The organism is Fischerella sp. (genome assembly GCF_013388695.1).
GTDB lineage: Bacteria > Cyanobacteriota > Cyanobacteriia > Cyanobacteriales > Nostocaceae > PCC9605.
In genome coordinates, this window is sequence record NZ_JACAEU010000145.1 from 1 (window position 1) to 43,374 (window position 43,374).

Sequence of the window (43,374 nt, forward strand, 5' to 3'; positions counted from 1 at the left end):
CGGATACCGTCGATGTCTACGGGAGGTGCGGCGATGAAGGCAATGATGAAGCAGGTGGTCGCGGCTAACAGAGTCGGAATCATCAGTACACCGAACCAACCGATGTATAAGCGGTTGTTAGTGCTGGTTACCCAATCGCAGAACCGCTCCCATACGTTGGCGCTACGAGCGCGTTGTAAGGTTGCTGTCATTGTTTTTATGAGTGCTTAACTTTCGTTAATAATTTGCGTAGGTCAAACTACCTACATTTACTAAATTAGAAGAAAGTTTGCGATTTGTAAAGCATATTTAATTAAGTTGTGTTTATGAATATTAAAATTTTGTATAAATACTTTTGATTTTATATTGTTTACAGATTTTGATTATTGAGTAAGCACTCATTTTTACCCCTAACCCCACCCTACTCTCCCTCTACTTTCATATCTCTATATCAACCAGGAGGCCATGTCATATGTCTTCCTCCCAGGATATGCAGGTGTAAATGGTAAACAGTTTGACCGCCATCAGGGCCAGTATTGATGACTAAGCGATAGCCATTTGTCAGTCCGGCTTGTTCAGCAACCCGCTTAGCAGTTAACAAAAGGTGCCCCAAAAGCGTACTATCTTCAGATTCGGCGTCAGCTAATTTGGGAATGGGTTTTTTGGGAATGACAAGGATGTGAACTGGTGCTTGCGGGTTTATGTCTGTGAATGCCAGTGCTAAGTCATCCTCATAAATAATGTTGGCTGGAATTTCTCGACGAATGATTTTGCTGAAAATCGTCTCTTGATTTGCCATGTGTAATTTTTTATTTGTCATTTGCCAATTGTCAATGATAAGACAAAGGACAAATGACTAAATGACCAAGGAATAAGGATAATGCTTGCCAGAGTCTGGAGCGCATCAATTGTAGGTATCGATGCTGTGAAAGTGGGGGTGGAAGTAGATGTCTCTGGGGGTTTACCCGGGATTATCGTGCTGGGGCTGCCTGACAGTGCTGTGCAAGAATCCAAAGAGAGGGTAAAGGCGACTCTGAAAAATGCAGGTTTTGCCTTTCCCATGCGAAAAATTGTGATTAATTTAACTCCTGCTGATTTACGCAAGGAAGGCCCTTGTTTTGATTTGCCTATTAGTGTGGGAGTTTTAGCGGCTTCTGAGCAAGTTAGTACTGAGTTGCTAGGAGATTATCTTTTCTTAGGTGAAGTTTCTCTGGATGGTAGCCTTCGTCCTGTGGCTGGGGTATTGCCCATTGCTGCTGCCGCCCACAAAATGGGAATTACAGGTTTAGTCGTTCCTGCTGATAATGCTCAAGAGGCTTCCTTAGTGGAAGGATTGGCGGTTTATGCTTTCAAAAATCTAACGGATGTAGCTGATTTTTTGAATAATCCGGGACGTTACAAGCCCGAGCAATTGGATAATACTGTAGAGACGTTGCATGCAACATCTCTACATGGTGCAGATTTGAAGGATGTGAAAGCACAGGCTCATGGCCGGAGGGCATTAGAAATTGCTGCTGCTGGCGGACATAATTTAATATTTGTAGGGCCGCCGGGAAGTGGTAAGACAATGCTGGCACGACGCTTACCGAGCATTTTGCCGCCACTGAGCTTTGCAGAAGCATTAGAAGTAACTCGCATTCATTCGGTAGCTGGTTTATTAAAAAATAGAGGCTCGTTAGTATGCGATCGCCCTTTCCGCAGTCCGCACCATTCCGCATCAGGCCCGTCTCTCGTTGGTGGTGGCACTTTTCCCCGTCCCGGAGAAATTTCTTTATCACATCTTGGGGTGCTTTTCTTAGATGAGTTGACAGAATTTAAACGTGATGTGTTGGAATTTCTGCGTCAGCCTTTGGAAGATGGCTTTGTAACGATTTCCAGAACCAGGCAATCGGTTATGTTTCCCGCTCAGTTTACTTTGGTAGCAAGTACCAATCCTTGTCCTTGTGGTTATTACGGCGATACCATCCAACAATGTACTTGTTCGCCACGCCAAAGAGAACAATATTGGGCGAAGCTTTCTGGACCGTTGATGGATCGGATTGATTTGCAAGTTGCCGTGAATCGTTTGAAGCCAGAGGAAATTACCCAACAGCCGACGGGTGAATCTTCTGTAACAGTCAGAGAACGGGTGCAACAAGCACGCGATCGCGCATCCCAGAGATTTGAAAATGAACCAAATCTGCGTTGTAATGCCCAGATGCAGAGTCGGCATCTGCAAAAATGGTGCAAGCTGGATGATGCCAGTCGTAACTTATTAGAAGGCGCGATTAAAAAATTAGGGTTATCGGCAAGGGCTAGCGATCGCATTCTCAAAGTAGCGCGTACAATTGCAGATTTGGCAGGTGATGAGAACTTGCAAGCCCATCACGTTGCCGAAGCAATTCAGTATCGGACGATAGATAGAATGCAGTAAGCGTACTTAGAGATTGGAGTCATCGCAAATCCACATAGGTTCGACACTAGAAGCCTTTTGGAAGCCGCAGTGTTGATAGAAATCCACAGCATCTTTAACTGCAAGAAGAACCTGCTGGTGGTAGCCTGCGTAGCGATTCTGGAGTGTTTCTATGATGCGCCGTCCGATACCCTGACGGTGGAATGCAGGTCGCACCAACAGTTTAAAAAGTCTTAAAATACCAAAACATAAAGAGTAAAATAATTTTCATGCGTTCTAGTGTACGCAGTTCATGACGGGTACTTAATCATTGATTTAGCTTGATAACAACTTGCCCTTGAATTTGATTTATAGCAAGCACATCTTCCAGAGGATAATAAATAAAAAAATTAAAAAATTAGAAGCAAGAGAGTCTTCCAAGTAGTACCATCTAGATATAAACAAATCTTTTTTCATTAATTTTAATAGCAAAAAGAGACTACGCTAGTAAAACTTTGTCTATGAAATGTGGTTATTTTTGCATCAAAAAAAATCATGTACAAATATATATCATCAAGTCTCACATTGATTTGAGTTTTTTACCTACAATATAAAAAGGAATGACATACATGAAAATCAAAATTTTGATAACTGGTGTGCTTGCCTTTGCTGTGAGTTTAGTTACAAGCACTGGTATCAAAGCTCAGACTCCCAAAAAGGCTAGCACCTATCAATCTGGGTATTGGCAACCTGTGGCACGATTTGCGAACTATCAAAGTTTTGTAAAAGTCAAAATATTAAATAAAACAACATCTTCTCTACAGTACAGTTTAACAGGTGGGGATGCGTTGAATGCAGAAATCCCTGTAGGAGGTAGTGCTACACTCACCACTAATTCTCTTCCTACTTATGTGTTGATTTATGCTACGCAGCCGGATGTTGCATTGAAGTACGACGTAGCAGCTAAAGATAATTCTGCTACTGTTACAATCCGGCAATCAAACACAGATCCTGGAGATACTACACTAAATTTGCATGAAAGCGGAGCAATTTACGTATACTAGTTTTCCTCTAATTTTCCCATATCTGCACGCTTTGTATTCGTCCAAACGGCAGAAAACTTATCTGCATCTACTTCCTTCTTATACCCTTCCTCTGTATTTTTAAACAGCATTGTAAAAGCACCTGCTCCTAATCCATCTTGGGGAAATATTCGATAACAAGGCATTGTAGTTAAATGAGATTGATAGTCTCTTAAATGACTAATTTTTACTGGTTGAAATTGAGGAAACTTTTTTAAGAGCCATTCACCAACTTCTTCATTTTCTTCAGGAGAATATGTACAAGTCATATAAGCAAGATAGCCTTGTGGTGAAATGATACGGGCAGAGTTTGCTAGGATACGTTTTTGACGATTCGCACTTTTATTAATAGCACTGGGATGAAAACATCCTGGTGCTTTTTCACCTTTAGCAAGTAAAGATTGCCCAGTACAAGGCGCATCTACGATCGCTAAATCGCTGGATGAAGGTATACTTTCTGCAAAAATACTAGAGTCTTTACTCGTAACGATAGAGGGGCTAATATGGCAACGCTTCAAATTAGAAATTAGCATACCTAGGCGTTTACCAATCACTTCATTACTAATTAACAATTTTGGTTGCAAAAGTTTCCAGGCTAAAATACTCTTTCCACCTGGTGCGGCGCACATATCAAAAACTAGCTCTACATGCTGAGTAATTTTTAGCAAAACTGAAGCCGCAAATACAGAAGAAAAATCTAAACAATATAAATATCCTTGCTCATGGAGTGGATGTTGACCCGGTTTTTCTCCCAAAGATAAACGGTCTATAAAAGAGGGTTGCCAAAATGTGGGCGTTTCCACTAAAAATGGCGAAACTTCTAATTTATCTTGACACCAAATTACACATGGATAAAAAGGTTTGGGATTAATTAAAGCTTCCACAAACTTTTCTTGGTCATCCAAGTTTTGAAATAGACGTTTGCTAAGTTTAAGTAATAATTTTGAAGGTGTTTCCATAAAATTTTGCTAATAACTTTATAGTAATCAAAGGCAGGGTAATGCTTGAAACTTCCGGTGGCAAACTGATGCTGAAAAATAACAGCATAAATGGCATCATAATTCTATGGCTTAAAGGCAGTTTTATTTTAAGTAACTTAACTAACTTGCAACTTTACACGCCACACATAGATCGAGCGTTGACCTGTTGCTCAGTACTTTGTACTTTACTGCTGCTGGGGCGGCGAGGATTTTATGTAGTTTTTAATACTTAACTTCATTCGTATTTGATACACTAACCATGACCTCCTTATTCTGATACCGCTTCATATTTCTCCACAATTTTTCTAAAAACCGTTAAACTTCATTGCAAACTAAGAAGACGAGTAAGACAACGTGATAAGTTTTGAGAATGTAAATCAATTAACGTGGAATTAATTAAGGAAGGAGAACACGGTGGCAATGGAATCAAATGTTTTGAAGCCTACAGGTGCAGTCCTGGAAGAAGATTTCAGTGAATATGTTGCCCACCTCCAAGTGCACATGGCTTTGCAAGCTCGCAATCTGGTTCCAACCCTGAAGCAGACACAGGCGGATAGCCGAGAAGAATTACTCCATCAAACCCAAGCCAATTTTGAAAAACTAATTTCTCGCCGAGCTATTTAACCTAAATCTATACAAATCTTAAATAAAATTTAAATAAAATTACAGCAGAGCTTGTTGAGTCCAGGCTAATGTAGTCATCAGCAAGTCTGCTTTTTTAATATTGAGTTGTGAAAATCACTCTTTTGGATCAATAAGGAAGGAGTAGAAAGCCGTTAATATTAATGCAGCAGTACCTCTGTTCCTGTTATTTAAGGCTGAATGGCGGCTCGAATGAAAATGACTTCTTTACTTCAGAGAAATCTTAGCATTGTCATCCGACCAATCCAATACCGGGATTTGGATGGGATTGAACGTCTAGCTCAAGATTCATTCGCAGCCAAAACCAGAAAGGGAGCCGATTTTGCCATGCGGCAGATGCAATGGCTACGCCGCTGGTATGGGTTGCTGAAATTTTTAAGCTGGTTTCCTAACCCGTTACAGCATATTTTCTGTGGTTATGTAGCAGAACAGGGACGAATACTTCTGGGAATCGTCCAAGTATCACCATTCAACCGCACACGCAGTACTTGGCGTGTGGATCGCGTGTTTTTGGAGCGTGCTGCCGACAAACAAGGTATTGGATCGCAGCTTTTACGCTACTGCTTTGAATCAATTCTAGAAGCTCGCACTTGGATACTGGAAGTAAATGTCAATGATACAGAAGCACTGGCACTGTATCGGCAAAATGGCTTTCAGCGCCTAGCTGAAATGACCTATTGGGAAATTAAACCAGAACTACTGGCTGAATTGGCACAATCACAGCCAGATTTACCCAATTTGCTGCCAGTAAGCAACGCTGATGCCCAGTTGTTATATCAACTGGATACGGCATCAATGCCACCTCTAGTACGCCAGGTCTTTGATCGCCAAACCCACGATTTCAAAACCAGTTTGTTTGGTGCTCTAGTTGATGCAGTCAAGCAATGGGTTACTAAAACAGAAGTAGTGAGTGGTTACGTATTTGAACCTCAACGTAAAGCAGCGATCGGCTATTTTCAAATTTCGCTAGACCGCAAAGGCGAAGAACCACATATAGCAACGCTGATTGTTCACCCAGCATATACTTGGCTGTATCCAGAGTTGCTGACTCAACTTGCTCGCATTGCCCAAGATTTTCCCGATCAACCCTTGCAACTAGCTTCAGCAGACTATCAACCAGAGGGGGAAGAGTATTTGGAGCAAATTGGTGCAAATCGAATAGAACACACTCTCATTATGTCTCGTTCCGTGTGGCATAAGATCCGAGAGTCTAAATTTGTCTCTTTAGAAGGAATTCAGTTGCCAGAAGTGTTGCAAGGTCTACAACCAGCTCGTAAACCCATACCGGGTGGAATGTCATGGCTGCCACCAAATCAGCCAACTTCCCCAGACAGAGCAGTACAACCAAATCCATCAAAAGAAACTATTTCCTTTTCTTGCAAAAACTCTCACCTGGAAGCACGTTGTCAGCCTGAGTCAGCTGATGCACAGCAGCAGGAGTAGTCAAGTGGCTATTAATAAAGTAAGAGAGGGAGAGTGGGAGAATAGGGACAATATTGAGGCAAAAGGCAAAGGGCAAGGGGCAAGGGGCAAGGGGCATAGAAAAGATCCAATGCCCAATTCCCAACTCCCAATTCCCAATTCCCAATCCCCTACTCCTAAGTATGTCTCCGCTTTAGGATTGGATGTCGGTCGCAAGCGTATTGGCGTGGCAGGGTGCGATCGCACTGGTTTGATTGCCACTGGTATTACCACTGTTGAACGCACGTCTTTTCAACAGGACGTGGAGCAAATACAACAGCTGGTGAATGAACGAGAAGTACAAGTTTTGGTTGTTGGTTTACCCTATTCAATGGACGGTTCTCTGGGGTTTCAGGCAAAGCAAGTGCAAAAATTTGCCACGCGATTGGGTAAGGTTCTCAATCTGCCTGTGGAGTATGTGGATGAGCGATTAACGTCTTTTCAAGCAGAGCAGTTACTCATAGCTGAAAACCGTTCTCCATCACGCCATAAAGCTTTAATTGACCGCAAGGCAGCAGCTTTGATTTTGCAACAATGGCTAGATGCACGACGAATTCGCTTAAAAACCACAGAAGTACCTGCTGAGTAACTATACGTTATCGCATGATATCCTGAATTCTATTAGTCAGCAGAGGTGGAAAAGGGTTAAAGGTTAAAGGGAAAAGGAAATAAAAAAATTTCTTTAACCCTGCTCTCTAATCCCCAACGCCAAGTGCTACAAAGGAACGGCAGATGCTAAAACGGGAGAAAACCCCAACACCAGTTGTGACAAGGAGATAAACTCCAAAGGCTCACTGGCTATGCAATGCACTGTCACCCTGCGGAAAGCCCTCCGGTTACTCTGCGAGAAGCCCTCCGGGTACTCTACGAGAAGCCGCGCTGCTTCACCGCGCTGCGGACGTCTACGGCAATCTGCAAGGACGCACTGGCTCCTACGTAAAGTTCTGAATTCCTCTTACTCTTTTATCCTTTCCCCTTCCAAAGTAGCTGGTAATTATCAAGTCTCACACCTCGGCTATGTTTTCTTCTCCTTTTTCTAACGAACACGACCGTGAACACGCTGGCACCATCACTTTAACTGATGACAAAGGGCGATCGCTCGAATGTTACATTGAGCATTCGCTTGAAGTGGATGGACAAGAGTACTTTTTACTTCTTCCTGTTGACTCACCTGTAGAAATATTTGCTTGGCAAGGTGAGGATGAGGAAGAAGAAGCCATTCTTGTAGAAGATGATGCCACTATTGACCAAATTTTTAGCACCGCCCAAGCTGTGCTATCAGAACAAAACCTATTTCTCAAAAATACAGCCTATGCTTTGACTGTTGCAGGTGAATTACCGCCAGTCGAGGAGTCAGAACTCTTCACCTTAGAAATCGAAGACGAACAGTCTGATTTAGAACCAGAACAATTACAACTACTAACTAGCTTCTACTACGAAGAGCAAGAGTACGCAATTTATACTCCCCTCGATCCATTGCTGTTTTTTGCACGGATTTCTAAAACTGGCAAACCTGAATTACTGTCTCCAGAGGAGTTTCGCCAAGTACAACCACTGCTAGAAGAACATCTGTTTAATGAAGTTGAATAAGATTAAAAATTCAAAATTAAAAATTAAAAAATGAAAAGTTTTAATTCTTAATTCAGAATTTTTAATTATTATTTAGCAATGGGCGTAATCGCTTGGCAATCTCTTTGCCAAACGTTTACGATCATTGCGTGGATTTAAACATGGTGGAATCTATACAAGCAGATTAGCCCAAGATCAAACTTAGGACGCTAGCAGAAACTCTAGCGAAATTGCTGTTTTGATTTGACAAGTCGAGAAGCAAAGTTTGATTTTGAGATCGTGGATGACTTGGATTGCAAAACAAACTGCGATGTTAATCACGCATTCAATTGAAGACGAAAATAATAAATAATCTCTAGTTCAGAGTCAATTGTTAAAAATAGTAACTAAAGTAATAACTCTTGACTATTGAACGGCAGGTGCTACAACGAAGGAAACCTCGAAGGGTGCACTGCCTCCCCTTGACTCTTGACTATTGACCTTTGACTATGCGCTGGAATAAGCTCTTACAGCCTGACTTAATTTTAGAAGGTTCAGTGTTAAACCTTACACCAGACATAATCCAACGATATGGGCTGAAGGGGCTAGTGTTGGATGTGGATGAAACCTTAGTACCAATAAAAGTAGTTTCGGCTTCAGTTGAACTGCGACAGTGGGTACAAGAAATCCGTCAGGTAGCAGCATTGTATTTAGTGAGTAATAACTTAAGTGAAGCCCGAATTGGTGGTATTGCTCGTTCTCTGGACTTGCCTTACTATTTGGGTGCAGCCAAACCCTCACGACGCAAAATTAGATCTGCACTGAATGCGATGAATTTGCCAGTACAGCAAGTTGCAATGGTAGGCGATCGCTTGTTTACTGACGTGTTAGCGGGTAATCGTTTAGGAATGTTTACAATTTTGGTTGAACCGATTGTTCACCCAGATGTTGCTCTCCGTTCTCACCCAGTACGTAACCTTGAAGTCTGGGTATCTGAAATTATGGGAGCCTCCATAACCCCCAAAAAACGCAGGTTTACAAACCTTGACAAATAGTCAGGAAAGTAAATCTAAAAAAATAATTAAAAAACCTTTGTTTCATACAGAAATAGGAGATTATATAAGTATAAATAACATGGGGTCAGCCAAATAAAGACCCTAAACATAGTAAGTGGTTATAAACTTGTAAAGCGTCAGCCTAAACTTTTATATATAGGTTGGCGCTTTACATTATTTTAGTTGTTTAACTGCTAAGAAATCACTTCAACCCAAGTCACATTTTTCACCTCAGCTTTGTTTGCTTGAACTTTAGCTTCAGTCAATATCTGTGGTTCAGGATCTATACCAACCACTTCTTTAAAATACTTGGCAAGTGGAAGCGTTAACAGTTCCGTACCGCATCCCAAATCAAGCAAACGTCCTTTACCATCACCCAGCTAAAGCTGCGTGTATAGTAATTTCATCCGTAGTCATAACACTAGCTAAAAATGACTAATGACTAATTAAGGCAAATACTTTTGCACCACACTCCAACCAGTTAGGGAAACCCAAGCAAAAGCAAAGAATATGGCAATGTTGGCGCCGATGTGGATACGTCTAGCCCAAGGTTGTCTAACATGAATTTGTGTAGCACTTCCAGCAGACAGCAAAACCAAAATCACAGTGGTTAACCCAGCCCACAGGTGTGGTGAGTGTCCCAAAGAGCCAAAGTGACCGTAAGTACCAATAATACCAATAAGTAGCAGTAGCAACACCAAGCTGACCATGCAGATGCCAATTATATAGTGGAGAAAGGGCAGCCAATCAGGTTGATCTTGTCGCGAGGTTCTAGCACGAAACATCCAAACACCCATTATCGCTAATAGCACATAGGCTACTAGCGACAAACCCATCGACCAAGCCGCTATTCTCCACAACCATAAAAATGAAGGTAGATTCATAGTAATGATTGTAGATGTAGAGATGAGGAGAGTGGGGGAGTAGGAGATTGGGCATTGGGCATTGGGCATAGTTAGTAGATAGTAGTTAGTAGTTAGTAGTTAGTAGTTAGTAGATAGTAGTAATTTTTTGTGAAGAATCAACTACCAACCACTAACGACTAACCACTAACCAATGTACAGACGTGCCATGGCACGTCTCTACAACCACTAATCACTAATCTCTTGACCATTGACTATTGACTAATGACTATTGACTAAAAATAAAAAAGGGCTGCCAATTTCAGCAACCCTATAATTTAACGGTTTTTTAATCAAAGGATGTGAAACCAGCAATTGTTAAGGGTTTTGTTGTATCACCGGTTTTTGTCTTAATTTGCTTGTTATGGATATTGTCACCTATTGGTTCTGAGCTTTTGTCAAACTCATAACTAATAGGTTCATTGATCGCAAGGCGATCGCAGGGGATTTTATCCGATAGAATTGCACTTGCCATCATGCCCGTATGAATCTCAAGTTGAGCTTCACCAGGAGCTTCAAAGGCGAGTCTTTGTCCGGGAAAAACAACCCTTTCAAAGTACCAGTTAGGAATATTCGAGATGCGAGCCACCTGGATTTTGCTCGTGGCATTTACGTAACAGCAGAGAATCTTTCCCGATTGCTCCGGTGGTAAAGGATCTAATATTTGAGCCATAACTGCTGAGGAGCTTTACGCCACAATTTTATCTTACATTAGCCAAGCTAACATCGGCTGATCCCCAGTTGCTGTAACCCCGACTACCAACTGAAATTTTCTACATTATTTCTATCTAAAGATAGGTTATAGTTATGAAATTTTCGTAAAAATCTATGCCTTTTCTGCAATTATACATTATGCATGAACAATTCAATTCATCATATTTGATCGAGTTTTGCTGCTGTCTTTTTGCTTTCCCTCAGCTTTAAGACCGATTTTTTGTTTTTTCTGTCCTAGAACTTATAGGCACAAAGCATCGCTTCAAGAATAAACTCGATGTTATTGTAAAGTTATGGGTCTATTACTTTCATAAAACACTATTAATGCTATGCATTAGTCGTGCAAAGCAACATTATCTATTTTCACAGCCACCTGAAGAAAAGGCATGCCTACCAATAATCGTCTTAAATGTCAAGGACGATTGTAATTAAAGACAGAAACCAAAACCAACTATAAAACCAGATTTGGCTCTCTTACCCCGGAACAACGGCAAGATGGAAGTTAAAACATTCATAAACCGAATTCTCTACGTTCGCCTTCCGTGTAACCCCATCTTCCCTATTGGGGTTGTCTATCTTAGCGATCACGTCCACAAATTGTTTCCTAATATCGAACAGCGCATCTTTGATTTAGGAACAGTACCGCCTTTGGATTATGCTTCTGCCCTAGATCGCTGTATAGATGAATTTCAACCCACACTGCTAGTTTTTTCTTGGCGAGATATTCAAATATATGCTCCCGTGGGCGGACGCGGAGGTAATCCACTGCAATACGCTTTTGAATTCTACTACGCCAAAAATCCTTTGGTGAAACTTAAAGCAGCATTAGGCAGCTTACGCGTTCTCACAGCTTACTATACAGAACTGTGGCACAATCTAGGATTAATTAAACGCGGACTAAAACGCGCCCGCAAATATCACGCAGATGCCCGAGTAATTGTTGGTGGTGGTGCAGTCAGCGTATTTTACGAACAGTTAGGTAAAAGCTTGCCCAATGGGACAATCGTTTCCGTCGGTGAAGGGGAAACCTTGCTGACAAAACTACTTAGCGGGCAAGAATTTCGGGATGAACGGTGTTATGTCGTTGGAGAAGATCGACCACGCGATCGCCTGATCCACGAACAACCCACACCACTGGAGAAAACCGCTTGTGACTACGACTATATCGAAACTATCTGGCCGGAGTTTAAATATTACCTGCAAGACGGAGATTTTTACATCGGCGTGCAAACTAAACGCGGTTGTCCTCATAATTGCTGCTACTGCGTTTACACTGTCGTGGAAGGTAAGCAGGTACGCATTAATCCCGCCGATGAAGTCGTTGCTGAAATGCGGCAGTTGTATGATCGCGGTGTTCGCAACTTCTGGTTTACTGATGCTCAATTCATCCCGGCCCGGAAATTTATCGACGATGCTGTTGAACTCTTACAAAAAATCGTCGATTCTGGAATGACAGATATTCATTGGGCAGCATACATCAGAGCAGACAACCTCACACCCCAGTTGTGTGATTTGATGGTAAAAACTGGGATGAACTATTTTGAAATTGGTATCACTAGCGGTTCTCAAGAATTGGTGCGAAAAATGCGGATGGGTTACAATCTCCGCACAGTTTTACAAAACTGCCGAGACTTAAAAGCTGCTGGGTTTAACGACTTAGTTTCTGTTAATTACTCCTTTAACGTTATTGACGAACGTCCAGAAACAATTCGCCAAACTATCGCCTATCATCGCGAACTCGAACGCATTTTTGGTGCAGATAAAGTTGAACCTGCCATCTTTTTTATTGGACTGCAACCGCATACGCACTTAGAAGAATACGCCTTCAAAGAAGGCATTCTCAAACCAGGGTATAATCCTATGAGCTTGATGCCGTGGACAGCCAAAAAGTTATTGTGGAACCCCGAACCGCTTGGTTCCTTCTTTGGCGAAGTTTGCTTACAAGCTTGGCAACAAAACCCCAACGACTTCGGACAGGAAGTTATGAAAATCTTAGAAGAAAGATTGGGTTGTGCAGATTTAGAAGAAGCACTTTCCGCACCCATTGAGGCGAAAGAAAGACAACTTGTCGGAACAAGATAAGAGCAAACGGTGTTTGTTCGATTTTGCACCTTCGTCGCCATAATTTCTCTGTGATTTTACTTTGTGTCTTGGTGTCTTAGTGGTTAATTAAACATGTTTTTTAAACCACCAAGACACAAAGACACCAAGAAAATACTATTATGAGTACTCTTGCATGTAGCGTAATTCATGCTGCAAAAAGTAAACTATAAAGTTATAAGCAAGTATTTAAAATTTTCTCCCCCTGCGTCTGTGCGGTTCATTTAATAAATCCTCATGTTAGAAGGCTCCATACTCCAACAACTGGAAATTGCTCATCGCAATAGCAAAAGACCGATTAGATTCGGAGTTTATTACAAAAACACCTTGGTTGCCCTGTGTCATGCTTTAGAAGACCATATATTAAACGATGTCACCTCGCCCTTGGTCATTACTGCCTTTGAGCAGGGGAAATGGTATCTTCAAGAAGCAGAAAGATACGCAGACATTGCCAAAAAATCTTGTCAAGTAGCCATCATGGCAACTCCAGATACTGGCTGGGCAGAACATCCCACCAGCCAATTACCTAATGTTAATTTAGTTGCCTTAGATCCAACCGATCCAGTGTCACGGGAATGGCACTTGATCATTTTGTCGCCAAAATACACGGCAATGGTAATTTGTCAAGAGCTATCAGAAGCTGATTATGGTTCTTCTGGACTGCCTGGATCGGACTTAGAAAGAAAGTTTTATGGCTTGTGGACGTTTGAACCAGAGTTAGTCAAAGAAACAGCCGCGTTGGCGATCGCTCACATTAAACGCTACAACCCGGAACTAGCCGCACAACTCACTGCTTATCAAGACTCAATTCAGCCTAGTCTGGCTACACCAGAACAATTAAGCGCGGTAGTTTCTCGTGTAGTCGATTACCTCCAAACCGGGCAGGTAAACATATCCGTAGACACAGCTACACGCCAGCAAGCTTTGGATCGTAACTTAGTCTCCAACGAAATCCAGGCCTTTTTGCGAATGGCACAAATTATGGATGCTGCCGATATTACCAATCCAATGGCAGCCACAGAAGTCGTGGCACTGGCGGAAATAATCGGGCAGTTATTAGATTTACCCGCATGGCAGATTAAAAGATTGCGCCTTGCTGGTTTGCTACATCGCATAGATCCATTGCAAAGGGTAGAAAGTGTCTTGACTCCTGGCACATCAAGCCGCTACCAAGAAGAAGCACCTAGCTGTCCTCTAACTTGCCCGTTAGTACCGGGGGCGCAAGTGCTGCGAACCATGCCGCGACTGCGGGCGGTGGCACAAATTATCACTCATCAAACTGAGTGGTGGGATGGGACTGGTGAACCTGCGGGATTAACTGGCGATGAAATTCCTCTGGAGTCGAGGATTTTAGCGTTAGTGGCTGATTTTCAGTGGCGAGTAAATCAGAAAAAATCAACACAGTTGAGTCGGGAAGAAATATTTACTCAAGCTTTAGAAGAATGCAGACAACAACAATCACGGCGTTTTGATCCTAAACTGATAGATACCCTGACGCTGTTAGTCATGGGTTTGCAGCAAGGAATTGAATTGCCCCTGATGACACCTAAAGTCAGTGCTGGTATGTGGTTGTTGGATTCTCGACTAGACAGCGAAAGCAAGACTATAGTTGATTTGAATCAAAACTTGCGTACAAGATAAATCTTTTTTGTGTTCTTAGTAGCTTTGTAATTAAATAATTTTTTTAACAAACCACAAAGACACAAAGACACAAAGAACACTAAGAGAATTTTTGATAAATTTTATGAACACAGAAGCTATTAAATCAGGAAAGCTCAAACACTTAGCAGGGGCAAATTTAGAAGATGAGGATTTATCAAACCTTGATTTAAACCGCATTAATTTTGCTGGTGCTACCCTTGTTGGTGCAAATCTCGCTGGTTCTAAACTCGAAGGTGGACATTTAGAAGGTGCGAATTTGATGGGGGCGAACCTGCAAGAAACCGACTTGCGGGCAAACCTGATGGGTGCGAATTTAATGCAAGTAGATTTAACAGGTGCTGACTTGCGAGGTAGCAATTTGCGCGGTGCTAACTTGATGGGGGCAAGGCTAAGTGAAGTATCGTTTGCTGGTGCTTTCTTGAGTGGTGCGAATTTGATGAATGTCAACTTGCAAGGAGTTGACTTTCGAGGTGCTGACTTACGCGGTGCAAACCTGACAGGGGCAAATCTCAAAGGTGCAGACTTGAGTAGTGCAGACTTACAAGGCGCTTTATTGAGTGAAGCGAACTTAGAAGAAGCAGACTTGCGGGGGGCAAATCTGGCAGGGGCGAATTTGACGGGTGCGAATTTGCTATGTGCAGAGTTAGAAGGGGCAAATTTAAGCGGAGTGAATTTAGAAAGGGCGTGTTTGGTAGGGACAATGGCTGAGATGGGTGGGTGAGGACTTTGGTAATGAGTTTTGATAACAGCAAAAAATGCGATCGCACAAGTAGCGACTACTTAACTGCCATCAAAGTTATATCTACATCCTTGCTTTTAGTAACTTCGGCATCACATTTTTAATTTTTAATTTTTAATTGTCTTTTACTCATCCACAATGCCATCACACCCATCAACAACCACCCCATCACCCCCATCAAAGGATTCTTATCTATCCCAGTCACCCAATCAGGAACCCGACCAGTATATTCAGTTAATTCCCCAATGTTAATAATGTAATATCCCCAAACTATACCACCATGCAAACCAATGGGTAATCCCAAGCGTCCTCTTCTCCAACGCTTTGCCCATACCTGCATCAAACCCAGTATTACCAAAGCTGGAAATTGGGGCAGTGTGCGAATAATTGCTTCCAAAGGTTTAATAAAGTGCAATGCCGCAAAAATAATCGCATCTGCCCAAAGTGCCACACGAGGAGTGTAATCGCGCTGTAACTCATCCAGCAACCAGCCTCGGAATAATAATTCCTCGGCAAACCCGATGCCCAAACCAGTAAGAGAACCTTCTAATACTACTCGAAGTAAAAAAACTTTGGGCTGTTGCCATACTAACCAACCCAGTAATCCTTCTAAACCAAATAAAATCAAAACACTAATTAGTCCAATCACCAAACCCCGCAGTAGTTCGACTCCGTTTTTGCGGCTAAACTCTAAACCATAATGCCGCAGCAGTTGGGGTTGCTTGTAGACTTGCTTGCCCCATATTCTCAGTAGAAAAATAAATTCTCCATACAGCAGCACCATTGTCACAATACTAACCAAGTTTGCATCGTGCACTAGTAAATATATTGGTGCAGCAAAGGGCAACCACAGCAACGATAGAGCTAAAATAAAGTAACCCAGCCTGATGGGTACAGGATGCTGGGCTAAAAGGGCAATGTTTATTTTCATACCAAGTTGTAGAGACTCCTAGACCCCAATATTAATAACTATTAACAAGCAATAAACACAAGTTTATTGCCATGTTTCCAGTTTGACGGCAACTTGGTATCAATTGTTGCGTGTCTTTTATTCGTCTGGTTCGATTGTGCTAGTCAAACCATGTTTTTTCAAAGTTTCGCAATAAAACTCAGCATGTTCTTGAGCGCAGGTAATAACTAATGCAATGCCGTTAGTATGGGCTTCCATCATAATGCTGACAGCCTGAGGTTGGGTTAGACTCGGCACTGTGGTCAATAGAACCTGCACTACATACTCCATAGCGTTGTAGTCGTCGTTATGGAGCAAAACGCGATACTGAGGCGCTAGTTTTCTGGATGTTGAACGCTTCTCTAGGGTTTCGACTGACACGGCTCTTTGCTCTCTTGGTAATTTACTACAACAGAGTTTTTCTCTAGAGGTTGCTTAATTTGCTTTACAGTTATTTAACTATTGTATAGCACCACAGAGACTGTTGGTAATTGTTGGTTGCTGGTTGTTTGTTATGCCATAGACACGCCAACTGCTTGCTTTAGGGTACATCTACTAACCAATAACAAACAACAGTCCAGACAAGATCTCTCACAAATTCAGTCAAATTGGTATGTCTAGCTTTTAAAATTAAAAAAGCAGCAACACAATCGTTGCCGCTACCAAAGCTGCGTGACTATGGAGATTACCCCAAATTTTCAGCCAGGACAAATTGTATCCTTAGAGCATGGCGACAGCAGGCTCTATGCAGAAGTAATTCAAGTAGTAGTTTCCCGTCAGTTATGCTGGGTGCGTCCTTTGCTACTAGTAGTCAACTCCTCGGAACCACCATTAATACATGATTTGCGAGAGGCATCTGACTTACTCTGGCCTGTAAATTTATTTCAACCAGCCTTAGACACAGAAGTAATTTCCATATTGAGCCAAGTTTTAGCAAAAGAACCAACACCAGGAATAGACTCAACTTCCAAGCAGCTACTTAATCAGTTTATTAACCAAGTTTGGCAAGCATATAAAGAGGGTTTAGGGACTAGTTAGTAGATAGTGGATAGTGGTTAGTGGTGAGCCAGCGCGCTCCAAAGGGGGTTCCCCCCATGTAGACGCCCGCAGGGCGGGCTTCGGTGCAGGGTACGACTGGCGTCTACGCCAGTCCCCCCTAAAGGCAGAAGCCTTCTGGGGGGCTGGTCTCACCAAGACACTAAGACACAAAGAAAACTTGTTGTTTGGGATTGCACCACCAAAAGGCTAATGACAAAATCTACACAAGTAGATCCTTTGCAAGAGCCCAGAAGCAAAGTAAAGATGTCGCAGAATTTTTGGTAAATAAATATTACAGTTTAATATTCTTTCTCATTTTTGGAGATAACGGCTAATTAGTAACTAATCCACATGTGCAAGCACTGCCTTTAAAGTCTTCCCCATGCTCAGGAAGTATATAACCAAGCTCTCCAAAAAAAATATCATCAGTCATATCACTAAGAAACTGACGCTGGTTTTGATCAATAGATTTAATGTTTCCAATTTTTCAGTTTGATTGCTTGTAATATTTCTGATATTAACTTGGTGTTGAAAATAACATAAATACTCAACAATCATCAAATGCTTGCGACCAATTGGATGCGACCTGCATCCATTTCTGCCATTAGCAGTTCTAGCGCTTCGTAATCAACGTCAGAAATGTAACCCATTTCCGTCAGTTCTGAGTTGATTTCGTTTTCGATTTCGGGTGTTAATTTTTTAATCAGAAGAGCTTTTTCTACCAATTGACGAATAGGGTACTTAGTTTTCATATGTAATAAACCAACTAAATCTAATAGATCTATATACTTATTATCCTAGCCTCGCTTTGGTATAAAACGTGATCCAAACCCTAGAGTTATAGTGATCTAAATCACAAGTTATTGGTGATTTGACTCGCGATCGCTAACTGTATGTGTCAGGAATTTCACGTTGCTTTCCTGTTGTTATAAACAAGCTGAAGTAATAATCTATGTGGAATTAAGCGCTATGACAAGCAATTACTTGCTTCTATTTTAACAAAAAGTATATTTAAATACAGTTTTTTCTAGGGTTATGACAATCTTTAAACAGAACCGTCAGAGCAATAAAGATTCAGCAAAGAGGCGTAATACGAATGGTCGATGCGAGAAAAAAGAGTTTATGTTCAAATACATCTATCTTCACTATTGAAAAATTTTACATAACATTTAGGATGTGAGTATGCAAGCAGTAGTTAATAACCCAAAGATTACAGTAATTCGTCCGCAAGGAAGTTTAAATGCTGCCAATGCCTTGGAATTTGAGCGAGATTTAACAACAGCACTGGCACAAAATAGAAGTAGCTCCTTGGTAGTAGATTTAGAGCAAGTAGAAGCCTTAGATAGCGCTGGCTTATTGGCATTAGTATCTGCGCTGAAACTAGCTCAAAGTTTAGGGCGTCGTTTCAGCCTTTGCTCTGTTTCTCCACCCATAAGAATTATCTTTGAACTTACTCAACTCGATAGAGTATTTGAAATATTTGAAGGTACAGCACTGTTTTGATTCGCTTGCCGCTTAGGTGTCAGTTAGTTCGCTTCAAGAATATTGCAAACAGTAATTCATCCTCTCAAAACTCCTAATCAATGCTAAGGTTGGAGGTAAGTGGCACTATATAAAGAAGCTAAAAGAATAGCAAAGTGGCTATTGCAACAGAAAAATTAATAACCTCTGAGATTGTAAAACCAGCTCGTTATCTAGGTAACGAACTTTTAGCAGTACACAAACCTTGGGATACGGCAACTATACGCTGGGTATTAACCTACCCAGAATTATACGAAGTAGGAGCCTCCAACTTAGGGCATATCATTCTATATAACATCCTGAATGCCCAACCACGCCAATTGTGCGATCGCGCTTATCTAAGCGCCCCAGACCTCGCGGCCAAACTGCGGGCAACCAAGACACCGCTGTTTGCCGTTGAGTCCAAGCGATCGCTAACAGAATTCGATATCTTAGGCTTTAGCCTCAGTTACGAACTCGGTGCCACCAACATTTTAGAAATGTTGGATTTGGCAGGTATTCCCCTGACGTGGCGAGAACGGTTAACGGGGAATCACCCCTTGATTTTTGCAGGAGGACAAACGGCGACATCCAACCCTGAACCCTACGCCGATTTTTTCGACTTTTTCGCCCTCGGTGACGGCGAAGAACTCTTACCAGAAATAGGTTTAGTTTTAGAAGAAGGCAAACAAGCAGGCTTAAGTCGCCAAGAACTGCTGCTAGACTTGGCACAAGTACCGGGTGTATATGTTCCCCAGTTTTACGATCTGGCAGAGAATGGGAGTGTGCATCCTAACCGCCCAGATGTGCCAAAACGTATTCTAAGACGGGTTTCTACTCCCATACCAGCATATTCGATTGGGTTAGTTTCCTACGTCCAGACAGTACACGATCGCCTAACAATTGAAATTCGGCGCGGTTGTACTCGTGGCTGTCGCTTCTGCCAACCGGGAATGCTAACTCGACCAGCGCGGGATGTGGAACCAGAAAAAGTGGTGACAGCGATTGAGAAGGGAATGCGGGAAACAGGATACAACGAGTTTTCTCTGTTATCCCTGAGTTGTTCTGATTATTTATCCCTGCCAGCAGTGGGGATGGAAATCAAAAATCGCCTCAAGAATGAAAATATTTCTCTTTCCCTACCCAGCCAACGGGTAGATAGATTTGATGAAAATATCGCCAACATCCTCGGCGGTATGCGGCAAGGTGGTCTGACTTTTGCGCCGGAAGCTGGTACGCAGCGCATGCGAGATATTGTCAATAAAGGTTTGACAAATGAAGAATTGCTGCGGGGCGTGAAAACAGCATGGGAACAAGGTTGGGATAAAATAAAGTTATATTTTATGATCGGTTTGCCCGGTGAAACCGATGCTGATGTCTTGGGCATTGCAGAAACGGTTAGTTGGTTGCAGCGCGAGTGTCGGGCCAAGGGTAGAAGACCACTTGCATTTAACTTGACGATTTCCAACTTTACACCCAAGCCTCACACCCCGTTTCAATGGCACTCGGTTTCTACCGCCGAGTTTGAACGCAAGCAAAAATTGCTGCGGCAAGAATTCCGCCGCATGAAGGGAGTGAAGGTGAATTTCACCGATGTCCGTATTTCGGCAATGGAAGATTTTATCGGCAGAGGCGATCGCACTCTCTGTCAAGTCTTGCGACGGGCCTGGGAATTAGGTGCGGGCATGGATTCCTGGTATGACAGCATCGAACAGGCTTACAATGCTTGGGGACAAGCTATTGCCGAAGCTGGTTTAACTTGGAAATATCGCCAAGTCGAAAATGGTGAGTGGAATGTGATGGAGATGGGGAGAGTAGAAGAACCTTACCCCACCACCCCACCATCGCACCACCCCATCACAGAGTCCTCCCTCGATAGACCCCTACCTTGGGACCACATTGACACGGGTATCGAGAAAAAGTGGCTCCAGGACGACTTAAAACGCGCTCTAGAAGCTGCAACTGTTCCCGATTGCTCTTTTGAGGGTTGTTCTCACTGTGGTGTCTGCGGTACAGATTTTGGTCATAACATTGTCATACCCCCGCTACCCATACCAGAATTTGCTGGGCAATTTGTACCAAATACTACTAAAGCCCAAAAATTGCGGGTATGGTTTGGCAAACAGGGTGATATGGCCTTTGTTAGTCACCTAGATATAATGCGCCTGTTTGATCGTGTTATGCGCCGATCTGGATTGCCAATTGCTTTTACTGGTGGATATCATCCCTCACCCCGCATTTCTGTGGCTTTGGCTTTACCTTTGGGTGCTACCAGCAGTGGTGAAATTGTCGATTTTGAGTTAACTCAGCCACTTGATATCAATACTTTCCGGCAAAAACTGGCAGAGGTGTTGCCCAGCGACATACCTATTTATGATGTAGTACAGCTAGATTTAAAAGCTCCTGCTGCTACTCAAGGGTTAGAAGCTGCTGAATACTTACTCACCGTCACTTCACCTGAAGCAGCAACACCTGCACATTGGCAAGATTGGATTGATACAATTAAACAGAAAAACGAGATTTGGTGGGAGCAAACAACTAAGTCAGGTAAGACTCAGTTAGTAAATCTGCGCGATCGCTTATTTGAACTGGAATTGATAGAAACTGCCAATCTGGCAGAGTCGGCAGTTCGCTTGCGTTATTTAGGTAGTTGTCGTCAAGATGGTACACTGTTGCGTCCCGAACAAATCCTGTTTATGCTAGAACAAGTAGCAGGCACAGAATTCCAGCTACTGCAAATCCATCGCAATCGTTTGGTTTTGCGGGATTGATCGCCTGAGAGCAACTTGTTAGATAGTTGCCCTCATATTTCATATATTAGGAATTGATTTTTTACAAGGTTGCGTTAGAATGAGATGAAGAGAATTTTTCTGGCGCTGCATTGAGTTATTTGGTTCACAATCCTGGTACTCAGGGTTTGAAAGCAAAGATTTAGAGAGCAACATCTAGGATTTTATCCCAGAACACTACCAGGCAGACTCAAGAACACTCTCTCTTGATAACTACCTTGTGAATCAGTAACTAATAACAGGCTCCGTCGGCTTCTCTAGCTTTATGATTTTTTAAACACATGCTGAATGCCTAGTTCCTAGAGAATGAGGGTGTTGCATTAAAAATTAACCACGGACGGATGATTAAATTGCTTAAATAATATGCAGCCGTTCTGGAAAAATCAGGCGTGTAAACGCATTTCGCTAATCAATAGCTCTTTAAGTGTGGGCTTAAGTTCGCAGTTTTTACTACCAGCAGCGCCTTTTTGGGCTTGCAGGGGCAACAGGAACAACAAACCCCCAAGTCTTTTTATGCTGCCAATTTTTGAGGAAATTGAATGCCAAAACAAATTATTATCGCGGAGCAGCATCAAATAGCTGCTGTCTTTTCGGAAGATCAAATCCAGGAACTTGTTGTCGCTACGGGTCATCACCAAATTGGTGATATCTACTTAGGTGTAGTGGAAAACGTATTACCTGGGATAGATGCGGCTTTCGTAAATATTGGCGACCCAGAGCGCAACGGTTTTATTCATGTCACAGACTTAGGTCCATTGCGGCTGAAGCGCACGGCGGCAGCCATCACGGAATTGCTAGCACCACAGCAGAAAGTCTTGGTGCAAGTGATGAAAGAACCTACAGGTACAAAAGGGCCAAGGCTCACAGGTAACATCACCTTGCCCGGACGCTACGTTGTGCTGATGCCCTACGGACGAGGTGTAAATTTATCCCGTCGCATTAAGAATGAAAATGAGCGCAACCGCTTGCGAGCGTTGGCAATTTTGATTAAACCTGCGGGAATGGGTTTGCTGGTTCGCACTGAAGCAGAAGGCAAGCCAGAAGAAGCAATTATTGAAGATTTAGAATCCCTGCAAAGACAATGGGAGGTAATCCAGCAAGAAGCAGTGTCTACTCGTGCGCCAGCACTGCTGAACCGGGACGATGATTTTATCCAACGGGTGCTGCGGGATATGTACGGTGCGGATGTGAACCGGATAGTGGTAGATTCCAGTACTGGTCTGAAGCGGGTGAAGCAGTATTTGCAAAACTGGAGTGGAGGGCAAGTACCCCAAGGATTGTTGATCGATCACCATCGCGATCGCGCCGCCATTTTAGAATACTTCCGCATTAACGCCGCTATTAAAGAAGCCCTCAAACCCAGAGTAGACTTGCCTTCTGGTGGCTATATCATTATTCAGCCCACCGAAGCATTAACGGTGATAGATGTCAACTCTGGTTCATTTACGCGATCGGCAACAGCTAGAGAAACTGTTTTGTGGACGAACTGCGAAGCTGCCACAGAAATTGCTCGTCAGTTGCGTTTGCGGAACATTGCTGGGGTAATTGTTGTTGATTTCATTGATATGGAATCGCGGCGTGACCAACAGCATGTCCTCGAACACTTTAATAAAGCTCTCAAAGCAGACAAAGCTCGTCCCCAAATTGCCCAATTAACCGAACTTGGTTTAGTAGAACTCACCCGCAAGCGCCAAGGTCAAAACATTTATGAATTATTTAGCGAACCTTGCCAAACTTGTGGCGGTTTAGGGCATGTTGTCCGCCTACCAGGAGAAACAGAAAGTCGCTCGATCGCATCACCATTCGAACTACCAGAACGCTTTGTACCTCTGCCTCACAGAGAACCCCGCCTGCCATCTACTGCTCGTTTGAGCGAACCACGGGAAACCTACGACGGATTTACGGAGACGTACGAACACGACACTGATATCGGTGCTCTGAATTTGGCCAATCATCCCAGCTATCAAGAAATTGGCGATAGCAAAAGGCGTCGCCGTCGTCGCTTGGGATTAAATGGGGGGAATAGCAAAGAGGAGCCACGTATTAATGGCAACTCAGTGTCATTCGTGAACGAGCCAGAAATGGACATTGATGCAGAAGGAGAACTGGTAGAGACTTCTGATGTACCTACACCTAACCTGAGCAAATCAGCTTGGGTTGATAGAGGTGAACGCAGTAAACCTTCAAAAGTAGATATAGTTAAACCAGTTGTAGAACCACCAGAGATTGTGTCTGTAGAAATGACACCACCTGAACAAGATGTGTACGCTTTAATGGGAGTATCACCCCTAGCGAAGTTGAACCGGGAAGTGAAAAATCCTAAGTCTGTGATTATTAACGTCACTCTGCCTGGTCAATCTTCTGCAACACCAATAGAAGCAACCTCTGAAGCACCTGTCCAAAGAGCAAGCGACACTGCTGTTGCAGCAGCAGAAGCTGAACAATTATCTTTGTCTTCAGTAGCAACTAAGCCGTCTGATTTACCTGGTATGGGTATGGCAGATGACAATGAAACTAACACCAGCACTGCTATTCGCCGTCGCCGTCGTCGTTCTTCTGCTTTGGAATCAGATACACCCACAACTGAAAGTTAAGAAACTTTACAAATTATGGTAAAGATAGAGCCAGACATCGCTTCTGTTGAGTTGGCAGTAGCTCAACAGAAAGCATTTTGGCTAGAATTTTCCGAACTTTCAGACTTTTGCGGACTAGTTGCAGGTGTAGATGAAGTAGGGAGGGGCTGTTTGTTTGGGCCTGTAGTGGCAGCAGCAGTGATACTACCAAATGAAGCTTTATCAGCACTGATGGCAGCGAAAATTAGAGATAGTAAAAAGCTGTCTAGCTATCGCAGGAGCAAGCTAGCCCAGCATATTTGTGCTATTGCCATAGATTGGAAAATCGGCTTTGCTTCAGTTGCCGAAATTGACAGGATAAATATTTTACAGGCAACACTTTTAGCGATGAAGCGAGCAGTGCTGAAACTAAAAGTGCAGCCTACACTTTGCTTAGTTGATGGCAACCAGTCGATTAAAGATCTACCACTACCACAACAAACAATAGTTAAGGGAGACGAGCGATCGCTTGCTATTGCTGCTGCTAGTATTGTTGCCAAAGTTTGGCGAGACGATTTGATACTGCGCCTCGCCTCAAGGTATCCCATCTACGACTTGGAGCGCAACAAGGGTTATGGGAGCCAAAAACATCTACTGGCACTACAAAAATATGGGCCTTCACCCTTGCATCGCCAGTCATTTCGTCCTTGCCAAATTAAGGGTAGTTAGTAGTTGATAGTTGTTAGTTGGTACGGCAGGTGGGTTTCAATAAATTAACAGGGTTAAATCTACCCCTACATTGAGTGGGTTCAAATCACCAGCAAACTACTAACCACTGTGAAGCTAGTATCAAAGGTATTTACCCAAGGTAGCATTTGAGTAATATTCCATCAAACTGAATGATTTTCACTGAAATGCTTTGCGTCTACACTTACACAACGTAATCTTTATTACCTTTACTTAATAATAATTACTCAATATTTAAGATGGGTAATTCTGAACTCTCGTCATCTATAGAAAGGCTTTGTTCTTTTGTTTGCAATATCACCCAGCGACGATAATCAGCTATTAGTTGATTTAACAATCGTTGCTTAATTGTCAACAGTACACTTTTGAGCAAACTATTACCAGTGGTTTCTAAAATAGGTTTGGGGGTAAAGGAGAAAGGTGGTGGTAACTCTACTTGTACTTCTAAATCAGCTCTACCTTGCAAACGTGTGCCTGTATGAACCTGGTGTGGTGACAAATGCCCTTTCAAATTTAGATCGAAGCGCTGGTTAACATACTCAATACCAAGTATTTCACAACCTATTGATTGCAAATAAATCTTTCCATTAGATTCTGCCCAGACAGTCATGTCTACGGTGGGTTGAATACTTAGTGACATGAAATTAAGAGGACGCATTTTTAAACGAAAAATATCCTCAGCCAATGGCTGAACGCGGCTAGGGTCTACTAATGCATAAACCAAGCGTTGGGGCTGTCGCAAGTAGTGTTGAATGGGAATAGGCTGTTGTGGAACAGCAATTTCTACCGTTTGGGAAGCGGTAAACTTGGTAGTCATGCGTTGATGAAAATAATTGTTTTATATTTCTATTATTTTTTAATTTATGGAATTTTATTGCATTAAATTGAGATTGAGCAGACAAAATTTATTTGAGAAACTATATTAATTTACAGCTAACCTTAATATACGCAAGGGTTTCTATTCTAATTGCTATTTTAAATTAGTGAAAAATAAATTATAGGGTGTAGGATTTTTGGTACTGGGTGTAATCTTTTATGCAAGTTTAAATAATTATTAATAATTTAAACTTAAGCTCATTATCACATACCAGTTGACGAATTAGTCTTATGATTTTAAAACAAACTTACAGTTCAGACAAAATTCTATGACTTTATCGATCGCACATTTAGGTTCCTCTGGCACTTATGCAGAACAAGCAGCGCTTTTGTATGTCAACTGGCTGACCAAAATTAGAGGAATCGAAGCTATCTTATGTCCCTATCCTAGCATTGCTCAAACACTCCGAGCTGTTGCCCAAGCTGAGGTACACTTGGCTGTTGTGCCAGTGGAAAACTCCATTGAAGGTAGTGTTACTGTGACTATGGATACTCTGTGGCAACTGGATAGTTTACAAATACAGTTGGCTTTGGTGATGCCAATAGTCCATACGTTAATTTCCTGCGCTCACAACATAGAGAGTATTAAAACTGTTTATTCTCATCCGCAAGCTTTGGCACAGTGTCAAAAATGGCTGGAACGCTTTCTTCCGACTGTACAGTTAATTCCTACTAATTCCACAACCGAATCGTTGCAGAAACTTGAGCAAGACATGACAGCTGCGGTTATCTCGTCCCAAAGAGCGGCGCAACTCTATAACCTACCAATATTAGAGAGTGGCATCAACGATTATCCAGAAAACTGTACTCGCTTTTTGGTAGTCAGTCAGGGTGATATGCCCGTTGCCTATCAACCATCTCATGCCAAAGCCAGCCACACCTCGTTAGCATTCAGTGTCCCTGCTAATGTACCAGGAGCGCTAGTCAAACCACTACAAATATTTGCCCAACTAGGCATTAACCTCAGCCGGATAGAATCTCGTCCAACTAAGCGATCGCTAGGAGAGTACTTATTTTTCATTGATGCAGAAGCAGATGCATCTGAAGTACAAATGCAATCTGCCTTACAAGAATTAACTACCTACACAGAAATATTAAAAATCTTTGGCAGCTACAGCATTTTGCCAATTAACATTCTTGGAGAAGAGGTTAGTGGTTAGTCGATAGTGGTAAACAACTAACTACCAACTACAACTACCAACTACTAACTACCAACTACTCACAACTTTTGATTGAAAGTATCTTTAAGAACCGTACGAGCTGCCAAGTGATTGCGAGTAGAAGTCAAAATTTCCGCTTCCCGTTCTAAGCGAGCAGCAGTATCTTGCATTTCTAGCAATGCTTGCTGCTCTAATGCAACACCATAGAGATTACTTGCTACCCAATAAGATAGTTCTGTTGGCAAGTCAGGCAAATCTTCTGGCAATTCAATTTGTTGTTCAGTTAATTTAGCTGAAAGACGCACAACATCTCGCAGCAGTTGTGCTAGTTCAGCAGCCAAAGGGCGCAAATCTTTTGCTGGAGGGTGATCTTCAATCCACTCAACTAAACCAACACGGTAAGGCTTTTCCCGAACATACTCTAAAACCCGAAATCTTTGCTGCCCCAAAGTCAACATTTTCATCCGGTCGTCTGGCAGCCGCTGATAGTGAATGATTTCAGCACAGCAACCAACGTTCGCAATTGTACCTTTGGCTTGATCAACCATTAATACCCCAAACCTGCGATCGCTCTCCAGAATTGTGTTCATCATAATTCGGTAGCGAAATTCAAAAATGTGCAGGGGCAGGGGTCTGGTGGGAAATAAAACTACTTCTGATAGCGGAAACAGAGGTAGTTCACGAACGGCAATTTTAGAAGAAGAGGTCATTTTTACCTTGGTATAAATTTAATCTTTGATAATCTTAAGAATTTCTTATTATTCTCTGTCTTTGCCGTGCTATGACTACATTCTATCATTTGTTTCACAGCTAATAAAAAGCCCTGAAGATAGATGTTTCAGGGCGAGGTAAATATTCACACATTTTTGTTAGTAGTTAGTAGTTAGTGGTTAGTGGGTAAACAACTAACTACTAACCAATAACCATTAACTAATTTAGAGTTTTACTTCAATATCCACACCCGATGGCAAATCCAGTTTCATCAGGGCATCAATAGTTTTAGAAGAAGGCTGATAAATATCAATAATGCGGCGATGGGTACGGGTTTCAAAGTGTTCTCGTGAATCCTTATCCACGTGTGGCGATCGCAGCACACAATAGATCCGGCGTTTTGTGGGTAAGGGAATAGGGCCAATCGCTGTAGCATTAGTACGGTTTGCTGTATCCACAATCTTCTCGCAAGATGTATCCAGCAAGCGACGGTCAAAAGCCTGTAAGCGAATTCTAATCTTTTGCTGCTGTAGAGTAGCCATTTTAAATTTTCCTGGTTCTGTTTGATGAGTTGTACTTAAGAGGTGCGATCAGCACAAGATTAAGGGGAGTAGAGAGAATGAATGGATTAGGGGGAGCTAATGCCCACTTTCCTTTACTTTCCCTACTTCCCCTACTTCTCTATCTTTTTTCCTGAGGGAAGCAAAAGGAGCAGAGTGGCATTATACCATCTCTGCTCCTTTTTTAACTAAGGTAAAGAGATGTTATTTAAGGATTTTGGAAACAACGCCAGCACCGATGGTACGACCACCTTCACGAATAGCGAAGCGCATTCCTTGCTCAATAGCGATCGGGTTGATCAGTTCCACGGTCATTTTGATGCGGTCTCCGGGCATGACCATTTCCGCAGCACTGCCATCATCGGAGGTAAAGGACTTGATAGTGCCAGTTACGTCGGTTGTCCGCACGTAGAACTGAGGACGATAGCCTGCGAAGAAGGGGGTTTTCCGACCGCCTTCTTTTTCCGTCAAAACATACACTTCACCTTCAAATTGGGTGTGCGGAGTGATAGAACCAGGCTTAGCAAGTACCATGCCCCGTTCAATATCTGTTTTTTGTATACCGCGCAACAGTAGTCCGGCGTTATCCCCAGCCATACCTTCTTCAAGGCTCTTCTTGAACATCTCGATCCCGGTTACGGTTGTAGCACGAGTGGGTCTAATGCCAACCAGTTCCACGTTATCGCCGATTTTGACTTTACCCCGCTCAATACGTCCGGTGGCTACTGTACCGCGACCTGTGATCGAGAATACGTCTTCTACAGCCATCAAGAAAGGCTTATCTACATCGCGCTCTGGAGTGGGGATGTAGGAATCTACAGCGTCCATCAGTTCGTAGATTTTATCTACCCACTTATTCTCACCCCGCTGAGTTTTTGGATTAGAAGTCATGACTTCCAACGCCTGTAGACCAGAACCTTTGACTATGGGGATGTCGTCACCGGGAAAATCGTAGCTAGATAGTAGATCCCGGACTTCCAGTTCCACCAACTCCAGCAGTTCTTCATCGTCCACCATGTCTTCCTTATTTAAGAAGACAACCAGGCTGGGAACACCTACCTGCTTTGCCAGCAGGATGTGTTCACGGGTTTGGGGCATAGGACCATCAGCAGCAGAAACCACGAGAATAGCACCATCCATCTGGGCAGCACCAGTGATCATATTCTTCACATAGTCAGCGTGTCCAGGACAGTCTACGTGAGCATAGTGCCGCTTTTGGGTTTCATACTCAACGTGAGCTGTATTGATGGTAATACCCCGTGCTTTTTCCTCAGGAGCGTTATCAATTTGATCGTAGCCCTTAGCCACAGCCTGACCCATAGCTGCCAAGGTCATAGTGATGGCTGCCGTTAACGTGGTTTTACCGTGGTCAACGTGGCCAATAGTACCGATATTAACGTGGGGTTTAGTCCTTTCAAACTTTGCGCGTGCCATGAATGCTCGTTTCCTTTTTTAATTAAGCGTTCCCTTTGCTTTTAGCAATGATAGCCTCAGCCACGTTGCGAGGTACTTCTTCGTAGTGGCTAAATTCCATTGAGAAGATGCCTCGACCTTGAGTCTTCGACCGGATGTCAGTGGCGTAGCCAAACATTTCTGCCAATGGGACTTTTGCAGTCACTTTGGCGATACCCTGCTCGGAACCCATCCCCTCAATTTGCCCGCGACGGGAATTGAGGTCGCCCATCACATCCCCAAGGAAGTTTTCGGGAACTTCAACCTCAACTTTCATCATAGGCTCTAACAGAACAGGTGAAGCTTTCATTACAGCTTCTTTCATTGCCATTGAGCCAGCGATTTTGAAGGCCATTTCCGAGGAGTCCACTTCATGGTAAGACCCATCGACCAGCGTGGCTTTGACGTCAATTAGCGGATATCCAGCTAGAATACCCGATTCGCAGGTTTCTTTCATACCTGCTTCTACTGGCGAGATGTACTCTTTGGGTACAGCACCGCCAACAATCTTGGAGACGAATTCAAAGCCGCTTCCCGGTTCTCCTGGCTCTAGGTCAATGACAACATGACCGTACTGACCTTTACCACCACTTTGGCGGATAAATTTACCTTCTATTCTGTTGACGTGTTTGCGAATGGTTTCGCGGTAAGCTACTTGCGGCGCACCAACATTAGCTTCTACCTTAAATTCGCGCAACATCCGGTCTACCAGAATTTCCAGGTGCAACTCTCCCATTCCAGCAATTACGGTTTGGTTGGTTTCCGGATCGACATTGACACGGAAGGTGGGATCTTCTTCCGAGAGAGATTGCAGAGCTTTGGACAATTTGTCCATGTCGTTCTTGGTTTTGGGCTCAACCGCGACCGAGATGACAGGCTCTGGAATAAAAAGTGATTCCAGAATCACTGGTGAACCTTCATCTGTGAGGGTATCACCTGTCAAGGTATCTTTTAAGCCCAGGGCAGCTCCCAAATCGCCTGCTCTGAGTTCATCTACGTCAATCCGGTCATCCGCCTTCAAAACCACCAGACGAGAAATTCGTTCTTTCTTGTTCTTGGTGGCATTCAGGACGTAGCTACCTTTTTTGAGAATGCCAGAATAGACGCGAACGAAGGTTAGACGACCGTAAGGATCGGCCATAATCTTGAACGCGAGCGCTGAAAGAGGCTCGTTATCATCAGCGTGGCGTTCTACAGTTTCGCCATTAGGCAATGTACCTTGAATTGCGGGTACGTCGGGAGGTGCTGGCAGGTAATCTACCACTGCATCGAGTAGTAACTGTACACCTTTGTTTTTGAAGGCTGAACCACAAAGCAAGGGCACAATCGTACCAGCAATAGTGCCTTTACGCAGAGCTGCACGGATTTCGTCTTCGGTGAGTTCTTCTCCCTCGAAGTACTTAGTCATCAACGCATCATCCGTTTCCGCTACCGCCTCAATCAGCTTGGTGCGGTATTCTTCGACCAAATCCTGCATGTCTGCGGGAACATCTTGCTCTTGGATATCTGTTCCTTGGTCGTTGTTGTAGATATATGCCCGCATTCTTACTAGGTCAACTATACCTAGAAATTCACTTTCGCTACCGATCGGTAGTTGAATGGGGATAGCGTTAGCCCGTAGGCGATCGCGCACTTGTTCGTAAACTCTGTAGAAGTTTGCGCCAGTGCGATCCATTTTATTGATAAAAACAATACGCGGCACTTTATAGCGGTCTGCCTGGCGCCACACCGTTTCAGTTTGCGGTTGCACACCACCTACAGAACATAAAACTGTGATTACACCATCCAAAACCCGCATGGAACGTTCAACTTCAATTGTGAAGTCTACGTGTCCTGGAGTGTCGATAATGTTAATTTGATGATCTTTCCAGCTGGTGCTAATGGCAGCAGCTGTAATAGTGATTCCCCGCTCCCGCTCCTGTTCCATCCAGTCCGTGACAGCGGTTCCTTCATGGACTTCACCAATTTTGTGAATAATGCCAGAGTAAAATAATATTCTCTCTGTTGTTGTTGTCTTGCCCGCATCTATATGCGCCGCAATACCGATATTGCGTACCCTGTCTAGCGGGTTCGTACGTGCCACAGCTGCCTCCTATACTTTTCGCCTCATGATATCTTGTATATTACACTTTGTTAAGATTCTATCTTTTTCGGGAAACCGTCATTTTTTTTGTAAATACACAATAATTAATGTCGCTCTTGTACAGACGCGCGATCGCGCGTCTGCTAATTAATAACGATAATGTGCAAAGGCCTTGTTCGCTTCCGCCATCCGGTGCGTTTCTTCGCGTTTGCGAATTGCACTACCTGTTTCATTGGCAGCATCCATCAATTCCTGAGCTAGCTTGCCAGCCATTGTCCGACCTGAGCGTTGGCGAGCAAACTGTACCAGCCAACGCAGCGCTAGGGATGTACCGCGCTCAGCCCGCACTTCCATTGGTACTTGGTAGGTAGCACCACCTACTCGCCGAGCTTTTACTTCTACTAAAGGCGTTGCATTCCGTACTGCTCTTTCAAAAGTTTCTAATGGATCGCTTCCTATCCGTGCCTCAATATTTTTCAACGCCTCATAAACAATCCGTGCAGCAAGTGACTTTTTGCCACTACGCATCACCCGACGGATCATCATGCTTACTAGACGACTGTTATAAACTGAGTCAGCCGGAACTGGGCGCTTTTGAGTAACACCACGACGAGACATACTTTAACCTTAATTCGGATTTAAGAACTAGATGATTTGCGTTCGGACAGCTCTTTCACTACCACAATCGTAGCGATGCTGACCCCTTTACTTGCTGCCCTCAACTAGACATACAAGGCGACATATATTATATACCTTAATAGCTAATTTAAAATGCTGCTGTCGCTAACAGCATTCTAAAAATTTCCTACACTCGCAACAAACAAGCAGGGTGTAGGTAAGGCTTTACTAATTTAACTTGATTGATTTGACACTCCCACACCTGTAAGGAGTGACATTGTTGGAATCAGAGTGCCTGTGAGTAACAACTCTCGTTCAGACCTTAACTGATACGCCTAGCCTTACCCATAGAAACCCATTGGCCTGTAACTAGCTTTTAAAGCATTAATTCCCGTGTGTTTCACGGTACTCAACTAAATTCTACCAACAAGTTTTTTGGAGCAGCAGGACTATATAATATAAATCCCTGCAAAGGGTGGACTTTCTCTTCGTTTTTACAAACAGGCACTTCAATAATTGATGATTTACCTTTAAGATTAGCCTTCTACCCAATAGCAAATAAAAGCTACTGTTCGGACTTTTTTTGCTAATACTGCTTTGCTGACACCAATTTTTTGGTTTATAGCAGAGTTAATGCTTAAACGCGATTAATCGAGCCAGCACGCGATTAACCGCGTTAGCTCTATTGTTTCGGACGCTTGGTTCCATACTTGGAGCGACCTTGCTTGCGGTCTTTGACTCCAGCTGTATCTAAAGTTCCACGAATAATGTGGTATCTCACGCCTGGTAAGTCCTTGACCCGACCGCCACGAATCATTACAACAGAGTGTTCTTGCAAGTTGTGACCAATTCCTGGAATGTAAGCTGTGACTTCAAAACCAGATGTTAGTCGCACCCTTGCTACTTTACGCAGAGCCGAGTTAGGTTTCTTCGGTGTGGTCGTGTATACTCTGGTACAAACGCCCCGACGTTGCGGGCATTGCTTCAGAGCTGGGGACTTGGTTTTCTGACGCGCTTTTTCGCGTTCGTTACGTATTAGCTGCTGTATTGTTGGCATGAGTTACAGCGCGTGAAGCTGCTTATAGTCTAACTTTTAACAACAAATCCTGATTATATCTTTTTTTATGGTTTTATGTCAATTGTTTTTTGTTGATAGTTAGTAGTTAGTAGATAGTAGTTAGTAGATAGTAGTTAGTCATTGGCTCTTAACCACTAACCACTAACTACTAACTCTTGACTAATAGAAAAAGAATTACCACAACCACAAGTAGCAGTTGCTTGAGGGTTATGGAAGCGAAATCCACCGCCCATAAGATCCTCAGAATAATCCACAGTCAAACCATTCACATAATCTAGACTTTCAGCGTCTATGATTACTTGAATGCCATTACACTCAAAGGTGCGATCGCCGCTTTTGAGTGTTTCATCAAAGGACATATCGTAGTACCACCCAGAACAACCTCCGGGTTTAACAGCCAATCTAACCAGGAAATTTGGCTGTTTAGACTTTAATCGTGCGATTTCACTTACGGCTGCTTGACTCAGATGAAGCATGGAATTCTTTATAAAATTGAAAACCCCATCTTATATAATACAGACAGGGTTAATTAACAATGCTTACTGGTAAACTGTTATTACGTCACTTCAGGACTATACTGCGTAAAGGGGTTAGCAAATAAGGTTTACACCAGAAAAAAATATTCTGTTTTTACCTTAAAGCCAACAACGCGATTTTTGCGACTAATTGAATCTAATACTTGGCTGTTGTAATTTTAATCTTCTTTAGTACGGGCGTAATCGTCTTGAAAGCGGATAATATCATCCTCGCCCAAGTATTCGCCGTTTTGTACTTCAATTAATACCAAGGGAATCACACCAGGATTCTCTAAGCGATGAGCTGTGCATTGAGGTACATAGGTAGACTGGTTATTGCTTAACAGCACTTCTTGATCGCCACAAATCACCCGAGCAGTACCAGATACCACGATCCAGTGTTCGCTGCGATGATGATGCATTTGCAGGCTAAGGCGGTGTCCGGGCTTAACTTCGATGCGCTTAATTTTATATCCGCGCCCTTCTTCCAAAACCGTAAAAGAACCCCAAGGGCGCAGTTCTGTTGCTGCAACACCTCTGGGGGTGACGGCTGGAGGCAAAGGTAGCGCATGAGTTTGTGTTGTTTCTTGAATTTGAGCCATAGTTACCTCATTTGGAGACATAACAAACCGTTAGTACTCTTAACCATTGATGGAAAAATATGGCGCTATGTTGCAACCGTATAAATTAGCAATTTAGTCCGCCTCTGCCAAACATAGCAAAATCACAAGCTAGTGTGTAATCGATAACCGTTGTCACTACTATATCTATATCAAGTCTTCATGAACTCAAGTGGCAACTTTTACATAGCTTTAAAAAGCTGGTGAATAGTCATTGGTTATTGGTTAGTAGTTAGTGGTTAGTAGTTAGTAGGGGCGGGTTTTGTTGATTATCTTTCGGTTCAAACCGATATTTTATCTTCTAAACCCGCCCGTACAGTAGTTAGTGGTTATTCTCCCCATCACCCCATCTGCCCACCTCCCCATCTCCGTGTCCTCTTTACCGACTGGGTTGCAAGAAAATTCCTATGCCATTATGAACACGAGCAGCCGTGTTAGGAAAACGATCTAGAAGTTGTCCTCCTAAATAAAGACTAGTTGAACTACCGCCATCCAAATTCAAAGCATTCACGCATCCCATTTGCTGCATTAACCGTGCGTGTTCTGCCAATGTAGGCCCAGCACCCCCTACACGATTGTGCACAGCAGCGATCGTAAGGTTGCCTGTTGCAGTTGTGCAGATGGCGCTACGGACAGCTTTTTGGGCAATGAAGGCATCGCTGAACTTTTCGCCTTTACCATCGAGGACGATTTGGCGATTTAGCACTAGCAGTGGCCCTGCTCCCAAGATATGTGGATAACTGTTAAATTCGTCAGGATAGGTAGAATTGTCGATGCGAACTGAAGAACCGATAGGCAAGACTAAGGCACTATTGACAGCATTACTACGTAAGGCAAGCAAATATCCATCCTGAGGAATAGGGATAGAAACTTGACCTGCTTTGCCTCCTTGTAATTGATTGGTAACTTGGTTTTTCTGGACAACGAGGATAATTTCGTTGTCGGTTAAGGGATGATAACTTGCTCCCCACGCAGGGGTGTAACGGGCTATGCCACTTTGGACGTAGCCGCTATTGAGAGAAACAATCGGCAATTTCTGGTTGTGAGGGATAATCAGATTTTCCAAAAGAGTCAGACGACCCATATAAAATTGTCCAGAATCATTCCAGGCGATCGCACCTCGGTTCAAAATCGGACTTGACAACCACTGACCATCCCGACGAATCGCACCCAAAGGTAATCGATTATTACGGTTAAAATAACCACCATTAATCGCTGCTACCGCTAATTGCTGTTGTGCCGTTTGCATAATCGGAGCAGTTCCCACAAGGGTGCCGGAGTTCGTCAGAATCGGTTTTATGTTGATCCCAACAGTGCGAGGATTCACTTCTAACCAAACAACAGGAAAGCGTTCTTGACCTAATTGCACAAACTGCTGTCGCCAGTTTAATCCCGGTGCCCAATTAATCGAACGTTGCACCATCGCATCGGGTCGAACATCAATAATCAGGCGGTTGGGGTTCGGTAAAGTGCTAACTAGAGGTGCTAAACCGATGGGAACCTCCAGACGAATTAACGTTTGGTTGTTGACTACCTCCACTTGCTTGATTAGTGGAGGTAAGGGAAGTGGTGCGGGGGGTTCCAGAGATGGAGAAGATGGAGGAGGAGGGAAAGATGGTAAAGTATTTTCTCTGTTTACTCCTGTTCCGTCATTTCCTAGAACCATCTGCTTCAATTGGTTTTCTGGAGATGGTAAAGGAATGGGAATATTTTCTATGGCCGGTGGCGGAGGTGGTGGAGGTGGTGTATAACGCTGGATTAAAACCGGATCGGCAATGCCATTGAGGGTAATTGTCCACTCTCTAGTTGTTGGCGAGGAAGGTTTGGGAACTGGGTTATTGGGATCGTCGGGTAGGGGCTGATTTTTTTTGACTGGTAACTCTTGGGTAATTTGCCAGGGAGTAGGGCGATCTAAATTGACAATGATGCGCTCTCCAAATGATTCTTTACCTTGACTAATATCTGTGAGTTTCGCGTTGGGTGTGGATATTATCAAGGTGTTACCCTGAACTTGCAGCTGCCATGCAGATGTTTTGGCAAATTGAGTAATATCTAAATAGCGATATCCTCCCACTAATATGCTTGCTAAAGTCAGTGGTTGGGTGAGGGAAGAATACCACTGTATGGGCTGTCGGACGGGACTGCTACTATTTAGTAAATCTGCTCCAATAAATTGCCTGAGTGCCCCATCGCTGATATGAGTTGTTAACTGACCTGCTTTGAGGCGTCGCTGCAACCACGCTCCTGAAAAAATTCGACCATTAACAGAAATTTGATTACCATAGAATGTTACCCCCTTTAAAGCAGGTGCAGGCAGTTTTGGACTCGGCGTTGATATTGGTTTAGGCTCAATCGGGGACTGGGCAATCCTCGCCTGAAAAAGTTCTTTCTGAGTGGTTGACGAATTTGGGACGCTTGTACTGGCGATCGCAAAATCATAATTAGCCGTTAAGCACAGTAATGAAAAAACGACTGGCGATACCAAAACCTTGACAAATCTGCTATTGACCTGCTTTGAAACTATATTGCCTTCTGGTCGGCAAAAATTCGACACTTCTACCATAAGTGACTAAGTATTGCTGAATACTATTAACTAACGCACAAACTAACTAATTTTCTGAAATATCAAAAAATAATGACCTAAGTTTTGAACGCTAACGTGATAATGTATAGATGGGATTTTTGTCTCTTGTTGAACACAACAAGCAGTTTTGCCACTATGAATCTGGCTTTGGGTGTGCTTAATCACCCTGGTTTAAACCAAACATGACAGCATCCTGAAGCTTAAAAGTTGAATTCAGAGAAGCCAATCTCACTGAATACTTGCTACTTAAGTGAGATTTGGTTAGTAGCAATGAAGTGACAAACGCGATCGGTAGCAATCTAGGGAGTAACTCCAGAAATATTTTAGGAATCGTCAAATGGGGATATAGTTTAATACGCTGCTTTTTTCGCTGAATCAGGATAATTGTAGTTTTATAAAGTAAATAAAGCCTAGAGTTTCAGCTTTTTTTAGGTCAGCCAAAAGATGCTGTACCTCGTTTATTACTTGCGTTTGGGAAAAGGGCATTGAGGGAGTACATAGCTTCGCGATATAAATAGAACACTGTTCGAGCAAACTCTCGTTTGCTTGACTCAGCAAAAACACATAAAAAATGACGCATAGATTTTAACACGGGTAGAACAAAAGTCAACCCGAAGTTAAAATTTTTTTTCCCTAAATTTCGGTTATTTGTGATTTTCTTCATCGGTTCATTTAGAAAATTTTTCTCACTGTTGGCGGCAAAATTTTAACCTCAAGATGACAGGGATAGTCTATGAATAAAAAATCGGTGAATCAAGACCAGGAAATTAGATTTACAGGTACTTCTTCAAGGTGTACCTACCAAGGACAAAGGTGGTTGGTAGAAGAACGAGATGCCTGTGGTGTAGGTTTTATTGCCCACCGTCACAATCATCCTAGTCATGAAATTGTGTCAAAAGCCTTAGCGGCTTTAACTTGTCTGGAACACCGAGGAGGTTGTAGTGCCGATCAAGACTCTGGTGATGGCGCAGGAATCTTGACCGCGATTCCGTGGGAGTTGTTCCAAAAAGAATTCACGGCACGAGGAATGCAACTCCCTACTGGTAACAATATCGCTGTGGGAATGATATTTTTACCACAAAACCCACAAGCAGCACAAAAAACTAAGGCTACAGTTGAGCAAGTAGCAACTGAGGAAAAATTGACTGTACTGGGTTGGCGAGAAGTGCCAGTACAGCCGAATTTACTGGGAGTGCAAGCTAGAGAAAATCAACCCCAAATTGAACAAGTTTTCGTAGCCTCCCAAGACAACAGTGGCGACGAACTCGAAAGGCAATTGTATATCACGCGTCGTCGAATTTTTAAAGCAATTCGCAATCACAATCAAAACTGGTCTGAAGAATTTTACATCTGTTCCCTGTCCAGCCGCACAATCGTTTACAAAGGCATGGTGCGTTCTGCGGTCTTGGGTGACTTTTATCTTGATTTAAAAAACCCAGCTTATCAAAGCGCTTTTGCTGTATATCACCGCCGCTTTAGCACCAACACCATGCCCAAATGGCCGTTGGCGCAACCAATGCGGCTTTTGGGTCACAACGGCGAAATCAATACCCTATTGGGCAATATCAACTGGATGACAGCCAGACAAGCAATTTTGGAGCATCCAGTGTGGGGCCTTCGCTTAGAAGAACTTAAGCCATTTGTCCATATTGATAATAGCGATTCTGCAACTTTAGATAACGTTCTAGAGTTACTGGTACGGTCAGGACGCAGCCCCCTGGAAGCTCTAATGATTATGGTTCCAGAGGCTTACCAAAATCAGCCGGAATTGCGTAATTATCCTGAGATTGTCGATTTCTATGAATACTACAGCGGTCTGCAAGAAGCATGGGATGGGCCAGCACTTTTGGTATTCGGCGATGGACTAAAGGTTGGTGCAACACTAGATCGCAATGGTTTAAGACCGGCTCGTTACTGCATCACCAAAGACGATCACATCATCGTTGCTTCTGAAGCTGGTGTTGTGGAAGTAAACGAAGCCAACATCATTGAAAAAGGTAGACTTGGGCCAGGGCAAATGATCGCCGTGGACTTGGAAACTCATGAGGTACTGAAGAACTGGGAAATTAAGCAGCGCGTTGCTAAACGACAACCCTATGGAGAATGGTTGCGACAGCACCGTCAAGAACTTAAGTCCTTGGTCAATGGTCATTTGTCATTAGTCAATGGCAAAGGAAATTTGACAAATGACAACGGTAATGGACTCCAAACAACCAACACCCAACAACCAACAACAACTAAAATCGACAGGCAAACTTTGTTGCAGCATCAAGTTGCCTTTGGCTACACCACAGAAGATGTAGAAATGGTGATTCAGCCAATGGCAATGGAAGGCAAAGAGCCGACTTTCTGCATGGGTGATGATATTCCTTTAGCGGTTCTGTCAGAGAAACCCCACTTGCTGTACGACTATTTCAAACAGCGCTTTGCTCAGGTGACGAACCCCGCCATCGATCCCCTACGGGAAAAGTTGGTGATGTCCTTAAAAGTCGAACTTGGTGAGCGGGGTAATTTGTTAGATCCCAAGCCAGAATATGCTTGCAGGCTGAAATTAGAATCGCCAGTACTGACAGAAGCAGAATTAGAGGCAATTAAGCAGTCAGATTTTGCCGCTGTTGAGTTGTCTACGCTGTTTGTCATTGCTAACGGCCCAGAAGGGTTAAAGACCGCAGTTAAATCTTTGCAAGCAAAAGCGGCGGAGGCGGTGCGCTCAGGTGCAAAGATTTTAATTCTGAGTGACAAGATCCCCCCAACCCCCCGAAATTCGGGGGGCGAAGGGGGGATCGGTTCCGAATACTCCTATATTCCTCCCCTGTTGGCTGTAGGCGCGGTACACCATCACCTCATCGATGAGGGACTGCGGATGAAAGCGTCCCTAGTGGTCAATACGGCTCAATGCTGGAGTACCCATCACTTTGCTTGTTTAATTGGCTACGGCGCTGGGGCAGTTTGCCCGTACATGGCTTTGGATACAGTGTATGATTGGTGGGCAGATCCCAAAACGCAACAGTTTATGGAGCGGGGTAAAATTGCTACCCTCACTCTAGAGCAAGCTATAGGCAACTATCGCCAAGCAGTAGAAGCTGGTTTGCTGAAAATCCTCTCGAAAATGGGAATTTCGCTGCTATCGAGCTATCAAGCAGCGCAAATATTTGAGGCTATTGGTATCGGCGGGGATTTGCTAGAACTGGCATTTAAGGGTACGACTTCCCGTATCGGTGGTTTGAGTGTCAGCGACTTGGCGCAAGAAGTGCTGTGTTTCCACAGCAAGGCTTTCCCAGAACTGACAACCAAGAAGTTAGAAAACCTCGGCTTTGTCCAGTATCGTCCCGGTGGCGAATACCACATGAATAGCCCCGAACTGTCGAAAGCATTGCATAAGGCTGTTGACGGCAAGAATTACGACCACTACGAAGTGTACAAGAAGTACCTGCAAGACAGACCTTTGACAGCATTGCGGGATTTGCTCGACTTCCAAAGCGATCGCGCTCCCATTCCGATTGAGGAAGTAGAATCGGTGAGCGAGATCGTCAAGCGCTTCTGTACAGGCGGTATGTCTTTGGGGGCGTTATCGCGGGAAGCTCATGAAACTTTGGCGATCGCCATGAACCGCATTGGCGGTAAATCTAACTCTGGGGAAGGCGGCGAAGATCCAGTACGTTTCACAGTCTTGAATGATGTCGATGAAACTGGTCACTCGCCCACCCTCGCTCACTTAAAAGGATTGCGAAACGGTGATACCGCTTCCAGCGCGATCAAACAAGTCGCTTCGGGACGCTTTGGTGTGACGCCAGAGTACCTGATGAGTGCCAAACAAATTGAAATCAAAATCGCCCAAGGTGCGAAACCAGGGGAAGGCGGACAATTACCAGGGAAAAAGGTCAGTCCTTATATTGCCATGCTGCGGCGTTCCAAACCTGGTGTGACGTTAATTTCACCGCCACCGCACCACGATATCTATTCGATTGAAGACTTGGCCCAGTTGATTTTTGACTTGCATCAAATCAACCCGAAAGCACAAGTGTCGGTGAAGCTAGTTGCAGAAATCGGTATCGGTACGATCGCTGCGGGTGTGGCTAAGGCTAACGCTGATATCATTCAGATTTCCGGTCACGATGGTGGTACGGGAGCATCACCTCTAAGTTCGATTAAGCACGCGGGCTCTCCGTGGGAACTCGGCTTAACTGAAGTGCATCGCGTTCTGATGGAAAACAGCCTGCGCGATCGCGTCATTTTGCGCGTGGATGGCGGGTTCAAGAGTGGCTGGGATGTGCTGATGGGCGCATTGATGGGAGCAGAAGAATTTGGTTTCGGTTCGATCGCCATGATTGCCGAAGGCTGTATTATGGCGCGGATTTGCCACACCAATAACTGTCCTGTAGGTGTTGCGTCTCAAAAAGAAGAACTGCGGAAACGGTTTACGGGTATCCCAGAACACGTAGTTAACTTCTTCTATTTTATTGCTGAGGAAGTACGCAGCTTATTGGCAAAACTCGGTTATCGAACGCTGTCGGAATTAGTTGGACGTGCCGATTTGTTGAAGGTGCGCCAAGGTGTACATTTTAACAAGACACGGGCATTGAACCTTGATTGTTTGCTACAGCTACCAAATGCGAAAGAAAATCGCAGTTGGTTGGTGCATGAAGAAGTTCACAACAACGGCGCAGTGTTGGATGACCAATTACTTAGCGATCCCGACATTCAAGCAGCGATCGCCAACCATGCTGTTGTGACTAAGACTGTGGCTGTTGTCAACACCGATCGGACTGTGGGCGCACGCCTAGCAGGAGCGATCGCGTCCCAATACGGTGACAATGGCTTTGCAGGGCAAATAAACCTCAACTTCCAAGGAAGTGTAGGACAAAGCTTTGGCGCTTTCAACCTGCCTGGTATGATTCTCACCTTGGAAGGGGAAGCGAACGATTACGTCGGTAAAGGTATGAACGGTGGTGAAATTATTATTAAGCCGCCTGCAAATGCTACCTATGACCCCGCACAAAACGTGATTATTGGCAATACCTGCCTTTACGGTGCGACTGGTGGAATGTTGTTTGCCAACGGTTTAGCTGGCGAACGCTTTGCCGTACGGAACTCTAATGGTACGGCTGTGATTGAGGGAGCAGGCGATCACTGCTGTGAATACATGACTGGTGGCGTGATTGTCGTCTTGGGCAAAGTTGGACGTAACGTTGGCGCTGGGATGACTGGTGGATTAGCGTACTTCTTGGATGAAGACGGTACTTTCCCTGAGTTAGTCAACCAGGAAATTGTGAAAATTCAACGAGTGATGACAGCAGCTGGTGAAAAGCAACTCAAGGAGTTAATCGCAACTCACCGCGATCGCACGGATTCGGCTAAGGCGAGGATGATTCTGGAAAACTGGCAAGAATTTTTGCCTAAGTTTTGGCAGTTAGTTCCGCCTTCTGAAGCTGATGGACCAGAAGCTAATCCTCAGCAAGAAAAACAGTTAAGTACGGTTTAGTCATTGGTCAATAGCAAAAGTAGGGACGCACGACTGACTGTGCGCCCCTATGCTATTTGAAACGCAGAGGAACGCGGAGGGAAACGCAGAGGCTCGCAGAGTCTTAGTGCATTTCGTGTGCGAATTTATGTAATTTTGTATTAAGTGCCAAATACTTGGGGCCAAGTTGTGACTAGGAAAACTACAACTGCTGCGATCGCTAATAATCCCTGAATTAAGTTACCAACTACACTACCGACTACAATTCCTATACCTGCTTTCACAGCTAGAACTAAATTTCTTCGGTACAGGAATTCACCGATAATTGCTCCTAAGAGAGGCCCGATTAGTATTCCTAATAAGGGCCCTCCTACTGGTAAAGCTGGCAATAATCCTAAAAATCCCGCAATTAAACCGATAATTGCTCCTATTTGCCCCCAATTGCTAGCACCTGCTTTTTTTGCACCTAAGTAAGCAGCTAGCCAGTCTACTGCGATACTAAGGATTAAAACTACACCTGTAACAATTAACGGCGTACTAACATCGGCAAAGGAACCCTTTACAAATCCCCAGATAATAATAGCAATTAAAATTAAGCTAGCACCTGGGATAGCAGGAACTACAGAGCCGATGATGCCTACAACCATTAAGGCAAGCAGTAACAAATAGATAATTTGCATAGGCTTTAGTTGGTAATTGGTGAGCCAGCGCGCTCCAAAGGGGGTTCCTCCCCCAACCCCAGAGGGGACCCCGAAGCCCCCAATCCCCACTCCCTGTCGGTCGTGGGGGCCGGTGAGTCCCCCATGTAGACGCCCGCAGGGCGGCTTAAGGCAGAGTACCCGTAAG

Annotated in this window: 37 protein-coding genes and 1 pseudogene; 17 read left to right on the plus strand and 21 right to left on the minus strand. The window is 43.7% G+C overall.

Going from position 1 to position 43,374, the window contains the following annotated elements; all coding sequences use genetic code 11:
- Positions 1 to 191, minus strand: a pseudogene (locus tag HXY43_RS19520) (photosystem II q(b) protein); the annotation flags it as partial.
- Between the two features lie 239 nt (positions 192 to 430).
- Positions 431 to 778: a histidine triad nucleotide-binding protein gene (locus tag HXY43_RS19525; RefSeq protein WP_290886488.1), complete on the minus strand. Its 348-nt coding sequence runs from the start codon at positions 776 to 778 to the stop codon at positions 431 to 433.
- A gap of 81 nt (positions 779 to 859) precedes the next feature.
- Between HXY43_RS19525 and HXY43_RS19530 the strand changes: the two genes are divergently transcribed.
- Positions 860 to 2,392, plus strand: coding sequence for a YifB family Mg chelatase-like AAA ATPase (locus HXY43_RS19530; protein ID WP_290886328.1), 1,533 nt, complete (start codon positions 860 to 862; stop codon positions 2,390 to 2,392).
- Positions 2,393 to 2,398: 6 nt separating this feature from the next.
- On the opposite strand, the gene HXY43_RS19535 is transcribed toward HXY43_RS19530, so the two are convergent.
- Positions 2,399 to 2,611 (minus strand): GNAT family N-acetyltransferase, encoded by a 213-nt coding sequence (locus HXY43_RS19535; RefSeq protein ID WP_367161491.1) that lies wholly within the window; start codon positions 2,609 to 2,611, stop codon positions 2,399 to 2,401.
- A 368-nt stretch (positions 2,612 to 2,979) separates the two neighbouring features.
- Between HXY43_RS19535 and HXY43_RS19540 the strand changes: the two genes are divergently transcribed.
- On the plus strand, positions 2,980 to 3,414 hold the full coding sequence (locus tag HXY43_RS19540) for a hypothetical protein (RefSeq protein ID WP_290886334.1): 435 nt from the start codon (positions 2,980 to 2,982) through the stop codon (positions 3,412 to 3,414).
- On the opposite strand, the gene HXY43_RS19545 is transcribed toward HXY43_RS19540, so the two are convergent.
- Positions 3,411 to 4,391, minus strand: a complete 981-nt coding sequence (locus tag HXY43_RS19545) for an RsmB/NOP family class I SAM-dependent RNA methyltransferase (RefSeq protein ID WP_290886337.1) — start codon at positions 4,389 to 4,391, stop codon at positions 3,411 to 3,413. The two genes, HXY43_RS19540 and HXY43_RS19545, sit on opposite strands and share 4 nt — an antisense overlap.
- A 441-nt stretch (positions 4,392 to 4,832) precedes the next feature.
- Here HXY43_RS19545 and HXY43_RS19550 point away from each other — a divergent pair, with 441 nt between their 5' ends.
- The 5 genes from HXY43_RS19550 to HXY43_RS19570 all read left to right on the plus strand — a co-directional run bounded on the left by HXY43_RS19550 (position 4,833) and on the right by HXY43_RS19570 (position 9,118).
- Complete coding sequence (locus HXY43_RS19550) at positions 4,833 to 5,036, plus strand: hypothetical protein (RefSeq protein WP_026731467.1); 204 nt, start codon at positions 4,833 to 4,835, stop codon at positions 5,034 to 5,036.
- 198 nt (positions 5,037 to 5,234) lie between these two features.
- Positions 5,235 to 6,497 carry a GNAT family N-acetyltransferase gene (locus tag HXY43_RS19555; RefSeq protein ID WP_290886340.1) on the plus strand — a complete coding sequence of 421 codons (1,263 nt, stop codon included), beginning with the start codon at positions 5,235 to 5,237 and terminating at the stop codon, positions 6,495 to 6,497.
- Between the two features lie 109 nt (positions 6,498 to 6,606).
- Complete coding sequence (gene ruvX / locus HXY43_RS19560) at positions 6,607 to 7,104, plus strand: Holliday junction resolvase RuvX (protein WP_290886492.1); 498 nt, start codon at positions 6,607 to 6,609, stop codon at positions 7,102 to 7,104.
- A gap of 428 nt (positions 7,105 to 7,532) precedes the next feature.
- Positions 7,533 to 8,105 carry a DUF3727 domain-containing protein gene (locus HXY43_RS19565; protein ID WP_026731470.1) on the plus strand — a complete coding sequence of 191 codons (573 nt, stop codon included), beginning with the start codon at positions 7,533 to 7,535 and terminating at the stop codon, positions 8,103 to 8,105.
- A gap of 467 nt (positions 8,106 to 8,572) precedes the next feature.
- Positions 8,573 to 9,118, plus strand: a complete 546-nt coding sequence (locus HXY43_RS19570; protein ID WP_026731471.1) for a YqeG family HAD IIIA-type phosphatase — start codon at positions 8,573 to 8,575, stop codon at positions 9,116 to 9,118.
- Between the two features lie 194 nt (positions 9,119 to 9,312).
- Here HXY43_RS19570 and HXY43_RS19575 read toward each other — a convergent pair whose 3' ends face one another.
- The 3 genes from HXY43_RS19575 to HXY43_RS19585 all read right to left on the minus strand — a co-directional run bounded on the left by HXY43_RS19575 (position 9,313) and on the right by HXY43_RS19585 (position 10,693).
- On the minus strand, positions 9,313 to 9,477 hold the full coding sequence (locus HXY43_RS19575) for a class I SAM-dependent methyltransferase (protein ID WP_290886344.1): 165 nt from the start codon (positions 9,475 to 9,477) through the stop codon (positions 9,313 to 9,315).
- An 87-nt stretch (positions 9,478 to 9,564) separates the two neighbouring features.
- Positions 9,565 to 10,002: a DUF4079 domain-containing protein gene (locus HXY43_RS19580; RefSeq protein WP_290886346.1), complete on the minus strand. Its 438-nt coding sequence runs from the start codon at positions 10,000 to 10,002 to the stop codon at positions 9,565 to 9,567.
- Between the two features lie 307 nt (positions 10,003 to 10,309).
- Positions 10,310 to 10,693: a DUF1830 domain-containing protein gene (locus HXY43_RS19585; RefSeq protein ID WP_290886348.1), complete on the minus strand. Its 384-nt coding sequence runs from the start codon at positions 10,691 to 10,693 to the stop codon at positions 10,310 to 10,312.
- 536 nt (positions 10,694 to 11,229) lie between these two features.
- Here HXY43_RS19585 and HXY43_RS19590 point away from each other — a divergent pair.
- From HXY43_RS19590 to HXY43_RS19600, 3 genes are all read left to right on the plus strand, one after another.
- Complete coding sequence (locus HXY43_RS19590; protein ID WP_290886350.1) at positions 11,230 to 12,816, plus strand: photosystem II high light acclimation radical SAM protein; 1,587 nt, start codon at positions 11,230 to 11,232, stop codon at positions 12,814 to 12,816.
- A 255-nt stretch (positions 12,817 to 13,071) separates the two neighbouring features.
- On the plus strand, positions 13,072 to 14,475 hold the full coding sequence (locus HXY43_RS19595; protein ID WP_290886353.1) for a DICT sensory domain-containing protein: 1,404 nt from the start codon (positions 13,072 to 13,074) through the stop codon (positions 14,473 to 14,475).
- A gap of 103 nt (positions 14,476 to 14,578) precedes the next feature.
- The gene (locus HXY43_RS19600) at positions 14,579 to 15,217 is read left to right on the plus strand and encodes a pentapeptide repeat-containing protein (protein WP_026731476.1); all 639 of its coding nucleotides are present in this window, start codon (positions 14,579 to 14,581) and stop codon (positions 15,215 to 15,217) included.
- Between the two features lie 118 nt (positions 15,218 to 15,335).
- Here the strand turns inward: HXY43_RS19600 and HXY43_RS19605 are convergent, their stop codons facing one another.
- Positions 15,336 to 16,166 carry a type II CAAX endopeptidase family protein gene (locus HXY43_RS19605; RefSeq protein WP_290886358.1) on the minus strand — a complete coding sequence of 277 codons (831 nt, stop codon included), beginning with the start codon at positions 16,164 to 16,166 and terminating at the stop codon, positions 15,336 to 15,338.
- 117 nt (positions 16,167 to 16,283) lie between these two features.
- Positions 16,284 to 16,565 carry an ATP-dependent Clp protease adapter ClpS gene (gene clpS / locus HXY43_RS19610; RefSeq protein ID WP_026731479.1) on the minus strand — a complete coding sequence of 94 codons (282 nt, stop codon included), beginning with the start codon at positions 16,563 to 16,565 and terminating at the stop codon, positions 16,284 to 16,286.
- 297 nt (positions 16,566 to 16,862) lie between these two features.
- Here clpS and HXY43_RS19615 point away from each other — a divergent pair, with 297 nt between their 5' ends.
- Positions 16,863 to 17,222, plus strand: coding sequence for a hypothetical protein (locus HXY43_RS19615; RefSeq protein WP_290886362.1), 360 nt, complete (start codon positions 16,863 to 16,865; stop codon positions 17,220 to 17,222).
- 557 nt (positions 17,223 to 17,779) lie between these two features.
- Here the strand turns inward: HXY43_RS19615 and HXY43_RS19620 are convergent.
- Positions 17,780 to 17,974, minus strand: coding sequence for a hypothetical protein (locus HXY43_RS19620; protein ID WP_290886365.1), 195 nt, complete (start codon positions 17,972 to 17,974; stop codon positions 17,780 to 17,782).
- 430 nt (positions 17,975 to 18,404) lie between these two features.
- Between HXY43_RS19620 and HXY43_RS19625 the strand changes: the two genes are divergently transcribed.
- The 4 genes from HXY43_RS19625 (at position 18,405) to HXY43_RS19640 (ending at position 24,792) form a co-directional block, all read left to right on the plus strand.
- Positions 18,405 to 18,725, plus strand: a complete 321-nt coding sequence (locus tag HXY43_RS19625; RefSeq protein ID WP_290886368.1) for an STAS domain-containing protein — start codon at positions 18,405 to 18,407, stop codon at positions 18,723 to 18,725.
- Between the two features lie 134 nt (positions 18,726 to 18,859).
- Positions 18,860 to 21,493 carry a TIGR03960 family B12-binding radical SAM protein gene (locus tag HXY43_RS19630; protein WP_290886372.1) on the plus strand — a complete coding sequence of 878 codons (2,634 nt, stop codon included), beginning with the start codon at positions 18,860 to 18,862 and terminating at the stop codon, positions 21,491 to 21,493.
- 557 nt (positions 21,494 to 22,050) lie between these two features.
- On the plus strand, positions 22,051 to 24,105 hold the full coding sequence (locus HXY43_RS19635; protein WP_290886375.1) for an Rne/Rng family ribonuclease: 2,055 nt from the start codon (positions 22,051 to 22,053) through the stop codon (positions 24,103 to 24,105).
- A 15-nt stretch (positions 24,106 to 24,120) separates the two neighbouring features.
- Positions 24,121 to 24,792, plus strand: a complete 672-nt coding sequence (locus HXY43_RS19640) for a ribonuclease HII (RefSeq protein WP_290886378.1) — start codon at positions 24,121 to 24,123, stop codon at positions 24,790 to 24,792.
- A gap of 241 nt (positions 24,793 to 25,033) precedes the next feature.
- Here the strand turns inward: HXY43_RS19640 and HXY43_RS19645 are convergent, their stop codons facing one another.
- Complete coding sequence (locus tag HXY43_RS19645) at positions 25,034 to 25,627, minus strand: DUF1997 domain-containing protein (RefSeq protein WP_290886380.1); 594 nt, start codon at positions 25,625 to 25,627, stop codon at positions 25,034 to 25,036.
- Between the two features lie 328 nt (positions 25,628 to 25,955).
- Between HXY43_RS19645 and pheA the strand changes: the two genes are divergently transcribed.
- Entirely contained in the window at positions 25,956 to 26,846 is an 891-nt protein-coding gene (gene pheA / locus HXY43_RS19650; protein WP_290886382.1) for a prephenate dehydratase, read from the plus strand.
- 59 nt (positions 26,847 to 26,905) lie between these two features.
- Here pheA and HXY43_RS19655 read toward each other — a convergent pair whose 3' ends face one another.
- The 9 genes from HXY43_RS19655 to HXY43_RS19695 form a co-directional block, all read right to left on the minus strand.
- On the minus strand, positions 26,906 to 27,556 hold the full coding sequence (locus tag HXY43_RS19655; protein WP_290886385.1) for an LON peptidase substrate-binding domain-containing protein: 651 nt from the start codon (positions 27,554 to 27,556) through the stop codon (positions 26,906 to 26,908).
- Between the two features lie 225 nt (positions 27,557 to 27,781).
- Positions 27,782 to 28,099, minus strand: a complete 318-nt coding sequence (rpsJ, locus tag HXY43_RS19660; RefSeq protein WP_008232935.1) for a 30S ribosomal protein S10 — start codon at positions 28,097 to 28,099, stop codon at positions 27,782 to 27,784.
- A gap of 222 nt (positions 28,100 to 28,321) precedes the next feature.
- A complete protein-coding gene (gene tuf / locus HXY43_RS19665; protein ID WP_290886463.1) occupies positions 28,322 to 29,551 on the minus strand; it encodes an elongation factor Tu in 1,230 nt (409 codons plus the stop codon).
- Between the two features lie 22 nt (positions 29,552 to 29,573).
- Positions 29,574 to 31,652 carry an elongation factor G gene (gene fusA, locus HXY43_RS19670; RefSeq protein WP_290886466.1) on the minus strand — a complete coding sequence of 693 codons (2,079 nt, stop codon included), beginning with the start codon at positions 31,650 to 31,652 and terminating at the stop codon, positions 29,574 to 29,576.
- A gap of 147 nt (positions 31,653 to 31,799) precedes the next feature.
- Positions 31,800 to 32,270 carry a 30S ribosomal protein S7 gene (gene rpsG / locus HXY43_RS19675; protein WP_026731492.1) on the minus strand — a complete coding sequence of 157 codons (471 nt, stop codon included), beginning with the start codon at positions 32,268 to 32,270 and terminating at the stop codon, positions 31,800 to 31,802.
- A 682-nt stretch (positions 32,271 to 32,952) separates the two neighbouring features.
- Positions 32,953 to 33,327 carry a 30S ribosomal protein S12 gene (rpsL, locus tag HXY43_RS19680; RefSeq protein ID WP_009456043.1) on the minus strand — a complete coding sequence of 125 codons (375 nt, stop codon included), beginning with the start codon at positions 33,325 to 33,327 and terminating at the stop codon, positions 32,953 to 32,955.
- A gap of 155 nt (positions 33,328 to 33,482) precedes the next feature.
- Positions 33,483 to 33,824 (minus strand): iron-sulfur cluster assembly accessory protein, encoded by a 342-nt coding sequence (locus HXY43_RS19685; RefSeq protein WP_290886477.1) that lies wholly within the window; start codon positions 33,822 to 33,824, stop codon positions 33,483 to 33,485.
- A 218-nt stretch (positions 33,825 to 34,042) separates the two neighbouring features.
- Positions 34,043 to 34,465, minus strand: coding sequence for a phosphomannose isomerase type II C-terminal cupin domain (locus tag HXY43_RS19690; protein ID WP_026731495.1), 423 nt, complete (start codon positions 34,463 to 34,465; stop codon positions 34,043 to 34,045).
- Positions 34,466 to 34,862: 397 nt separating this feature from the next.
- Positions 34,863 to 37,046, minus strand: coding sequence for a phosphodiester glycosidase family protein (locus tag HXY43_RS19695; RefSeq protein WP_290886481.1), 2,184 nt, complete (start codon positions 37,044 to 37,046; stop codon positions 34,863 to 34,865).
- Positions 37,047 to 37,800: 754 nt separating this feature from the next.
- Here HXY43_RS19695 and HXY43_RS19700 point away from each other — a divergent pair.
- Complete coding sequence (locus HXY43_RS19700) at positions 37,801 to 42,549, plus strand: glutamate synthase-related protein (RefSeq protein ID WP_290886485.1); 4,749 nt, start codon at positions 37,801 to 37,803, stop codon at positions 42,547 to 42,549.
- Between the two features lie 140 nt (positions 42,550 to 42,689).
- On the opposite strand, the gene HXY43_RS19705 is transcribed toward HXY43_RS19700, so the two are convergent.
- A complete protein-coding gene (locus tag HXY43_RS19705) occupies positions 42,690 to 43,208 on the minus strand; it encodes a DUF456 domain-containing protein (protein ID WP_290886497.1) in 519 nt (172 codons plus the stop codon).
- Positions 43,209 to 43,374 lie beyond the last annotated feature (166 nt).

What these genes read in the sequence shown, in the direction of transcription:
- HXY43_RS19705 (WP_290886497.1), bottom strand. Translation starts at nt 43,208, where the DNA reads ATGCAAATTATCTATTTGTTACTGCTTGCCTTAATGGTTGTAGGCATC.
- HXY43_RS19695 (WP_290886481.1), bottom strand. Translation starts at nt 37,046, where the DNA reads ATGGTAGAAGTGTCGAATTTTTGCCGACCAGAAGGCAATATAGTTTCA.
- pheA (WP_290886382.1), top strand. Translation starts at nt 25,956, where the DNA reads ATGACTTTATCGATCGCACATTTAGGTTCCTCTGGCACTTATGCAGAA.
- HXY43_RS19640 (WP_290886378.1), top strand. Translation starts at nt 24,121, where the DNA reads ATGGTAAAGATAGAGCCAGACATCGCTTCTGTTGAGTTGGCAGTAGCT.
- HXY43_RS19605 (WP_290886358.1), bottom strand. Translation starts at nt 16,166, where the DNA reads ATGAAAATAAACATTGCCCTTTTAGCCCAGCATCCTGTACCCATCAGG.
- HXY43_RS19525 (WP_290886488.1), bottom strand. Translation starts at nt 778, where the DNA reads ATGGCAAATCAAGAGACGATTTTCAGCAAAATCATTCGTCGAGAAATT.
- HXY43_RS19635 (WP_290886375.1), top strand. Translation starts at nt 22,051, where the DNA reads ATGCCAAAACAAATTATTATCGCGGAGCAGCATCAAATAGCTGCTGTC.
- HXY43_RS19580 (WP_290886346.1), bottom strand. Translation starts at nt 10,002, where the DNA reads ATGAATCTACCTTCATTTTTATGGTTGTGGAGAATAGCGGCTTGGTCG.
- HXY43_RS19600 (WP_026731476.1), top strand. Translation starts at nt 14,579, where the DNA reads ATGAACACAGAAGCTATTAAATCAGGAAAGCTCAAACACTTAGCAGGG.
- HXY43_RS19565 (WP_026731470.1), top strand. Translation starts at nt 7,533, where the DNA reads ATGTTTTCTTCTCCTTTTTCTAACGAACACGACCGTGAACACGCTGGC.
- HXY43_RS19540 (WP_290886334.1), top strand. Translation starts at nt 2,980, where the DNA reads ATGAAAATCAAAATTTTGATAACTGGTGTGCTTGCCTTTGCTGTGAGT.
- HXY43_RS19545 (WP_290886337.1), bottom strand. Translation starts at nt 4,391, where the DNA reads ATGGAAACACCTTCAAAATTATTACTTAAACTTAGCAAACGTCTATTT.
- rpsG (WP_026731492.1), bottom strand. Translation starts at nt 32,270, where the DNA reads ATGTCTCGTCGTGGTGTTACTCAAAAGCGCCCAGTTCCGGCTGACTCA.
- HXY43_RS19690 (WP_026731495.1), bottom strand. Translation starts at nt 34,465, where the DNA reads ATGGCTCAAATTCAAGAAACAACACAAACTCATGCGCTACCTTTGCCT.
- HXY43_RS19625 (WP_290886368.1), top strand. Translation starts at nt 18,405, where the DNA reads ATGCAAGCAGTAGTTAATAACCCAAAGATTACAGTAATTCGTCCGCAA.
- HXY43_RS19550 (WP_026731467.1), top strand. Translation starts at nt 4,833, where the DNA reads ATGGAATCAAATGTTTTGAAGCCTACAGGTGCAGTCCTGGAAGAAGAT.
- HXY43_RS19585 (WP_290886348.1), bottom strand. Translation starts at nt 10,693, where the DNA reads ATGGCTCAAATATTAGATCCTTTACCACCGGAGCAATCGGGAAAGATT.
- tuf (WP_290886463.1), bottom strand. Translation starts at nt 29,551, where the DNA reads ATGGCACGCGCAAAGTTTGAAAGGACTAAACCCCACGTTAATATCGGT.
- HXY43_RS19700 (WP_290886485.1), top strand. Translation starts at nt 37,801, where the DNA reads ATGAATAAAAAATCGGTGAATCAAGACCAGGAAATTAGATTTACAGGT.
- HXY43_RS19570 (WP_026731471.1), top strand. Translation starts at nt 8,573, where the DNA reads ATGCGCTGGAATAAGCTCTTACAGCCTGACTTAATTTTAGAAGGTTCA.
- rpsL (WP_009456043.1), bottom strand. Translation starts at nt 33,327, where the DNA reads ATGCCAACAATACAGCAGCTAATACGTAACGAACGCGAAAAAGCGCGT.
- HXY43_RS19595 (WP_290886353.1), top strand. Translation starts at nt 13,072, where the DNA reads ATGTTAGAAGGCTCCATACTCCAACAACTGGAAATTGCTCATCGCAAT.
- HXY43_RS19685 (WP_290886477.1), bottom strand. Translation starts at nt 33,824, where the DNA reads ATGCTTCATCTGAGTCAAGCAGCCGTAAGTGAAATCGCACGATTAAAG.
- HXY43_RS19590 (WP_290886350.1), top strand. Translation starts at nt 11,230, where the DNA reads ATGGAAGTTAAAACATTCATAAACCGAATTCTCTACGTTCGCCTTCCG.
- HXY43_RS19530 (WP_290886328.1), top strand. Translation starts at nt 860, where the DNA reads ATGCTTGCCAGAGTCTGGAGCGCATCAATTGTAGGTATCGATGCTGTG.
- HXY43_RS19645 (WP_290886380.1), bottom strand. Translation starts at nt 25,627, where the DNA reads ATGACTACCAAGTTTACCGCTTCCCAAACGGTAGAAATTGCTGTTCCA.
- HXY43_RS19655 (WP_290886385.1), bottom strand. Translation starts at nt 27,556, where the DNA reads ATGACCTCTTCTTCTAAAATTGCCGTTCGTGAACTACCTCTGTTTCCG.
- HXY43_RS19555 (WP_290886340.1), top strand. Translation starts at nt 5,235, where the DNA reads ATGGCGGCTCGAATGAAAATGACTTCTTTACTTCAGAGAAATCTTAGC.
- ruvX (WP_290886492.1), top strand. Translation starts at nt 6,607, where the DNA reads ATGCCCAATTCCCAACTCCCAATTCCCAATTCCCAATCCCCTACTCCT.
- rpsJ (WP_008232935.1), bottom strand. Translation starts at nt 28,099, where the DNA reads ATGGCTACTCTACAGCAGCAAAAGATTAGAATTCGCTTACAGGCTTTT.
- HXY43_RS19615 (WP_290886362.1), top strand. Translation starts at nt 16,863, where the DNA reads ATGGAGATTACCCCAAATTTTCAGCCAGGACAAATTGTATCCTTAGAG.
- HXY43_RS19620 (WP_290886365.1), bottom strand. Translation starts at nt 17,974, where the DNA reads ATGAAAACTAAGTACCCTATTCGTCAATTGGTAGAAAAAGCTCTTCTG.